The organism is Sphingopyxis sp. (genome assembly GCF_036675685.1).
GTDB lineage: Bacteria > Pseudomonadota > Alphaproteobacteria > Sphingomonadales > Sphingomonadaceae > Sphingopyxis.
On record NZ_JAKFEM010000015.1, the window covers coordinates 1 to 54,838 of the forward strand.

Annotated in this window: 60 protein-coding genes, 1 tRNA gene, 1 other RNA gene and 1 pseudogene (1 of these 63 cut by a window edge); 31 read left to right on the forward strand and 32 right to left on the reverse strand. The window is 65.0% G+C overall.

What is annotated here, in order from left to right; genetic code table 11:
- The 3 genes and pseudogenes from V6M50_RS06610 to V6M50_RS06620 all read left to right on the forward strand — a co-directional run.
- Positions 1-104: pseudogene (locus V6M50_RS06610) on the forward strand (IS5/IS1182 family transposase); the annotation flags it as partial.
- 130 nt (positions 105-234) lie between these two features.
- Complete coding sequence (locus V6M50_RS06615; RefSeq protein ID WP_332817765.1) at positions 235-936, forward strand: hypothetical protein; 702 nt, start codon at positions 235-237, stop codon at positions 934-936.
- A 132-nt stretch (positions 937-1,068) separates the two neighbouring features.
- Positions 1,069-1,497 carry a nuclear transport factor 2 family protein gene (locus V6M50_RS06620; protein WP_332817766.1) on the forward strand — a complete coding sequence of 143 codons (429 nt, stop codon included), beginning with the start codon at positions 1,069-1,071 and terminating at the stop codon, positions 1,495-1,497.
- On the opposite strand, the gene V6M50_RS06625 is transcribed toward V6M50_RS06620, so the two are convergent.
- From V6M50_RS06625 to V6M50_RS06640, 4 genes are all read right to left on the reverse strand, one after another.
- Entirely contained in the window at positions 1,498-2,049 is a 552-nt protein-coding gene (locus V6M50_RS06625) for a hypothetical protein (RefSeq protein WP_332817767.1), read from the reverse strand.
- 437 nt (positions 2,050-2,486) lie between these two features.
- The gene (locus V6M50_RS06630) at positions 2,487-3,557 is read right to left on the reverse strand and encodes a sensor histidine kinase (RefSeq protein ID WP_332817768.1); all 1,071 of its coding nucleotides are present in this window, start codon (positions 3,555-3,557) and stop codon (positions 2,487-2,489) included.
- Between the two features lie 256 nt (positions 3,558-3,813).
- Positions 3,814-4,122, reverse strand: coding sequence for a putative quinol monooxygenase (locus V6M50_RS06635; RefSeq protein ID WP_332817769.1), 309 nt, complete (start codon positions 4,120-4,122; stop codon positions 3,814-3,816).
- 23 nt (positions 4,123-4,145) lie between these two features.
- Positions 4,146-4,955 (reverse strand): trypsin-like peptidase domain-containing protein, encoded by an 810-nt coding sequence (locus V6M50_RS06640; RefSeq protein WP_332817770.1) that lies wholly within the window; start codon positions 4,953-4,955, stop codon positions 4,146-4,148.
- Positions 4,956-5,148: 193 nt separating this feature from the next.
- Here V6M50_RS06640 and V6M50_RS06645 point away from each other — a divergent pair, with 193 nt between their 5' ends.
- The 6 genes from V6M50_RS06645 to phoB all read left to right on the forward strand — a co-directional run bounded on the left by V6M50_RS06645 (position 5,149) and on the right by phoB (position 11,252).
- Positions 5,149-6,210, forward strand: a complete 1,062-nt coding sequence (locus V6M50_RS06645; RefSeq protein WP_332817771.1) for a substrate-binding domain-containing protein — start codon at positions 5,149-5,151, stop codon at positions 6,208-6,210.
- Positions 6,211-6,390: 180 nt separating this feature from the next.
- Positions 6,391-7,767 carry a phosphate ABC transporter permease subunit PstC gene (gene pstC, locus V6M50_RS06650; protein ID WP_332817772.1) on the forward strand — a complete coding sequence of 459 codons (1,377 nt, stop codon included), beginning with the start codon at positions 6,391-6,393 and terminating at the stop codon, positions 7,765-7,767.
- Complete coding sequence (gene pstA / locus V6M50_RS06655; RefSeq protein WP_332817773.1) at positions 7,760-9,016, forward strand: phosphate ABC transporter permease PstA; 1,257 nt, start codon at positions 7,760-7,762, stop codon at positions 9,014-9,016. Before pstC ends, pstA begins: the two co-directional genes overlap by 8 nt.
- A 4-nt stretch (positions 9,017-9,020) precedes the next feature.
- Positions 9,021-9,803, forward strand: coding sequence for a phosphate ABC transporter ATP-binding protein PstB (gene pstB, locus V6M50_RS06660; RefSeq protein WP_332817774.1), 783 nt, complete (start codon positions 9,021-9,023; stop codon positions 9,801-9,803).
- 28 nt (positions 9,804-9,831) lie between these two features.
- A complete protein-coding gene (phoU, locus tag V6M50_RS06665) occupies positions 9,832-10,554 on the forward strand; it encodes a phosphate signaling complex protein PhoU (protein ID WP_332817775.1) in 723 nt (240 codons plus the stop codon).
- Positions 10,554-11,252 carry a phosphate regulon transcriptional regulator PhoB gene (phoB, locus tag V6M50_RS06670; RefSeq protein WP_332817776.1) on the forward strand — a complete coding sequence of 233 codons (699 nt, stop codon included), beginning with the start codon at positions 10,554-10,556 and terminating at the stop codon, positions 11,250-11,252. The genes phoU and phoB overlap by 1 nt, the downstream gene beginning before the upstream one ends.
- Positions 11,253-11,338: 86 nt before the next feature.
- On the opposite strand, the gene V6M50_RS06675 is transcribed toward phoB, so the two are convergent.
- On the reverse strand, positions 11,339-12,709 hold the full coding sequence (locus V6M50_RS06675; RefSeq protein WP_332817777.1) for an OprO/OprP family phosphate-selective porin: 1,371 nt from the start codon (positions 12,707-12,709) through the stop codon (positions 11,339-11,341).
- 197 nt (positions 12,710-12,906) lie between these two features.
- On the opposite strand from V6M50_RS06675, the gene V6M50_RS06680 reads away from it, so the two are divergent.
- Together V6M50_RS06680 and V6M50_RS06685 are read left to right on the forward strand one after the other, a co-directional pair.
- Positions 12,907-13,809, forward strand: coding sequence for an SDR family oxidoreductase (locus V6M50_RS06680; protein WP_332817778.1), 903 nt, complete (start codon positions 12,907-12,909; stop codon positions 13,807-13,809).
- A 212-nt stretch (positions 13,810-14,021) separates the two neighbouring features.
- On the forward strand, positions 14,022-15,092 hold the full coding sequence (locus V6M50_RS06685; RefSeq protein WP_332817779.1) for a hypothetical protein: 1,071 nt from the start codon (positions 14,022-14,024) through the stop codon (positions 15,090-15,092).
- Here V6M50_RS06685 and V6M50_RS06690 read toward each other — a convergent pair.
- The 7 genes from V6M50_RS06690 to eno all read right to left on the reverse strand — a co-directional run bounded on the left by V6M50_RS06690 (position 15,070) and on the right by eno (position 21,506).
- Complete coding sequence (locus V6M50_RS06690) at positions 15,070-15,417, reverse strand: DUF2794 domain-containing protein (RefSeq protein WP_332817780.1); 348 nt, start codon at positions 15,415-15,417, stop codon at positions 15,070-15,072. The two genes, V6M50_RS06685 and V6M50_RS06690, sit on opposite strands and share 23 nt — an antisense overlap.
- Positions 15,417-16,130 carry a serine O-acetyltransferase EpsC gene (epsC, locus tag V6M50_RS06695; protein WP_332817781.1) on the reverse strand — a complete coding sequence of 238 codons (714 nt, stop codon included), beginning with the start codon at positions 16,128-16,130 and terminating at the stop codon, positions 15,417-15,419. The genes V6M50_RS06690 and epsC overlap by 1 nt, the downstream gene beginning before the upstream one ends.
- An 83-nt stretch (positions 16,131-16,213) precedes the next feature.
- Complete coding sequence (locus V6M50_RS06700; protein WP_332817782.1) at positions 16,214-16,855, reverse strand: hypothetical protein; 642 nt, start codon at positions 16,853-16,855, stop codon at positions 16,214-16,216.
- A gap of 123 nt (positions 16,856-16,978) precedes the next feature.
- Complete coding sequence (locus V6M50_RS06705) at positions 16,979-18,394, reverse strand: pyruvate dehydrogenase complex E1 component subunit beta (protein WP_332817783.1); 1,416 nt, start codon at positions 18,392-18,394, stop codon at positions 16,979-16,981.
- 1 nt (position 18,395) lies between these two features.
- Complete coding sequence (gene pdhA / locus V6M50_RS06710) at positions 18,396-19,466, reverse strand: pyruvate dehydrogenase (acetyl-transferring) E1 component subunit alpha (protein ID WP_332817784.1); 1,071 nt, start codon at positions 19,464-19,466, stop codon at positions 18,396-18,398.
- Between the two features lie 267 nt (positions 19,467-19,733).
- Positions 19,734-20,060, reverse strand: coding sequence for an FtsB family cell division protein (locus V6M50_RS06715; RefSeq protein WP_332817785.1), 327 nt, complete (start codon positions 20,058-20,060; stop codon positions 19,734-19,736).
- 171 nt (positions 20,061-20,231) lie between these two features.
- Complete coding sequence (gene eno / locus V6M50_RS06720; protein ID WP_332817786.1) at positions 20,232-21,506, reverse strand: phosphopyruvate hydratase; 1,275 nt, start codon at positions 21,504-21,506, stop codon at positions 20,232-20,234.
- A gap of 196 nt (positions 21,507-21,702) precedes the next feature.
- Here eno and V6M50_RS06725 point away from each other — a divergent pair, with 196 nt between their 5' ends.
- From V6M50_RS06725 to V6M50_RS06745, 5 genes are all read left to right on the forward strand, one after another.
- Complete coding sequence (locus V6M50_RS06725) at positions 21,703-22,248, forward strand: hypothetical protein (RefSeq protein ID WP_332817787.1); 546 nt, start codon at positions 21,703-21,705, stop codon at positions 22,246-22,248.
- 58 nt (positions 22,249-22,306) lie between these two features.
- Entirely contained in the window at positions 22,307-22,726 is a 420-nt protein-coding gene (locus V6M50_RS06730) for a phage holin family protein (RefSeq protein ID WP_332817788.1), read from the forward strand.
- Positions 22,726-23,118, forward strand: coding sequence for a hypothetical protein (locus V6M50_RS06735; protein ID WP_332817789.1), 393 nt, complete (start codon positions 22,726-22,728; stop codon positions 23,116-23,118). Before V6M50_RS06730 ends, V6M50_RS06735 begins: the two co-directional genes overlap by 1 nt.
- Entirely contained in the window at positions 23,099-23,467 is a 369-nt protein-coding gene (locus tag V6M50_RS06740) for a hypothetical protein (protein WP_332817790.1), read from the forward strand. The genes V6M50_RS06735 and V6M50_RS06740 overlap by 20 nt, the downstream gene beginning before the upstream one ends.
- 79 nt (positions 23,468-23,546) lie before the next feature.
- On the forward strand, positions 23,547-23,762 hold the full coding sequence (locus V6M50_RS06745) for a DUF4170 domain-containing protein (protein ID WP_332817791.1): 216 nt from the start codon (positions 23,547-23,549) through the stop codon (positions 23,760-23,762).
- Positions 23,763-23,862: 100 nt separating this feature from the next.
- Here the strand turns inward: V6M50_RS06745 and V6M50_RS06750 are convergent, their stop codons facing one another.
- The 4 genes from V6M50_RS06750 to V6M50_RS06765 form a co-directional block, all read right to left on the reverse strand.
- Positions 23,863-24,141: an ETC complex I subunit gene (locus V6M50_RS06750; RefSeq protein ID WP_332817792.1), complete on the reverse strand. Its 279-nt coding sequence runs from the start codon at positions 24,139-24,141 to the stop codon at positions 23,863-23,865.
- A 66-nt stretch (positions 24,142-24,207) separates the two neighbouring features.
- Positions 24,208-26,670 carry an ATP-dependent helicase HrpB gene (gene hrpB, locus V6M50_RS06755; RefSeq protein ID WP_332817793.1) on the reverse strand — a complete coding sequence of 821 codons (2,463 nt, stop codon included), beginning with the start codon at positions 26,668-26,670 and terminating at the stop codon, positions 24,208-24,210.
- On the reverse strand, positions 26,670-27,056 hold the full coding sequence (locus V6M50_RS06760) for a DUF1801 domain-containing protein (protein ID WP_332817794.1): 387 nt from the start codon (positions 27,054-27,056) through the stop codon (positions 26,670-26,672). Before V6M50_RS06760 ends, hrpB begins: the two co-directional genes overlap by 1 nt.
- A gap of 132 nt (positions 27,057-27,188) precedes the next feature.
- Positions 27,189-28,202 carry a polyprenyl synthetase family protein gene (locus tag V6M50_RS06765; RefSeq protein WP_332817795.1) on the reverse strand — a complete coding sequence of 338 codons (1,014 nt, stop codon included), beginning with the start codon at positions 28,200-28,202 and terminating at the stop codon, positions 27,189-27,191.
- 104 nt (positions 28,203-28,306) lie between these two features.
- On the opposite strand from V6M50_RS06765, the gene V6M50_RS06770 reads away from it, so the two are divergent.
- Both V6M50_RS06770 and V6M50_RS06775 read left to right on the forward strand, forming a co-directional pair.
- Positions 28,307-28,591, forward strand: coding sequence for a chorismate mutase (locus V6M50_RS06770; protein WP_443030491.1), 285 nt, complete (start codon positions 28,307-28,309; stop codon positions 28,589-28,591).
- Positions 28,588-29,283, forward strand: coding sequence for a glutathione S-transferase N-terminal domain-containing protein (locus V6M50_RS06775; protein ID WP_332817797.1), 696 nt, complete (start codon positions 28,588-28,590; stop codon positions 29,281-29,283). Before V6M50_RS06770 ends, V6M50_RS06775 begins: the two co-directional genes overlap by 4 nt.
- A 117-nt stretch (positions 29,284-29,400) precedes the next feature.
- Here the strand turns inward: V6M50_RS06775 and V6M50_RS06780 are convergent, their stop codons facing one another.
- The 11 genes from V6M50_RS06780 to V6M50_RS06830 form a co-directional block, all read right to left on the reverse strand.
- Positions 29,401-30,705: a sensor histidine kinase gene (locus V6M50_RS06780; RefSeq protein WP_332817833.1), complete on the reverse strand. Its 1,305-nt coding sequence runs from the start codon at positions 30,703-30,705 to the stop codon at positions 29,401-29,403.
- 104 nt (positions 30,706-30,809) lie between these two features.
- Positions 30,810-31,475 carry a response regulator transcription factor gene (locus V6M50_RS06785; RefSeq protein ID WP_332817798.1) on the reverse strand — a complete coding sequence of 222 codons (666 nt, stop codon included), beginning with the start codon at positions 31,473-31,475 and terminating at the stop codon, positions 30,810-30,812.
- Positions 31,476-31,591: 116 nt separating this feature from the next.
- Positions 31,592-31,900 (reverse strand): hypothetical protein, encoded by a 309-nt coding sequence (locus V6M50_RS06790; protein ID WP_332817799.1) that lies wholly within the window; start codon positions 31,898-31,900, stop codon positions 31,592-31,594.
- An 87-nt stretch (positions 31,901-31,987) separates the two neighbouring features.
- Positions 31,988-32,062, reverse strand: a tRNA-Val gene (locus tag V6M50_RS06795).
- A 176-nt stretch (positions 32,063-32,238) separates the two neighbouring features.
- Entirely contained in the window at positions 32,239-32,511 is a 273-nt protein-coding gene (locus tag V6M50_RS06800) for an HU family DNA-binding protein (RefSeq protein WP_037510426.1), read from the reverse strand.
- A gap of 169 nt (positions 32,512-32,680) precedes the next feature.
- A complete protein-coding gene (gene lon / locus V6M50_RS06805) occupies positions 32,681-35,077 on the reverse strand; it encodes an endopeptidase La (RefSeq protein ID WP_332817800.1) in 2,397 nt (798 codons plus the stop codon).
- Positions 35,078-35,334: 257 nt separating this feature from the next.
- Entirely contained in the window at positions 35,335-35,670 is a 336-nt protein-coding gene (locus V6M50_RS06810) for a YbaB/EbfC family nucleoid-associated protein (protein WP_332817801.1), read from the reverse strand.
- Complete coding sequence (locus V6M50_RS06815; RefSeq protein ID WP_332817802.1) at positions 35,667-37,355, reverse strand: DNA polymerase III subunit gamma/tau; 1,689 nt, start codon at positions 37,353-37,355, stop codon at positions 35,667-35,669. Before V6M50_RS06815 ends, V6M50_RS06810 begins: the two co-directional genes overlap by 4 nt.
- Before the next feature lie 184 nt (positions 37,356-37,539).
- An RNA gene (gene ffs / locus V6M50_RS06820) (signal recognition particle sRNA small type) lies at positions 37,540-37,637 on the reverse strand.
- 132 nt (positions 37,638-37,769) lie between these two features.
- Complete coding sequence (locus tag V6M50_RS06825; RefSeq protein WP_332817834.1) at positions 37,770-38,108, reverse strand: 2Fe-2S iron-sulfur cluster-binding protein; 339 nt, start codon at positions 38,106-38,108, stop codon at positions 37,770-37,772.
- Positions 38,105-39,196, reverse strand: a complete 1,092-nt coding sequence (locus V6M50_RS06830; RefSeq protein WP_332817803.1) for a cysteine desulfurase family protein — start codon at positions 39,194-39,196, stop codon at positions 38,105-38,107. The genes V6M50_RS06825 and V6M50_RS06830 overlap by 4 nt, the downstream gene beginning before the upstream one ends.
- 140 nt (positions 39,197-39,336) lie before the next feature.
- Between V6M50_RS06830 and V6M50_RS06835 the strand changes: the two genes are divergently transcribed.
- Positions 39,337-39,993, forward strand: coding sequence for an alpha/beta hydrolase (locus V6M50_RS06835; RefSeq protein ID WP_037510410.1), 657 nt, complete (start codon positions 39,337-39,339; stop codon positions 39,991-39,993).
- 191 nt (positions 39,994-40,184) lie between these two features.
- Here the strand turns inward: V6M50_RS06835 and V6M50_RS06840 are convergent, their stop codons facing one another.
- Positions 40,185-40,349: a hypothetical protein gene (locus V6M50_RS06840; protein WP_332817804.1), complete on the reverse strand. Its 165-nt coding sequence runs from the start codon at positions 40,347-40,349 to the stop codon at positions 40,185-40,187.
- 113 nt (positions 40,350-40,462) lie between these two features.
- On the opposite strand from V6M50_RS06840, the gene rpiB reads away from it, so the two are divergent.
- The 7 genes from rpiB to V6M50_RS06875 all read left to right on the forward strand — a co-directional run bounded on the left by rpiB (position 40,463) and on the right by V6M50_RS06875 (position 44,693).
- The gene (gene rpiB, locus V6M50_RS06845; RefSeq protein WP_332817805.1) at positions 40,463-40,915 is read left to right on the forward strand and encodes a ribose 5-phosphate isomerase B; all 453 of its coding nucleotides are present in this window, start codon (positions 40,463-40,465) and stop codon (positions 40,913-40,915) included.
- A complete protein-coding gene (gene glyA / locus V6M50_RS06850) occupies positions 40,912-42,219 on the forward strand; it encodes a serine hydroxymethyltransferase (protein ID WP_332817806.1) in 1,308 nt (435 codons plus the stop codon). The genes rpiB and glyA overlap by 4 nt, the downstream gene beginning before the upstream one ends.
- Before the next feature lie 4 nt (positions 42,220-42,223).
- Positions 42,224-42,442: a hypothetical protein gene (locus V6M50_RS06855; protein WP_332817807.1), complete on the forward strand. Its 219-nt coding sequence runs from the start codon at positions 42,224-42,226 to the stop codon at positions 42,440-42,442.
- Positions 42,443-42,445: 3 nt separating this feature from the next.
- Positions 42,446-42,910 (forward strand): transcriptional regulator NrdR, encoded by a 465-nt coding sequence (gene nrdR / locus V6M50_RS06860; RefSeq protein ID WP_332817808.1) that lies wholly within the window; start codon positions 42,446-42,448, stop codon positions 42,908-42,910.
- Positions 42,911-42,918: 8 nt separating this feature from the next.
- Positions 42,919-44,043: a TrmH family RNA methyltransferase gene (locus V6M50_RS06865; RefSeq protein WP_332817809.1), complete on the forward strand. Its 1,125-nt coding sequence runs from the start codon at positions 42,919-42,921 to the stop codon at positions 44,041-44,043.
- A 33-nt stretch (positions 44,044-44,076) separates the two neighbouring features.
- Complete coding sequence (locus V6M50_RS06870; RefSeq protein ID WP_332817810.1) at positions 44,077-44,304, forward strand: hypothetical protein; 228 nt, start codon at positions 44,077-44,079, stop codon at positions 44,302-44,304.
- Positions 44,305-44,441: 137 nt separating this feature from the next.
- Positions 44,442-44,693 (forward strand): hypothetical protein, encoded by a 252-nt coding sequence (locus V6M50_RS06875; protein ID WP_332817811.1) that lies wholly within the window; start codon positions 44,442-44,444, stop codon positions 44,691-44,693.
- 9 nt (positions 44,694-44,702) lie between these two features.
- On the opposite strand, the gene V6M50_RS06880 is transcribed toward V6M50_RS06875, so the two are convergent.
- On the reverse strand, positions 44,703-45,017 hold the full coding sequence (locus V6M50_RS06880) for a chorismate mutase (RefSeq protein WP_332817812.1): 315 nt from the start codon (positions 45,015-45,017) through the stop codon (positions 44,703-44,705).
- A gap of 213 nt (positions 45,018-45,230) precedes the next feature.
- Here V6M50_RS06880 and rpsD point away from each other — a divergent pair, with 213 nt between their 5' ends.
- A complete protein-coding gene (gene rpsD / locus V6M50_RS06885) occupies positions 45,231-45,842 on the forward strand; it encodes a 30S ribosomal protein S4 (protein ID WP_332817813.1) in 612 nt (203 codons plus the stop codon).
- Positions 45,843-45,898: 56 nt separating this feature from the next.
- On the opposite strand, the gene V6M50_RS06890 is transcribed toward rpsD, so the two are convergent.
- Positions 45,899-47,884: a S9 family peptidase gene (locus tag V6M50_RS06890; protein ID WP_332817814.1), complete on the reverse strand. Its 1,986-nt coding sequence runs from the start codon at positions 47,882-47,884 to the stop codon at positions 45,899-45,901.
- Between the two features lie 138 nt (positions 47,885-48,022).
- Positions 48,023-49,972 carry a S9 family peptidase gene (locus V6M50_RS06895; RefSeq protein WP_332817815.1) on the reverse strand — a complete coding sequence of 650 codons (1,950 nt, stop codon included), beginning with the start codon at positions 49,970-49,972 and terminating at the stop codon, positions 48,023-48,025.
- 170 nt (positions 49,973-50,142) lie between these two features.
- Here V6M50_RS06895 and V6M50_RS06900 point away from each other — a divergent pair, with 170 nt between their 5' ends.
- From V6M50_RS06900 to V6M50_RS06915, 4 genes are all read left to right on the forward strand, one after another.
- The gene (locus V6M50_RS06900; RefSeq protein WP_332817816.1) at positions 50,143-51,828 is read left to right on the forward strand and encodes a M28 family metallopeptidase; all 1,686 of its coding nucleotides are present in this window, start codon (positions 50,143-50,145) and stop codon (positions 51,826-51,828) included.
- 107 nt (positions 51,829-51,935) lie between these two features.
- On the forward strand, positions 51,936-52,919 hold the full coding sequence (locus V6M50_RS06905; RefSeq protein WP_332817817.1) for an agmatine deiminase family protein: 984 nt from the start codon (positions 51,936-51,938) through the stop codon (positions 52,917-52,919).
- Between the two features lie 7 nt (positions 52,920-52,926).
- A complete protein-coding gene (gene aguB / locus V6M50_RS06910) occupies positions 52,927-53,778 on the forward strand; it encodes an N-carbamoylputrescine amidase (protein WP_332817818.1) in 852 nt (283 codons plus the stop codon).
- An 18-nt stretch (positions 53,779-53,796) separates the two neighbouring features.
- Positions 53,797-54,441, forward strand: coding sequence for an FABP family protein (locus V6M50_RS06915; protein ID WP_332817819.1), 645 nt, complete (start codon positions 53,797-53,799; stop codon positions 54,439-54,441).
- 3 nt (positions 54,442-54,444) lie between these two features.
- On the opposite strand, the gene V6M50_RS06920 is transcribed toward V6M50_RS06915, so the two are convergent.
- Positions 54,445-54,838, reverse strand: partial view of a PilZ domain-containing protein gene (locus V6M50_RS06920; RefSeq protein ID WP_332817820.1) — the 3' portion only. It continues 227 nt past the right edge of the window; the window shows 394 of its 621 coding nt (coding positions 228-621); its start codon lies off the right edge, out of view; it ends in the stop codon at positions 54,445-54,447.

A 54,838-nucleotide genomic window follows, 5' to 3' on the forward strand; every position in this document is an offset into this window, starting at 1 on the left:
GCCGCCTGAAGGACTGGAGACGCGTCGCGACGCGCTACGATCGGTGCCCGAAGGCCTTCTTCTCTGCCGTGGCTCTCGCCGCAACCGTCATCTTCTGGCTCTGATCAATGAGTCCTGACCCTAATTGACAAGTCTTTTACACCCCTGCAAGTGACTCAAGGCCGCACTCTGCGGCTTGGGGGAAAATTGATGACTTACCTGAGGGGCGCGTCCGCTTGTGCGGTCGCTTTTGCTATGCTTTCGGTTTCGGTTCACGCGCAGGAAAGCGCCGCTCCGGCCGCCACTGCCGAACCGGCAGCCGTCGTCGAAACGACCGCTGCACCGGCCGCGGTTCCGGCGGTTGTCGCACCGGTGGTCGCCGTCGCGGCGCCGGCATCCGGCCTGATGCTGCCATCCTATACCGAAGTGATCCTGACGCCCGATGCCGAGGCGAACAGCAAGAAGCTGCGCGAGGGACACACCGTGCCGATGCACACCGTGTTCGACGTGATGCACAATGGCGTCGTCGTGATCCCGAAGGGCACGCGCGGCATGGGCACGGTGACCTGGCGCACGGGCAAGGGCGCGTTCGGCAAATCGGCGAAGATGGAGATCACCTTCAACGAACTGACGCTGCCCAACGGCCATCGGCTGCCGCTGGCGGGCATGCACCGCCAGGAAGGCGAAGGGAACACCGGCGCCGCGATCGGCGCGGCGATCGCGGTCGGCGTGTTCGGCGCGTTCGTGACGGGCAAGTCGGCGATCATCCCGAACGGCCAGCATCTGATGGCGCGGACGAACGAGCCGCTCGCTTATGCCATCCCGGCGGGCGCACGGATCGTGCCGACCGCCGAGGTGGCGCCGGCGGCCTCCACCGCGTCGATCGAAGCGCCCGCGCCCGCGGCGCCGGCCGCTCCGGCCGAGCCGGTCGCGGGCAGCACGCCCACCACCGACTAAGCGTATCGAACAATGGGCCCCGGACCTGGGTTCGGGGCCCCTTCTGTCTTGGCGGCGCGGTCGCTACCCGGCTGGAGAAAGCGCCCGTGACAGGCTAAGCTGTGCGCATGATATGCGGCGGGAGTTTCGGACATGCCCCTCGATTTTGCGCGCTTTGCCCTTCCCTGCGTCGCGGCGCTGCTCGCGGCTGCGCCTGCTCATGCGGCGCAGGCATCTTCTCCCGAGCAGGCGCTTGAAGCCCATTATGTCGGCGGCCTGCGGACCGGGCGGGTCGAAGAGCTGCAAAAGCTGTTCCTGCCCGATGGCCAGTTCTGCACTTTGCCCGAAGACAGCAGCGCGCCGGTCGGCTGCAAACCCTTCGCCGAAGTTCTCGCCAGCTGGGCCGCGCGCCCAGACCCGTCCGCGACTGGCCGCATCCTCGACCGCCGCGATGCGACGCCGTCGATGAGTGCGGTCACCTATGAACTGTATTTCGGCGGCGACCGCTACATCGACCAGCTGCTGCTCTATCGCACCGAGGCGGGGTGGCGCATTGTCGCCAAAACCACTGCAGTCCAGTAATCAGTGCCACACTGCCGAGAGCGGATAGAGCGCGATCAGCCAGACGAGGCAGGCGATGACGATCCGGCGGTCCTTTGCCGCGATTGCGAGGGCAGCAACGGGGAAGAAGGACCAGGTCAGGATGATCTTGCGCAGGCTGCCCGCGCCCGGCAGGCCGGTGAACGCCGCGGCGACGGCGATCAACGCAACGTTACAGAGGAAGATGCCGCCGAGCACCGTGCGCCGGTGCTTGTCGAAATGGGCATCGAGGTCGCTCCACTCGGCCGGGTCGTCGGGGAAGACGAGCGACGCGGCGACATAATAGATGGCGGTGACGACGAAGCCGCCGAACATCACCGGCCAGCCCAGCGGCAGCAGGCCGCGCAGCGCCCACCCGTACATCCAGAAGGTGACGACGTCGCACGACACGAACAGCCCGAGCAACGCGGTCGGCCAGCCGATCCGCACCCGGTGGCTCGCCTTCAGCGCGCGCGCCAGCCCGCCCAGCCCCTCGGCGAGCGCGAGGCCGAGGATCAGCCCGAACAGCGAAAAGATGAATTCGAACCCGCTCATATGCCCCCGCGCATCCCACTTCGTCACCCCGGGCTTGATCCGGGGTCCGTCGACCGGACCTATCGCAACTGAACCCCGGATCAAGTGGGGGAACAGCGGGCCGATGGACAATGATATTCCAAAGTTCAGGAAAGTTCAGCCTATGTCGCAGTAAAATGATACCCGCTCTGCGGTGAACATATATGCGCGTCCCGCCATAGCCGTGCCCGCACGCCGGGCAGCGACCGCCTTTGTCCCCATATCGAAAGAGCCGGGATGAAGGCTGGCACAGCCCGATAATGTAGGACAGCGGTTTTTCTGTTCTAGCTCCCCTCCCGCTTGCGGGAGGGGTTGGGGGTGGGCAGCGGCGTGGCAAACGCCCACCCCGCTGCGACTAGCGAACAAGTTCGCAAGTCTCGCCGCCCCTCCCGCAGGCGGGAGGGGAGAAGGCCACCCTCTCAAACCGCCGCGCTTTCCTTCGCGTCATTGGCGGCGACCTGCACAACCGACCGCGCCGCGTGGGTCAGCGACACCCGGGTGCCGGGCCCCGTATCCTCGACCGCGATGTCCGCCTTCAATTGCTTGGCGAGCGCCTGGACGATGCGCGTCCCCAGCCCGGCGCGCGCGCGTTCGGGGTCCTCGGCCATGCCGACCCCGTCGTCGGACACCGACAGCGTCCAGTCGTCGCCCTTCGCGGTATAGCCGACGACGACATGGCCGGGACGGCCGTCCGGAAAGGCGTGCTTGAGCGCGTTGATCACCAGTTCGGTGACGACCAGCCCCATGCTGACCGACATATCGCCGCCGATCGACACCGGGTCGACTTCGGTGGTCAGGGTGAGCTGGTCGGGGTCGAAGATCATCGACGCGCCGATGCTGGCGCACAGCTGCGCCAGATAGGGTTCGAGCTCGACATCGCTGGCGTCGGATTCGGCGAGGTGGCGTTGCAGCGTCGCGATCGACATCACGCGCTGGTGCGCATCGCTCAAATGGCCGCGCGCCTCGTCCGACTGCACCTTGCGCGCGCTCTGCATCAGGATGCTCGCGATGATCTGCAGGCTGTTGGCGACGCGGTGCTGCATCTCGTGGAGCAGCGCGGCATTGTCGTGGACCAGCTCGGTCTGGCGCTTTTCATTCTTCCGCACCTCGGTCACGTCGATCACGGTGATCATCATCCGCGTGTGGAGGCTGTCGCCATAGTCGAGCCGCTGCGCCTTCAGCACCAGCCGGCGCCGCCCGCCGAGGCTGGTTTCGATATCGACCTCATAGGCTTCGACCTCCGCCGCGCCGGAGAGCGTCGCGTCGATCAGCGAATGGAGCCGCGGCAAATCCCATTGCTGGTTGTCGAGATCATAGATGGAGCGGCCGGTGACGGTCGCCGGATCGATCCCGAACGCGGCGCAGAAACTGTCGCTCGCCGCGACGATCGCCAGCTTTTCGTCGAGCAGCAACAGCGGCGCGTCGGAGGCAAGCACCACCGCGAGCCCCAGCGTGCGGCCCAGATGGATAGAGGGGTGATCGGCAGCCATGCGGCGCGCCTTTCCGGGTCGACCCGGGCCGCGGGACGCGGCCTTGTCGGCAACCAAAATCGCGGGGCGAGCCTGATCGACGTCGCCGACCATTGCCCCGAAAGGTGGGTATAGCATGCGGGCGGGATGGGACGCGTATGAATTCGTAAAGCCCCTCCCGCTTGCGGGAGGGGTTTGGGGAGGGTCTGTAAGCCTTCCCGACAACCGGAACATGCCCTCCCCCAACCCCTCCCTAAAGGGAGGGGAGAAAGTGGCCCTACCCCATCAGCTTCGCGGTCACATCCTCGGCGGCATAAATCCGGATCACCGGCGGCTGCGGCGACAGCGCGCGCATTTCGGCGACGAAGGCGCCCGACGCGGGCACCGCGAAATGGGCGCGGACCGCGTCGATGCTCTCCCACTCCTCGACGAAGACGAGGCGGTCGGGCTGCTCGACATCGACATGACAGCGATGCCCCAGACACCCCGCCTCGCCGCGCGACCGCGCGCTATGCTCAGCGCCGAGCGCGATCATGTGCGCGGCGTTCTCGGGGGTCATGATGACGTGGCCGGTGATGAGGATCAAACCGGATACTCCCTGTCGGGCCGCTAGACGAAGTCATCGGGCACTCCATCGCTGATCAGTTCCCGGACATAACGCATTGGCCACACGATGCCAATCTGGGCAGCCATGTCATCGGCTCCACCAACCCTACCAGTGTAGACGCCAACGAGGCGGGTATACTCGCCGCCAGCGATCATGTTCTTGTTCTCGAAATGCGCAATGCCGCGGTTTCGTGCAATCACCAACGCACCCGACATTCCGTCACGTGAAGCAGTATCGACCAGCAGATGGCGCTTGCCGGGTTCCTCTAGCGTCGCATCGATATCCGTTGCAAGCGAGGCTCTTTTCCAGATCGGCAGACCAAACCGGTGCAAATTGCGCGGGTATCCAAGAATGAAAAGATCGGTGCCCACGTGCAGGATTAAAGGGCTATCGGTCAAAGCATTGGCTGGCGTGGTCATCGTATCGGCAGGCATCGCCTCATTGGGGACCCAAATGACGGCAAGGTCGATTTCCGCCGATCCAAGCGGATGGACGCGCCACATGGGATCGCCGCTTTCTGGGCCGTGGAGCCAGATCGTGATCGTGCCCTCGCCCAAATCGCGCATCAAAAGTGACACGGCGATCTTATTTGGCCGCGCACCTTTCTCTGGGTTCAGGGATCGCCGGGTTTCTGGATGTGTTCCCGTCAAACAATGCCAAGCGGTCACGACACCGAGCTGGTGCCCCTCCGCCCACAAGAAGCCTGACCCATGGGCAAGCACGAGATCATCACGCATCATTGTGAGTCGCACCGCAACGCTGGAATATGGGTCGATTTCGATCCTCTTCGGCGCTTTCACCGTGACATGCATATCTTATTTCTCTCCAGCAGCTTGGTCCCGCATCCTTAATCGTTCAGCTTCTATATGGCCACGCGCCGTACATGACACTTATATGACAATCTCTGTCACATACGCGTCACACAACTCCCCCAAATGGCAGCCAGCGAGTCGCTGCAGGGGTGGCGGCTTGGTTCGGTAACGACCCCTCTACAGGACAAATTCGATGGCTCAGAAATTCGCCCCCCGCGTTCTTGGTGCCGTCGGCGCCGCCGTGTGCGCGCTGGCGCTTTCCGCGTGTCAGGATCAGGCGTCTTCGGGCGGCGGTGCGCGCGATTATATCAGCGCGGTCGGTTCCTCGACCGTCTATCCCTTTGCCACCGCGGTCGGCGAGAAATTCGCCGAAGCGACGGGCAACAAGACGCCCAAGATCGACAGCACGGGCACCGGCGGCGGCTTCGAGCGCTTCTGCGCCGGCGTCGGCGGCGACACCCCCGACATCGCGAACGCATCGCGCCGCATCAAGAAGAAGGAATTCGACACCTGCGCCGCGAACGGCGTGAAAGAGATCGTCGAAATCCAGGTCGGCATCGACGGAATCGCGCTGGGCGAAGCGACCCGCGGCCCCGGCTTCAAGCTGTCGGAAGAAGATGTTTACAAGGCGCTCGCGGCCAACCCCTATGGCAAGCCCAACGAAGCGAAGACGTGGAAGGACGTGAACCCCGCCCTCCCCGCGGTCGCGATCTCGGTCTTTGGCCCGCCGTCGACCAGCGGCACGTACGATGCGTTCAAGGAACTGATCCTCGGCAAGGGCTGCGACGCCAATCCCGAGATGAAGGCGCTGAAGGACAGCGACAAGGAAAAGCACGAGGCGACCTGCACCGCGCTGCGCGGCGCGCCCTTCTATGTCGAGCAGGGCGAGAATGATAACCTCATCATCTCGAAGCTCGACAAGAACCCGACCAGCCTCGGCATCTTCGGCTTCAGCTATCTCGATGCGAACAAGGACAAGATCAAGGCCGTCCCGGTGCAGGGCGTCGCGCCCAGCTATGCCGCGATCGCCGACGGCAGCTATCCCGGCTCGCGCCCGCTGTTCATCTATGTGAAGAAGGCGCATGTCGGCGTCGTCCCCGGGCTCGCCGAATATGTCGCCGAGTTCCTGAAGGGCGCGGGCGAAGGCGGGTATCTGAACGCCAAGGGCCTGATCGTGTCGCCGAAGGACATCGCGGCGACCGCGGCGGCGAACGGCAAGGGCATGACCGCGCTCGACGGGTCGCAGCTCAAGTAAGTTTCCTCCCGCTGGTGGCCGGGCGGGGTTCGCTCGATCCGGCCACCGTCTTTTTTCGACGGATCGTCATTGCGAGGAACCCCGGACTTGATCCGGGGGACGCGGCAATCCAGAGTTTGCGTAAACCGCTCTGGATTGCTTCGCTCGCAATGACGAAGGTTTTGACCGGATGAAGATCTAGTGACCTTCAACGCCGCCGCCCTTTTGCTTTTGATCGCGGGTCTCGCGCTGATCGGCTGGCTGGCCGGCCGCGCGCGGTCGAGCCTGCTGGCGGGCCGCGCGGGCACCAAGCTGCATTCGCGCCCGCAATATCATGGCTGGTATGTCGCGCTGTGGCTGTTCGCCCCCGCGGCGCTTTTCCTGGCCGTGTGGGCCGCGGTCTCGCCCGGACTGATCACCAACCAGGTGCTCTCGAGCGAGGCGGCGCAGAGCCTGCCATCCTTCGGCTTCGAGCGCGGCGCGGTGCTGTCCGACGCGCGCAACGTCGCGCTGGGCAATCAGGACAAGGTGCGGATGCCCGCCGCGGCGGGGCTGGTGAAGCCTTACGCCGACGCGAGCCACAAATATGCGTGGATCGGCATCGCCGCGATGCTGGCACTGGCGCTCGCGGGCGGGCTCTACGCCTTCACGCGCATCCGCCCCGATTTCCGCGCACGGACGCGGGTCGAAAAGATCGTGATGCTGCTGTTGCTGCTCGCGTCGCTGGTCGCGATCCTCACGACCTTCGGCATCGTGCTGTCGCTGCTCTTTGAATCGATCCGCTTCTTCCGCCTCGTCTCGCCCGCCGAGCTGCTCTTCGGGACCAACTGGGCACCGACGAGCGGCGCGCCGGTCGACGATACGTTCGGCGGTATCCCGCTGTTCTGGGGCACGGTGCTGATCGGCGCGATCATCGCGATGATCGTCGCCATTCCGATCGGGATGATGACCGCGGTCTACCTCACCCAATATGCCGCGCCGCGCGTGCGCCAGTGGGTGAAGCCGATCCTCGAGATCCTCGCGGGCGTGCCGACGGTCGTTTACGGCTATTTCGCCGCGCTGACCGTTGCTCCTGCTTTGCGCAATTTCGCGGTGATGCTCGGCATTCCGAACGCCTCGACCGAAAGCGCGCTCGCCGCGGGTATCGTGATGGGGGTGATGATCATCCCCTTCGTCTCCTCGATGGCCGACGACAGCATCAACGCGGTGCCGCAGGCGATGCGCGACGGCAGCCTCGCCTTGGGGGCAACGCCGAACGAGACGATCCGCCAGGTGCTGATCCCCGCCGCGCTTCCGGGCGTGATGGGCGGCATATTGCTCGCGGTCAGCCGCGCGATCGGCGAGACGATGATCGTGGTGATGGCCGCGGGCCTGTCCGCCAACATGACCGCCAACCCCTTTGCCAGCGTCACCACGGTGACGGCGCAGATCGTCAAGCTGCTCACCGGCGACCAGGAATTCGACAGCGCCAAGACGCTCGCCGCCTTCGCGCTCGGCCTCGTCCTCTTCATCGTCACGCTGCTGCTCAACATCGTCGCCCTGCGCATCGTCAAAAAGTATCGCGAAGCTTATGAATAGGGAAACCGCCCCCACCGACTGGAAAGGCGCCGTGATGCAGAAGCGCATCGCGGGACGCTATGCCGCCGAACGCCGCTTCAGGCTGATCGGGCTGGGCGCGGTGCTGCTCTCGGGCGCTTTCCTCGCCTTCCTGCTGTTCGTGATGGTCGGCAACGGCGCGCGCGGCTTTACCTATACGCATGTCGCGGTGCCGATCGATTTCAAGGCAATGCCGCTGACGATCGACAAGTCGCGGCTCGGCGATGCCGATGCGGATCAGGTGATCGCGAACGCGGGGCTCGCCGACATCGTCGCCTTTGCCGCCGACGAGGCGCTGGGGACCGGCGGATCGGCGATGATCAGCGAAAATGCGTGGAAGGAAGTGCGCAGCGCGATCAAGGATGACCCGGAATTGCTGGGGAGCAAGACGGTGTTCGAACTGCCCGCCTCGTCCGAGGTCGACATGGCCGCCAAGGACGGCGGCAAGGGCGCGCTCGGCGCGGCGGTCGCGACGCTGAAGGCGGACGGCAAGCTGTCGACCGGCATCCACTGGCCCTTCTTCAGAAACGCCGACGCCACCGACCCCGCGGTCGCGGGCATCTGGGGGGCACTCAAGGGGTCGGTGCTGACGATCTTCATCGCCTTCCTCATCGCCTTCCCCACCGGGGTGCTCGCGGCGCTGTACCTCGAAGAATATGCGCCGAAGAACCGCTGGACCGACCTCATCGAAGTGTCGATCAACAACCTCGCCGCGGTGCCGTCGATCATTTTCGGCCTGCTCGCGCTCGCGGTGTTCATCAACTGGTTCGGCCTCTGCCAGGCGAGCCCGCTCGTCGGCGGGCTGACGCTCGCGCTGATGACGATGCCGGTGATCGTGATCGCCAGCCGCAACGCGATCAAATCGGTACCGCCGTCGATCCGCGACGCCGCCTTGGGCGTCGGCGCCAGCCCGGTGCAGGTTGTGTTCCACCATGTCCTGCCGCTCGCGCTGCCCGGCATCCTCACCGGCACGATCATCGGCATGGCGCGCGCGCTGGGCGAGACCGCGCCGTTGCTCCTCGTCGGCATGCGCGCCTTTATCGGCGACGTTCCGGGCGGCATCTGCTCGCCGTCGACCGTGCTGCCGATGCAGATCTTCCTCTGGTCGGACGAAGTCGACCGGGGCTTTGTCGAGAAAACCTCCGCCGCGATCATCGTGCTGCTTGTCGTGCTGCTGTCGATGAACGCCTTTGCGATCTATCTTCGCAACAAATTCGAAAAACGCTGGTGACCCCATGACCCAAGACGATCTTACCATCGCCGACCCCAAGATGAAGGCGCACGGCGTCAACGTCTTCTATGGCGAGAAACAGGCGATCAACGACGTGTCGATCGACGTCGGTACCGACCTCGTCACCGCCTTCATCGGCCCGTCGGGTTGCGGCAAGTCGACCTTTCTGCGTTCGCTGAACCGTATGAACGACACCGTCGCGAGCGCGAAGGTGACCGGGCAGATCGAACTCGATGGCGAGAATATCTATGCGCCGTCGATGGACGTCGTCCAGCTGCGCGCGCGCGTCGGCATGGTGTTCCAGAAACCGAACCCCTTCCCCAAGTCGATCTATGACAATGTCGGCTATGGCCCGCGCATCCACGGCCTTGCGCCGAACAAGGCCGACCTCGACGTCATCGTCGAACGCGCGCTGGTGCGTGCCGGCCTGTGGGACGAGGTCAAGGACCGCCTTCAGGAAAGCGGCACCGCGCTGTCGGGCGGCCAGCAGCAGCGCCTGTGCATCGCACGCGCGATCGCGGTCGATCCCGAAGTCATCCTGATGGACGAGCCCTGCTCGGCGCTCGACCCGATCGCGACCGCAAAGATCGAGGAGCTGATCCACGAATTGCGCGGCAAATATGCTATCGTGATCGTCACGCACAATATGCAGCAGGCAGCCCGCGTGTCGCAGCGCACCGCCTTTTTCCACCTCGGGACGCTGGTAGAGTACGGCAAGACAACCGACATCTTCACCAACCCGAAGCAGGAACGCACCAAGGATTATATCACCGGCCGCTACGGCTAAGCCCAGCGACCGAACAAGGACGAAGTAGATGGCAGTAGTCAACGATCACACCGTCAAGGCATTCGACGAGGATCTGAACCGCCTGCGCGGGCTGATCAGCGAGATGGGCGGCCGCGCCGAACAGGCGCTGCTCCAGGCGATGAATGCGCTCAATAACGGCGACCTCGAGCTCGCGGCGCAGGTAGTGCGCGACGACAAGAAGATCGACGCGCTCGAAGCCGAGGTCGAGCAGCTGACCGCGCAGACGATCGCACTGCGCGCCCCGATGGCCGACGATCTGCGCGAGATGATCGCGGCGCTGAAAATCGTCTCGGTCGTCGAACGTATCGGCGATTATGCGAAGAATATCGCCAAGCGCGTCGCACTGATGGACCAGACGCGGTCGATCGAGGCGATCCCGCTCTTGATGTCGATGTCGTCGATCGTCGCCGAACTGATCCACGACGCGCTCGACAGCTTCGCCGCACGCGACGCCGAACTCGCGGTGCGGGTGACCGTCCGCGACAAGAATGTCGACGATTTCTACAACAGCATCTTCCGCACCCTCGTCACCTTCATGATGGAAAATCCCAAATACATCACCGAGAGCGCGCACCTGCTGTTCGTTGCCAAGAACCTCGAACGCATGGGCGACCATGCGACCAACATCGCCGAGATGGTCTATTATGTCGTGACCGGCGAGCGGATGGAGGAACGCGAGCGCGGCGAGACCCCCGAGGGCGCCGCATCGGCGGAGCAGGAGCAAGGCTGATGCCGCAGCCCGACCTGCTGCTCATCGAGGATGACGAGGCAATCGCCGAGCTCATCGTCTGGCATTTCGCACGCGAGGGGTTTTCGGTCCGGCAAACGCCGGACGGCGAGCAAGCGCTCGTCCTGGTCGAGGAACGCGTCCCCGACATCGTCCTGCTCGACTGGATGATCGAGAGCCTGCCGGGCATCGAGGTCTGCCGGCGCCTGCGCCGCAACCCCAAGTCGGCGAACGTCCCGATCATCATGCTCACCGCGCGCGGCGAGGAAGAGGATCGCATCCGCGGCCTCGAAACCGGCGCCGACGATTATGTCACCAAGCCGTTCAGCCCGCGCGAACTCGTCGCGCGCGTGTCGGCGGTGCTCCGCCGCCTGCGCCCGGCGCTCGCCGGCGAATTGCTGACCTATGCCGACATCGAGCTCGATTCGGTCGCGCACAAGGTCATCCGGAACGCACAGACGGTCGCGATGGGGCCGACCGAGTTCCGCCTGCTGCGCCACTTCATGGAGCATCCGGGCCGCGTCTTTTCGCGCGGGCAATTGCTCGATAGCGTCTGGGGCCAGGACAGCGACATCGAATTGCGTACGGTCGACGTCCATATCCGCCGGCTGCGCAAGGCGATCAACCTGCCGGGCACGACGGACATCATCCGCACGGTGCGGTCGGCGGGTTATGCGCTGGACTCCGGCAAGAGCGTCTAAATATATCTTCGTCATTCCCGCGAAAGCGGGAACCCAGTTCTGCCGTTGCTCCTGGATTCCCGCTTTCGCGGGAATGACGAGCTTTCTTAAAAATCGATCTGCGTCCGCAGCCCGAACGTATCGGCCGTATAGCTGCGGTCGCCCGTCGCGGTGGCGATGCGGGCGTCGCTCAGCCACAGCTTGCCGTAGTTGGCGGTGATGCGGATATAGTCGATCGGCGCCCAGACGATCCCCAACAGCGCGGTCTTTTGCCGTCCGCCGACCAGCCCGGCATCGTTGAGGTCGAGATAGTCGTAGCGCGCATTGACCTCGATCGCGCCGATGCCGCCCGCGGTGATCGGCTTCGACGGCTTCAGCCGGTCGAACGCGCCGTCCTTGTAACCGCGCGCATCGCCGGGGGTCAACACCATGCCGACTTCGGCATAGCCGCCGAAGAAGGTCGGGTCGGCGACGCTGGACCGCTTGACGGTCTGCCAAAAGCCTTCGCCCGCGGCATGGAACGGCCCCACGAGCACGGCGCCTTCCAGCCCCATGCCGCGTTCGCCGGTCGCGTCGCGAAGCCCCGTGTCGACGAGGCGGACGTCGGTCGTGTGCGCAAAGGGCCGCGCGCGATAGCGGATGGTCGCAGCAGGGTCGTTCATGTCGCGCCAGTGCGCCGATCCGCCAAGGTGAAGCTGCGCCTTGCCGATCTTGGGCATCCACACCGCGCGGCCGTCAAAGCCAATGCTGTTGTTGGAATCGTCGAGCAGGTCGTTGGCATTGTCGCCGAACACGCCCGCCTGCACGAGGACTTCCTTGCCCTTATACTGCGCCGAGAGACCGACGCGGCGCTCGAAGCCGAACGCCTGGGTAAAGGCGGCGCGTTCCATGAAGCTGGTGAACAGGTCGCTCGTCATCTCGTCGAGCGACCAGAAGGGCTTGAGCTGGCCGACGGTGACCGAAAGCGGCCCCGGACCATAGGTGAAATAGACGTCGGTCATTTCGATCGCGTTGTTCGCCATGTCGGCTTCGACGCGATAAGAAATGCCGCCCGGTATTTTCCCGTCGACGCCCAGATAGACGCGGCGGAATTCGGTCTTCAATCCGCCGCGCGGGCCAGTGACCCCCGCCGGGGTGTCGACGCCCGCAAGGTCGATCTGCACGCGCCCACGCGGCTTGAAGCTCCAGCCGTCGGCGGTCTTGATCTCGGGGGCGCCCTTCCAGCTGATTTCGGTCGCGGGCTTTGCGGTGACCGGCGGCGCGGTCGGCGCCGGTGCGGGCGTGGCTACCGGGGCGGGCGCCGGCGCCACTGTCGCGGCGTCGAGCCGCGCCTCGAGCGTTTCGACCTGCCCGCGCAGTGCCGCGATTTCGGCGCGCAGCGCGGCCGCCTCCTCGGCGGTCATCGCCTGGGCGTGCGCCGCGGTCGGCAGGCTGAACATCGACGTCGCCAGCAGGGCGGTGGTCAGGGCGTAGCGCATGAGGGGTTGCTCCGTTGCGAAGGGTGACAATCTGGTGGCGCTGATATGACGCATAGATGACAGATACGCGTCATTATCATGACATTTTTGTTGCGCCGGGCATTTAGCTCACCCCTTGCCAGCAAAGCCCGAACGGCTAAGGACGTTCCAGTTTTTTCGGGCAACCTTTCATGGGATGCCCTGTTCAGGAGACCATCATGACGATCAAGTTTGACGGGCGTGTTGCAATTGTTACCGGCGCCGGCGGCGGTCTTGGCCGCGCTTATGCGCTCGAACTGGCCCGCCGCGGCGCAAAGGTGGTGGTCAACGACCTCGGCGGATCGCGCGATGGAACGGGCCATTCGGACGCCGCGCTGCAAGTCGTCGAGGAAATCCGCACCGCGGGCGGCACCGCTATGTCGAACGGCGGCAGCGTCACCGAATACGACCAGATGGTCGAAATGGTGGCCAGGGCGAAGGAAGAATGGGGCGGCGTCCACGTCCTGATCAACAATGCCGGCATCCTGCGCGACAAGAGCTTCGCCAAGATGGAGCCCCAGGATTTCGACCTGGTGCTCAAAGTCCATGTCAGCGGCAGCGCCAATGTCACCAAGGCGTGCTGGGACCTGATGCGCGAACAGGCCTATGGCCGCATCCTGATGACCGCGTCGTCGACCGGGCTCTACGGCAATTTCGGCCAGGCCAATTATGGCGCGGCGAAGCTCGGCCTCGCGGGCCTGACCAAGACGCTCCACCTCGAAGGCGCGAAGTACAACATCCGCTGCAACACGATCGCGCCGGTCGCCGGCACGCGCATGACCGAGGACATCTTCCCCGCCGAACTGTTCGAAAAGTTCACGCCCGAAAACGTCGTCCCCGCCGCGCTCTACCTCGTCAGCGAGGATGCCCCGACCAACATGATCGTCGGCGCGGGCGCGGGCGCCTATCACGCCGCTTTTGTCACCATGACTCCCGGTGTCGCGCTGCCCGAAGGCGAGCGCACCCCCGAGGGCGTCGCCGCGGCGTGGGAGAAGATCATCGACCGCAACGGCGAAATCGTCCCGCAGTCGGGCAGCGAACAGTCGATGAATGTCATGAAGGCATTGATGGCACTGGGCTGAGCAACATCGCCTTTACTCTATCGTCACCCCGGACTTGATCCGGGGCCTGCCTGCTTTGAAAGAAAAGGCGGGTGCCGGGTCAAGCCCGGCATGACGAAGACAGGCGCCATAGCAAGGCGCCTTTCGTTAAAGTGCTACACTGTATTGACACAGCAACACGCCTATGCGAAGTAGGTGGCGGGGCAAGGGGATCGGACAGAAGGACGACCCCGATGTATAGTGAAAGCGACCTGCAAGCTGCGGTCGATGCGAAGGTTTTGACACCGGAAGCCGCCACGGCGTTCCGGTCGCACATCGCGTCGGTCCGTGCCGCCCCCGGGGCGGACGAGGAATCATTCCGCCTCATCACCGGCTTCAACGATATTTTCGTCAGTATTGCCGCGGTGATCCTGCTCATGGCGGTCGGATGGATCGGCGCGTCGATCCACCCCGCGCTCGGCGGCGCCTTCGTTGCCGCCTCGGCGTGGTTCCTCGCCGAATATTTTACCCGCCAACGCCGCATGGCGTTGCCCAGCATCGTCCTTGTCCTCGCCTTTTCGGGCGGCGTCTTTGCGACGATGGTCGGCTTCCTCGTCGAACATGGCGAGACGATCTTCGGCGAAGACCCTGGCGAAACGGTCGGTGCGATCCTGATCGGGTCGATGGCGCTGATCACCGCCGCGGCGACATGGCTCCACTGGAAGCGTTTCATGGTGCCGATCACCGTTGCCGCCGGCACCGCCGCCCTCGCCGCCACCGCGGTCGCGCTGGTACTCGCCATCATCGGCGTTTCGACCTCGCCCGATCTCGTCATGGCACTGGTGCTTGTGGCCGGGCTCGGCGTCTTCGCGCTCGCGATGTGGTGGGATCGCAGCGACCGGGTGCGCCAGACGCGGCGTAGCGATGTCGCCTTCTGGCTCCACCTGCTCGCCGCGCCGATGATCGCGCACCCGATCTTCCATCTGCTCGGCGTCACGCAGGGCGACAATATCGGCAGCGCCGCCGCGGTGATGGTCGTCGGCATCTATGTGCTGTTCGGGCTGATCGCGCTCGCGATCGACCGCCGCGCTTTGCTCGTCTCGGCGCTCGCCTATGTGCTGTTCGCGATGACGCAGCTATTCCGCGAGTTCGGCGCGGTCGAGCTTAACGTCGCGCTGACGGCGTTCGTGATCGGTTCGGCGCTGCTGCTGCTTTCGGCCTTCTGGCAGAATGCGCGGGCGGTGGTCGTTGGCTTCCTGCCCGACAATCTGGCGAACCAGTTGCCCGCAACGACGCGGACAATCAGTCCGATACCAGCTTCATAAGCTTGCGTTCGACGGGGGCGAGCACATTGGAAAGCTCGTCCCCGCGCTTCAAGACCGCCCCGGCTTCGGAGACAAGGGCCCACATGCCCTGCCGGCTCCGCAAGGCGGGGCGTTTTTCTATGCGATATTCGGGGCGCTCGGCGGCGCGGCGAAAGGCCGAGAAGATCGCAGCGTCGCGGTGGAAATCCATCGCATAATCGCGCCAGTGACCCGCTGCGACCATGCGGCCGTAAAGATCGAGGATGCGCATCAATTCGGGGCGCTCGAAACCGGTCTGCTGCGGGACCGTCCTGGTCGCGAACGGCAGAGGTGTCACCGTCCCCATCAGGCGCTGTTCCGGCTCCCTTTGCGGCGCGGGGCGTCATCCTCCGCGGCGGCATCGCGCTCATCGAGCAGTTCGCGCAGCTGCTTCTGCAGCAGATCGAGCTGGCACTGCAGCAATTCGACCCGCTGCGTCGCGGGGTCGAAATTCTCGCTGCACGGCGTGCCATAGGGCACGAACTCGCGCGCATATTCGCTGGCATCGAGCAAGGTCGAGCGCGCCGGGATGCCGACCATCACCGCGCCCTCGGGCACGTCCTTGGTCACCACGGCATTCGCGCCGACGCGCGCGCGCGCGTTGACGGTGACGGGTCCCAATATCTGCGCGCCGGATCCCACAATCACGTCATCCGCGAGCGTCGGATGGCGCTTGCCGCCAATGCCGTTAGCGGGATCGGTCCCACCCAGCGTCACGCATTGATAGATGGTGACATTATCGCCGATCTCGGCGGTTTCGCCGATGACGGTAAAGCCATGATCGATGAACAGGTGGCGGCCGATCCTGGCGCCCGGATGGATGTCGATCGCCGTAAACCAACGCGACAGGTGATTGACGAAGCGCGCGAGGAAGAACAATCGCGCCTCGAACAGCCAATGCGCGATGCGGTGCATGCCGACCGCGACGATACCCGGATAGAGAAGGATTTCCCAACGCGACCGCGGCGCGGGATCGCGCGCCTTGATCGAATCGAGATAGGCGACCAGCCCGTTGAACATGCAATGTCCCCTGCGACCCTATTTTGTACCGGACAAGATAGATGTTCGGGCGCGGTATTTCCACCCCCGGCGCGTTTTTATCGTCAGCGGCCGAACAGGCCGAGCCGGAACAGCAGCCATCCCTCGCTACGCCAGCGCCGTTCGCCGTCGTTTCGCGCAATCGCGGCGGCCCAGCGATCGAGCATCAAGAGTGCGCGGTTTCCGGCAAAAAGCCTGCCCGGCGCGGGTTCGCAGGCGCGCGCGTCGGCGAGCAGCCGGCGCGCCTCCGCCTCGCGCTCCTGGACGCCGGCGCCCCAGAGCAGGCCCCAGCGCCGCCCGCCAGCCGCATCGCCCCCCGACAAGGCAAAGAGCCGCGTGCCAAAGCTTTCGGCAGCAGTGCGCCGATCCTGCCCGGATTCGGCGAGCAGCATCGCTTCGGCCGCATCGATCAGCCCGTCGAGCCCGCCCTGCTCCGCCCAGGTCGCGCTCAACTCAGCCAGCAAAGGTTCGCCCTTGGGCAGCCCGGCGGGATCGGTCGCGAGCATCGCCGCCATGTCGCGCCACCACGCAAGCTTGATCTGGCCGATCAGCGGTTCGCGCGCATCGACCAGCAGCTTGGTCAACCGCGCCGCCAGCGCCCAGAGCCCCGCCATGGCCGCGCGCCGCGCGCGCGGCACGGCGACCATCACGCGCGGATCGCGCATATCGGGGTAGAAGCTGGTTACGAGGGCGTCGTCGGTCGTCATGCGCAGGAAGCGCTAGCACCCCACCATCGTCATTGCGAGCAAAGCGAAGCAATCCAGAGCGGCCTCACCCAGCCCCTGGATTGCCGCGTCGCTTCGCTCCTCGCAATGACGAGGTAAAAGAGATCAGGCGCGATTGCGGACTGCCTTCACCGCTGCAACCACGCGCGGCGTGTCAATCAGTGCCATCTTTTCGAGGTTGTGCGCATAGGGCAGCGGCACATCCTCGTTGCACACGCGCATCACCGGCGCATCGAGATCGTCGAAGCCATGCTCCATCGCGACCATCGCGAGTTCGCTGGCGATCGAACAGGTCGGCCAGCCTTCTTCGACGATGACGAGATGGTTGGTCTTCTTGAGGCTGGCGAGCACGGTCGCAGTGTCGAGCGGGCGCAGCGTGCGCAGGTCGATGACCTCGGCGTCGATACCCTCACCCGCCAGCTGGTCGGCGGCCTCGAGCGCGAGCCCGACGCCGATCGAATAGCTGACGATGGTAACGTCGCTGCCAGCGCGCATGATCCGCGCCTTGCCGATCGGCAGGACAAAATCATCGACCTCGGGAACATCGAAACTACGGCCGTAAAGCAGTTCATTTTCAAGGAAAACAACCGGGTCTTCGGTGCGGATCGCAGCCTTCAGCAGCCCCTTGGCATCGGCGGCGTCATAGGGCGCGATCACGATCAGGCCGGGGACGCTGGCGTACCAGGGTGCATAATTCTGGCTGTGCTGCGCGCCGACGCGCGCCGCGGCACCGTTCGGACCGCGGAAGACGATCGGACAGCGCATCTGGCCGCCCGACATATAGTTGGTCTTCGCCGCCGAGTTGATGATGTGGTCGATCGCCTGCATCGCGAAGTTGAAGGTCATGAACTCGATGATCGGACGGAGGCCGCCCATCGCGGCCCCGGTGCCGAGCCCGGCAAAGCCATATTCGGTGATCGGCGTGTCGACCACGCGCTGCGCGCCGAACTCGTCGAGCAGGCCCTGCGTCACCTTGTACGCGCCCTGATATTCGGCGACTTCCTCGCCCATCACGAAGACGCGGTCGTCGGCACGCATTTCCTCGGCCATCGCATCGCGCAGCGCTTCGCGCACGGTCAGGCGGACCATCGCGGTGCCTTCGGGGATTGCGGGGTCGGACGCGCGCTCGGCAGCGGCGGGCTTCTCAGCCTTCTCTTCCGTTTGCCCTGAGCTTGTCGAAGGGCCGCTCTTTTCTTGCTCCGTCGCAGAAGAGGAGGACGGTGCTTCGACCGGCTCAGCACGGACGGATGTGGGAGCAGGACTTGGTGCCGCTTCCTCGCCCTCACCCGTGATCGTCGCGATCACGGTGCCGACTTTCACATTGTCGGTGCCCTCGGCGACCAGAATCTGGCCGATCGTGCCTTCGTCGATTGCTTCGAACTCCATCGTCGCCTTGTCGGTTTCGATCTCGGCAAGAATGTCGCCCGACTTCACCGTGTCGCCTTCCTTGACGAGCCACTTGGCGAGCGTGCCTTCTTCCATCGTCGGCGACAGCGCCGGCATCTTCAATTCGATGGCCATCTCAATATTGCTCCACCAGCACGTCGGTATAAAGTTCGTGAAGTTCGGGTTCGGGCGCGCTTTCCGCAAAGTCCGCGGACTCGGCCACGATGGCACGGATCTCCTTGTCGATTTCCTTGAACTTGTCCTCGGCGATCCCCGCTTCCTCCATCACCTTCTTCAGATGCTCGATCGCGTCGGACTTGTCGCGCACCGCCTGCACTTCCTCGCGGCTGCGATATTTGGCGGGGTCGGACATCGAGTGGCCGCGATAGCGATAGGTCTTGAGCTCCATCAACACCGGGCCCTTGCCCGCGCGCACCCATTCGAGCGCGGCTTCGGCGGCGCCGCGCACCGCGAGCACGTCCATGCCGTCGACCTGCATGCCCGGAATGCGGAAGCTTTCGCCGCGGCGATAGAGCTGGTCCTCGGCCGACGAGCGATTGACCGATGTGCCCATCGCGTACTGGTTGTTCTCGATCACGAAGATGATCGGCAGCTTCCACAGCTCGGCCATGTTGAAGCTTTCGTACACTTGGCCCTGGTTCGACGCGCCGTCGCCGAAATAGGCCATCGCAACCCCGCCATCGCCGCGATATTTGTGCGCGAAGGCGAGCCCGGTGCCGAGCGACACCTGCGCGCCGACGATGCCGTGGCCGCCATAGAATTTATGCTCGACGCTGAACATGTGCATCGAGCCGCCCTTGCCGCGCGAGATCCCCGCGGCGCGGCCGGTCAGCTCGGCCATGATGACCTTGGGATCGATGCCGTAAGCGAGCATGTGGCCATGGTCGCGGTAACCGGTGATGACGCTGTCCTTGTCGCCGTCGAGCGCGCTCTGCAGGCCAACCGCGACGGCTTCCTGGCCGATATAGAGGTGACAGAAACCGCCGATCAGGCCGAGGCCGTAAAGCTGTCCCGCCTTCTCCTCGAAGCGGCGGATCAGCAGCATCTCGCGATAGAATTTTTCCAGCTCTTCGGGCGTCGCGTCGTACGAAACGGGATCGCGCGGTTGCTCGCGGTTGCTCGCGGCGGCCGGGGTGGATGCAGTCTTTTTCGGCGCGGCAGGGCTGCGCGCGGGTGCTTTGGCCAAGACGGGTTCCTTTGCATTTTAGCCGTTACGGCAAGGCCCCTATAGGAGAGCGGCGACGCACTTGGCAACGCCCACCATGGGCGCGGGCTACGCCAACTTACGTATGCAGCCAAAGCCCCGCCCACGCCCCATCCTCGTCATTCCCGCGAAAGCAGGAACCCAGCTTCACAGCTTGTGATTTACAGACAGATGTCGGCGTAAAACCGCCCTAGGTTCCCGCTTTCGCGGGAATGACGAAGTAAAGAGATTGTCGATCAGCTCGCGAGCTTAGGGCTTCGCGGCCTTGTCCATCGGAATGATCACCTCATCGGGGTGATAGGCGCCGAGCTTCTCGCGCACATATTCCTCGGCCAGATCGGGATCGACGCGGCGACGGTCGAGCAGGTTGACGCGGTTCTGCAACTCGTTCTGCTTCTTGGTCAGCTCGCTCAGCACGACGCGCTGCTTCTCGACCGACTGGCCATAATCGCCCCACGCGTAAAGCCCGGTCGGGCCGAAGATGATATAGCCGATCATCGCCAGCACGACGATCACCGCGATCGCGGGGCCGGCAGCCCGGTTCATCGATTTGCGGAATTTGTGGCGCTGCGTCATCCGGGCCCTTGAATCAGAGTTGATTCGCGGCGTCAAGGCGTCTGGGTTGTTTTTCCAGCCGCCTCTACACCCTGCCGTCGCCCCCGCGAAGGCGGGGGCCGTTGTCGGCCTTGCCCTTCATCGCTGCGTAAATCGGCAGCGGCCCCCGCCTTCGCGGGGGCGACGATCAGGTCACCCGAAAATCGCCGCGCCCGGATAACGCGCCATGTCGCCCAGCTCTTCCTCGATACGGATCAGCTGGTTGTACTTCGCGAGCCGGTCCGAGCGCGCGAGGCTGCCGGTCTTGATCTGGCCGCAGTTCGTCGCGACCGCGAGGTCGGCGATCGTCGAATCCTCGGTCTCGCCCGAGCGGTGCGACATCACCGCGGTGTAGCGCGCGCGGTGCGCCATATCGACCGCGTCGAGGGTTTCGGACAGCGTGCCGATCTGGTTGACCTTGACGAGCAGCGAGTTGGCGAGGCCGTCCTTGATCCCCTGCTCAAGCCGCAGCGGGTTGGTCACGAACAGATCGTCGCCGACGAGCTGGCATTTGTCGCCGACCAGATCCGTGAGCGCTTTCCAGCCCGTAAAATCATCTTCGCTCATCCCGTCCTCGATCGACAGAATCGGGTAATCCTTCACCAGCGCGGCGAGATATTCGGCCATCTGTTCGGGGCTGAGCGACAGCCCTTCGCCGCTGATCTCGTACTTGCCGTTCTTGAAGAATTCGGTCGCGGCGCAATCGAGCGCGAGCACGACGTCGGTGCCGAGCTTGAAGCCCGCCTGGTCGACCGACGCGGCGATGAAGTCGAGCGCGGCGCGCGTCGAGGCGAGGTTCGGGGCGAAGCCGCCCTCGTCGCCGACCGCGGTCGCGAGACCCTTGGCCGACAGGCCCTTCTTCAGCGTGTGGAAAATCTCGCTGCCCCAGCGCACCGCTTCGGCGATGCTGCCGGCGCCGACGGGCATGATCATGAATTCCTGCACGTCGATCGGGTTGTCGGCATGTTCGCCGCCGTTGATGATATTCATCATCGGCACCGGCAAAGTGCGCGCCGAAACGCCGCCGACATAACGATAGAGCGGCAGGCCGCGCGCGTCGGCCGCGGCCTTGGCGGCCGCGAGGCTGACGCCGAGGATCGCGTTCGCGCCGAGGCGGCTCTTGTTCGCCGTGCCGTCGAGATCGATCATCGCCATGTCGAGTTCACGCTGGTCTTCGGCATCGAGACCGATCAGCGCGTCGGCGATCTCGCCGTTCACCGCTGCCACGGCTTTCGTCACGCCCTTGCCGAGATAGCGCGCCTTGTCGCCGTCGCGCAGTTCGACCGCCTCGTGCGCGCCGGTCGACGCGCCCGAGGGCACCGCGGCGCGGCCGAAGCTGCCGTCTTCGAGCAACACATCGACTTCGACGGTGGGGTTGCCGCGGCTGTCGAGGATTTCGCGGCCGTGGATGTCGATGATGGCGGTCATGGAATATGTCCTGCTGAAGCCCTGTCGGCAGGGCGGTAGGGAAAGGCGCCCGCCTGTTATCGGCGCCCTGCCGCTAGTGCAACCGTTGCATAGGAATTTTGCACGGCTATGGAACCATTCGGCGCGCCTTGCTATATATTGGCAGGACCAAAAAGGGATGCCGCAGGCGCCCGACATAAGAGAAGAGGACGAACCGATGGCCAAAGCCGCTACTCCCGCGACCAAGAAAGTCGCCGCTCCCCGTCCCAAGGCGCCCGCCAAGGCCGCCGCGACCAAGGCTGCGCCCGCGCGCAAGCCCGCGACCGCGAAGGCCGCGAAGGATCACCCGATCCGCGACCAGCTCGCCGCCACGCGCGACACGATCAAATCCGAAGCGTCGAAGAAGGCCGCCTCGCTGAAAGAAGAGGCATCGACCCTCGCCAGCCAGGCGTCCACCAAGGCGCGCGATGCCGCGACCAAGGGCAAGGACAAGGCCGCCGAAGCCGTCGGCAGCCTCGCCAAGATGCTCGAGGACAGCGCCGGGGCCGTCGACACCAAATTCGGCAAGCAGTACGGCGACTATGCGCGCTCGGCCGCGACGACCGTCGCCGGCCTCGCCACGACGCTCGACAAAAAGGACCTCGACGAACTCGCCGCGTCGACCAAGGCTATGGTGAAGAAGAATCCGGCGGTTGCGGTTGGCGCTGCGGCGGTGATCGGCTTCGTGCTCGCCCGGATGCTCAAGGGTTCGAACAACGGCTGATCCGCTGTCATCCCCGATGCCATCCGCAAAAGCTGACACCCCTGCCCCGTCCGACGCGTTGGCCGATCGCGCTGCGCTCGACCGCGTGAGCCATGGCTATGCGCCGGACGGCAAGGCCAGCACGCCGCCGCCCGTCCCGCTCGAAAAGATTGTCGGCGATGTCGTCGACAATGTGACGGCGGCGGCGGAGGCCGAACTGACGTTGCTCAAGGCGCGCGGCGCGCTTGCCTATCACGGCGTCGGCTGGACCTCTGCCTGGGGATTCATCGCCGCCGCCGCATTGGTCGTGGCGCTGCTCGCGCTGGCATTCGGGGCGATATTGGTGCTGGCGCAGCACGTCGGACCGCTGCTCGCGACGCTCATCGTGTTTGCCGTATTGCTGATGATCGCGGCCTTCGCCGGGTGGCGCGCACGCCTCAACTATGGCGACGTCAAGGCAGCCTTTCGCGACGACCTGCTCGCCCGAGGAGAGGATTGATGCGCCCGTCGCGCACTCGCCTGATCAACGCCGCGCGCCGCGCGATGATCCAGCGCGCCGAATTGCAGCGCAAGCTCGGTATCGCCGGCGAAGCGCTCAAACCGAAATCGCTGCTCGATCGCGGCAAATATCGCGTCGGCGCCGTGGTCGACGATACGGCCCAAGCCGCGCGCGCGCAGTTCAAGGACAACCGCCTGCCGATCGCGCTCGCGGCGGTTGCGGGGATCGCGTGGCTCTTCCGCGAACCGATCAGGGAACATGCCCCCAGGCTGGGGCGCAAGATTCAGGACCTGGCGGCGAATGTCGCCGATCATTTTCGCCCCGCTGACGAAGACGTGACGGACGAAGATGAAATCGAACCATTGGAGGAAGATGATGAAGCCGTTCGGTGAAACCGCCCGCGAAACGCGTGCAAAAGCGAGTGAACTTGCGGAGAAAACCGCCGAAAACGCGCGCCTGACCGCCGAGGCGGCAAAGGCTCGGATCCAGGATGGTTACGGCCGCGCCCGCGCCGCGACCGAGGATTTCGCGGCCAAGGCCAGCGAGCAGGCCGGCGTCGCGCGCGAAGCCGCTGGCGAGGCGCTTGAAAAGGGCAAGGCGCAGGCAAAGCGCGCGAACAGCAAGCTCAAGGATGTCGCCGAGAAGCAGCCGCTGGCGCTGGTCGCGGGTGCGGTGGCGCTCGGCGCGCTGCTGGGTTCGCTGCTGCCGAAGTCCGGTTCGGGGGGCCGCAAGGACGATTGACCGGCTTGCCGTAACGGCGCCGCGCTGTTAGGGGCGCGCCTTCTCCCCGACTAGCGCCAGCCCGCAAGGAAAGCAGCCCATGAGCAAATTGCATCTCGTGTTCGGCGGACGCGTCAGCGATCCGCAGGGCCTCGACTTCACCGACCTCCACAATCTCGACGTCGTCGGCCTCTATCCCGATTATAAGTCGGCCGAAAAAGCGTGGCGCAGCGCCGCCCAGCGCACCGTCGACGATGCCGAAATGAAATATGTCGTCGTCCATCTGCACAAGCTGTTGCAGCCGGAGGCGGAGTAATTATCGGTCAGGAAATACTCGTCGCCCCCGCGAAGGCGGGGGCCGCAATCGGCCTTACGCAATCTCTCCAGCGGCCCCCGCCTTCGCGGGGGCGACGCCACTACCGAAAATTGTCGGCGTAGGCCTGGATCTTCAGCTTGCGTTCGGGGGTCGCGACGACCTCGGCCTCGATGCCGTTGCGCGCCGCATAAGCCACAGCCTCTTCCTGGCTCGCAAAGCCCAACCGCAGTTGCCGCTGCGTATCGCCGCTACCCGCCCAGCCCATCAGCGGATCGGCCTTGCGCGCTTCGGCGGGGGCAAATTCCAGCATCCAGCGCTGCGTCCCGGCACGCCCCGACTGCATCGCATTCTTGGGCTTCTGGAAAATCCGCGCTTTCATCTGGGTCGTCCTGTTCTGGGGCCTGTGCCGCCGCCTTAGCGCCTCGGCGCGCGTGCGGAAAGAGGGCTATTGCGCATCGCGCCGCGCCTGCGCCGCTTTGGTCATCAGCGTCGGGGGCGCGTTCGCCGGATCGTCGGGCCAGCTATGCTTGGGATAGCGCCCGCGCATCTCGCGCGCCACATCGTGCCAGCTGCCGCCCCAGAAGGAAACAAGATCGCGCGTCGTCTGGATCGGGCGGTGCGCGGGCGAGGTCAGCGCGAGCACCAGCGGCACCGGCGGGTCGCCGATCGTCGGATGCCGGGCGAGCCCGAACAGTTCCTGCACCCGCACGCTCACCGTCGGCCCACCGTCGGCGCCATAATCGATCGGATGCCGGCTACCAACCGGGGTAGCATAGTCGGCGGGGGCATGTTTTTCGAGCAATTGGCGCGCCGGCCAGTCGAGCATCGCCATCAGCGCGTCGGCGAGCTTGCGGTCGCCGATGTCGCGGAGGCCGCGGCAGCCCGAAAGCAGCGGCTCGAGCCAAAGATCGACGCCGTCGGCGAGCGCCCCGGTCGACAGCGCATCGATACCGGCGAACGACGCCCGCTGGCGCAGCGCCTGCGACGCCGGTCCCCAACCGATCAAGCCGAGCCCCTTGTCGCGCACCGCCGCCATCCGCACCGCGACATCATCCTCGGCGCTTTCGCTGCGCGCCGCCTTCCCGCTGGCCAGCGCGATCGCGCCGAGCCGCCGTTCGCGGCGATGGTCGACGCGGTCGCTCGCGGTGTCATAACTGCTCGCCGAATGCGCCACGATCCGGTCGCCGAAGATTTCCTCGATCTCGGCCTGTTCGATCGGCGCGGCCGCCAGGATGCGCACCCCCGCCGCATGACCCTGCGCATCGGCGATCGCGAGCCATGCGCAACCGCCAAGCGGATCGACCGCGTCGATGCGGTAGGCGCGACCGCCGACGCTCAGATATTCGCCGCGTTGCCCGGCGCGCTGGCGCGCGACGCGGTCGGGCCAGGCGGTGGCGATCCAGCCGCCGATCGAACGCGGCGCGACATCGTCGGTCCCCGCCGCGAGCTTTTCGCCGATCGCCGCGAGCCGCCGCGCGAGACGCCATGCGCCTTCGCTGCGATCATTGCGTTGCCCGCGCCAGCGCCCGAGCCGCGCCTCGACATCGACGCCGCGCCCGCCCAGCCCCGGCTCGGTCAGCAGCACCGCGAGCCGCCCCGCCATTTCGGCTTCGCCCGCGCGCGCCGCGTCGAGCAGCATATGCGCGAGCGGAACCGGCAAGGGGATCGCCGCGAGCGCCTTGCCATGCGCGGTGATGCGGCCATCATCGGCGAGCGCGCCGATTGCCTGCAACCGCGTTTTCGCTTCTGCAATTGCGGCGGGCGACGGCGGATCGAGCCAGCCCAATTGGCGCGGATCGACGATGCCCCAACTCGCGCAATCAAGGACGACGGGCATCAGGTCATTCTCATGGATTTCGGGCGGATCGAACGGCGGCATGCCCGCGGTTGCCGCGACTTCCCACAGGCGGTAGGCGACCCCTGGCCCCTGCCGCGCCGCGCGCCCTGCGCGCTGCGTTGCCGACGCCTGGCTCGCGCGCTCGGTGACGAGGCGTGCGATGCCCGCCGCCTTGTCGAAACGCGGGCGCCGCGACAGTCCGGCGTCGATCACGATCCGCACGCCCTCAATGGTCAGGCTGGTTTCGGCGATGCTTGTCGCGAGGATCAGCTTGCGCCCGCCCGCCGCATCGCGAACGAGCGCCTTGCGTTGCAGCGCCGGGTCGATCTGGCCGTGCAGGCGGTGAACGACGAGCGGCAGGCGCGCCTCCTCGACCGCCGTCGCCGCGCGCTCGATGTCGGCCGCCCCCGGCAGGAAAGCGAGCATGTCGCCCTCGGCCTCGTCGGTCAGCGCCTGCCGCACCGCGGCGAGCATCGATGCCTCGAGCCGGTCCTCGGCGCGGCGGCCGACATGGCGCAGGTCGAGCGGCCAGATCTTGCCCTCGCTCTTCACCACCGGCGCATTGCCAAGCAGCGCCCCGAAGCGCGCGCCGTCGAGCGTCGCCGACATCGCGACAAGGCGGAGGTCGTCGCGCAGCCCCTGCTGGGCATCGATCGCGAGCGCGAGCGCGAAGTCGCCGTCGAGGCTGCGTTCGTGGACCTCGTCGAACAGCACCGCCGACACGCCCGAAAGTTCGGGATCGGAAAGGATGCGGTTGCGGAACAGGCCGGGGGTCATCACCAGCAGCCGCGTCGTCGCCGACTGTTTGCTGTCGAGCCGTGTCGCATAGCCGACCTTGCCGCCGACCCCCTCGCCCATTTCCTCGGCGATGCGTTCGGCCGCCGCGCGCGCCGCGAGCCGCCGCGGCGACAGCAGCCACACCGCGCCCTTGCACCACGGCTGATCGAGCATCGCGGGCGCGACGCGCGTCGTCTTGCCCGCACCCGGCGGCGCGACGACGACGGCGTTGGGTTTCAATACCAGCGCCGCCATGATGTCGGGCAGGACGATGTCGATCGGCAGCGGCTGCATCAGGTCCGCGCCGCGGGATTGCCCAGTTCGGTGTTGAGCCGGAACGCTTCGGCGGCAAGGCGGGTGACCTGATCGGCCGTGACCTCGGTTTCCTCGGTCATCACCAGGTTGCCGAGCTCATATTTGCCGCTCGCCTTGATGCGCGGGTCGACGTCGCGCAGCCTTTTGCCGCGCCAGAAGCCGAGCAGGACGCGATGCTCTTCAGCACGGATCAAGATGCACGGACCGTTCGCCATAAAGACGAGGTTCGTCCATTTGATCGTTTCGTCGAAAGGTGCGGCGCGCATGATCGCCGCGCGCATGATCTCGGCGCGGTCGCGCCGCCAGCCCGACAGCGCGGCGATATAGGCGTCGGGACTGTCCGCCGCGGGGCCCATCATCGCCATCTTCTATTCCCCCAGAAACGCTTCTTTGTGCCTTCGTGCCTTTGTGTGAGATTTTTGATTTTTCACACAAAGGCACGAAGGCACAAAGAAGGAAAAAATGGAGCTCCCGCCTTCGCGGGAATGTTCGATAGATTAATAAGCGCGCGCAACGGCGAAGGCGACCGCCTCGGTCAGCGCCGACTTGGCCTGGCTCGCGCGGAAGCCGCCGATCGCATCGACCGCGCGCTGGCCGTAGTGGCGCGCGCGCGCCAGCGTGTCTTCGATCGTGCCATGCTTGCGGAGCAGGCTGGTCGCAAAAGCGAGATCTTCGTCCGACGTCTTGTGGCCGGTGATCGCGAGCTTCCAGAATTCGCGTTCCTCCGCGGTCCCGCGCGCATAGGCGAGGATGACGGGCAGCGTGACCTTGCCGTCGCGAAAGTCGTCGCCGACGCCCTTGCCCATCGTTTCGGCGTCCGAAACATAATCGATCGCATCGTCGACGAGCTGGAACGCGATCCCGAGGTTGCGGCCGTAGGCGTCGAGCGCGGCTTCGGTCGCGTCGTCGCGTTCGGCGACGACCGCGGCGATCTTGCACGCGGCGGCGAACAGTTCGGCGGTCTTGGCGTTGATGATCGCGAGATACTGGTCCTCGCTCGTCTCGATCCGGCGCTGCGCCGACAGTTGGTTGACCTCGCCCTCGGCGATCACCGCCGAGGCGCGAGAGAGGATCTTCAGGACCTTGAGCGACCCATCCTCGACCATCACCTCGAACGCGCGGCTGAACAGGAAGTCGCCGACGAGGACCGAGGCGCTGTTGCCCCAGATCAGGTTCGCGGTCTTGCGGCCGCGGCGCAGGTCCGATCCGTCGACGACATCGTCGTGGAGCAAGGTCGCGGTGTGAATGAATTCGACCGCTGCGGCGAGCTTGCAATGGCGGCGGCCCGGATAGTCGAGCAGCTTTCCGCACGCGAGCGTCAGCATCGGGCGCATCCGCTTGCCCCCACCGGCGATGAGGTGGCCGGCGAGTTCGGGGATCAGCGGGACTTCGGACTGCATGCGGTCGAGAATGACCGAATTCACCTCGTTCATGTCGGCGGCGACGAGCGCCATCATCGGGTCGAGCGAGGGCGGCGTCTGCCCGTGCAGATGGTGGATTTCGGCAGTCATGACGCGGCGAGCCTTGGCGCCGCAGTCACGATTTTGCAACGACTTTCGGCTTGCCTCCGCCCCCTTGGCGGTGCCAAGCGTTCCGCGAACAAGAGGAGCCGCGCATGGACGACCAACTGAGCCGTTACCGCCAAAGCATCGACAATATCGACGCGGCGCTCGTCTATATGCTCGCCGAACGGTTCAAGGTGACCAAGGCGGTGGGCGAACTCAAGGCGCGCGATGGCCTGCCCCCCGCCGACCCGACCCGTGAGGAGCGGCAGATCGAGCGGTTGCGCAGTCTCGCGCGCGATGCCGATCTCGACCCCGAATTCAGCGAAAAATTCCTCCGCTTCATCATCGAGGAAGTCATCCGCCACCACCAGCAGGTGCGCGAGGCCGGGGCATGAGCGCCGCGCATCCGATCTTCGCCCGCTGGCCCGCGAAGCATCCCGACCGGTTGCAGCTCTTTTCCGCGCCGACGCCCAACGGCGTGAAGGCGGGCATCATGCTCGAGGAATGCGGCCTGCCCTATGAAGCGCACCGCGTCGACATCATGGCGAACGAGAGCCACGACCCGGCGTTCCTCGCGCTCAACCCCAATGGCAAGATTCCGGCGATTTATGACCCGAACGGCCCGAGTGGGAAACCGCTCGCTTTGTTCGAATCGGGCGCGATCCTGCTCTATCTCGCCGACAAGACCGGCCAGTTCATCTCGACGGAACCCAACACGCGTTACGAAACCATCCAGTGGGTGATGTGGCAGATGGGCGGCGTCGGCCCGATGTTCGGCCAGCTGGGTTTCTTCCACAAATTCGCGGGTCGCGACTATGAGGACAAGCGCCCGCGCGACCGGTACGCCGCCGAATCGGCGCGGCTGCTCGGCGTGCTCGACGAACGGCTGGCGAACCGCGAATGGGTGATGGGCGCCGATTATAGCATTGCCGATATTTCGCTGCTCGGCTGGGTTCGCAATTTGATCGGGTTTTACGAGGCGCGCGAGATCGTCGGCTTCGACCGCTTCACGCATGTACAGCGCTGGCTTGACGCTGGACTTGCCCGTCCGGGGGTGCAGCGCGGGCTGGAGGTTACCGCGGCCTGAGTCTCAAACGACCGGAATATGCCATTCCGCGTCTCATCAATTCGTCATTCCCGCGAAAGCGGGAATGACGAAGGTTAGGGAACGGCCGCTCGCCATCCCTAAGCCGACATCAACACCCTACCCCGCCGGCAACCTGAGCCGCACCATCAGCCCGCCCAGGTCCTCGCTCTCCTCGAGCGCGATGCTGCCGCCGTAGATTTCGGCGACGTCGCGCACGATCGCGAGGCCGAGGCCGGTGCCGGGCTTGCCGCTGTCGAGCCGCACCCCGCGGTCGAAGATGCGCACGCGGTCGGCCGGCGAGATGCCCGCGCCGTCATCCTCGACCAGGATTTCCGCCATCCCGCCCTCGCGCTGGACCGTGACGAAGACGCTGCCGCCGCCATATTTCGCCGCGTTTTCGAGCAGATTGCCGACCAGCTCGTCGAGATCCTGCCGCTCGACCCGCACAACGAGTTTCTTGTCGCCCGCGGCATCGAGCCGTGCGTTCGGATAGAGCGCGGCGACCGCGCGCGACACGCTTTCGACACTGTTCCACACGGTCGCGCGCGCCTGCGCCGCGCCGCGCCGCCCGACGGCGCGCGCGCGCGCGAGATGATGTTCGACCTGCCGCTGCATCGTCGCCGCCTCGCGGCGCACGGTGTCGGCCAGCTCCGAATTCGAACTCGTCGCGCTGTTGACGAGCACGGTCAGCGGCGTCTTGAGCGCATGCGCGAGATTGCCGGCGTGGAGCCGTGCTTCCTCGGCCTGTTTTTCATTATGCGCGAGCAGCGCGTTGAGCTCGTCGACCATCGGCTGGACCTCGAGCGGCAGCGGCGCATCGACGCGGCGGTGCTGGCCGCCGCGCATCGCGGCGATCGCGCGGCGGATATGACGCAGCGGCCAGAGGCCGTAAAAGGTCTGGAGCGCGGCAAGGATGATGAGGCCAAGGCCGAGCAGCCCCAGGCTGGGGATCAGCGTTGCGCGCACCGCGCCGACCTGCGCGTCGAGCGCCTCGCGCGACTGGGCGATCTGGTAGCGCCAGCTGGTCTTGCTGCCCGGCAGGATGACGTTGCGTTCGAGTACGCGCAGTTCCTCGTCGGGAAACTGGGTGCTGTCATAGGTGTGGATCTGGTTGTCGATGTGCGGCGTCGGCGCCCTCAGCGAGCGTTCCCACAACGAACGCGAGCGATAGGGTTCCTGTTCGCCGCCGCTGATCTGCCAGTAAAGGCCGCTGTACGGTTCGAGGAAACGCTGGTCGCCGAGCGGCTCGACGAGCCGCACCTCGCCGTCGGGGCCGATTTCCGACGAGCGGATCATCGCAATCAGCACATATTCGAGGCTCGAATCGAAGTTGCGCGTAATCGCGCTCGTCAGCACCCGGTCGAGCGCGAAGCCGCCGCCGATCAGCAGCACCGAAATCCACAGCGCCGCGATCGCAATCATGCGCCGCGCGAGCGAGCCGGTGATGCGGCTGGGCAGCGCCGCCGACTTGTCCGCCGCGTCCGGGTCTGTTTCGACCGCCGGGGCGACGTCGGCTTCGGCCATGCTTATCCCTGCGGATCGTCGAGCTGGTAGCCGAGCCCGCGGATCGTCGTGATAATATCAGCGCCCAGTTTCTTGCGGATGCGCGTCACGAACACTTCGATCGTGTTCGAATCGCGGTCGAAGTCCTGATCGTAGATATGTTCGATCAGTTCGGTGCGCGACACGACCTTGCCCTTGTGGTGGAGCAGGTACGACAGCAGCTTATACTCCTGCGCGGTCAGCTTCACCGGCTCGCCGGCCAGCGTCACGCGGCCCGAGCGCGTGTCGAGCCGCACCTTGCCGGCGATCAGCTCGCTCGACGCATTGCCCGACGCGCGGCGGATCAGCGCGCGGAGGCGGGCGATCAATTCCTCGGTCTGGAACGGCTTGGCCAGATAATCGTCGGCACCGGCGTCGAGCCCGGCCACCTTGTCCGACCAGCTGTCGCGCGCGGTCAGGACGAGCACCGGGAAATTGCGCTTTTCGCGGCGCCAGCGGTCGAGCACCGTGAGCCCGTCGATCTCGGGCAGGCCGAGATCGAGGATCGCGGCGTCATAGGCTTCGGTCGCACCCAGGAAATGGCCATCCTCGCCATCGGTCGCGAGATCGACGGCATAGCCCGCCCCCTCCAGCGTCGCCTTCAGCTGCGGGCCCAGCGTGGGCTCGTCTTCGACAATCAAGATCCGCATTCAGGCGCCTTTCCTTTGCGTACCGGACGGAGCCGGCCGCATGTTTGGACTGTGTATCAAGTCCGAACGATCATCGCAAAATGTCGTTGCGATGAAACGTCGGAGGATTTGGAATGTCAGGGTTTGCGTCCCACGATCCGGCCGGTGCGGGCGTCGACATAGACAACGACCACCTGGCTGCCGTCCATGAATTTCAGCGCATAGATCATCCGGCCCGCATCGAACTGCGGTCCGCCGAGATAGGTCATGTCGTTATAGGGCGAGCGTGAGCGGACGTCGGCGATCAGCTTGTTGAGCGGAATCACCTGCCCCTGCGCCGCCGCTTCGCGCAGATTGTCCTGGTCACGGTTGCCGCGCGCAGCCGCAGGCATGCCGGCGGAAAGCAGCAGCGCGGAGATGAGGGAAAGGGTCAAGGTGCGGATCATGGCCATTTCTTTAATGCGAAGGCATTGAATAGGCGATGAATGGCTCAGTCAGCCCCGGTTTCGTTTCCGGGTCCTGCCCCTGGGTCATGGTGGGCGCGGCAAGGATTGAACTTGCGACCCCACCCGTGTGAAGGGTGTGCTCTACCACTGAGCTACGCGCCCGTCCCGGTGCGAACCGATGGTCCGGCGTCCGAAAGCCGGACGTCCATAGCCGCTGCGGCGATGATTGCAACGGGCATTTGCATCGAAAGCCCTCCAGCAGGTTTCGGGGGGTAGATGCAAATCAGGCCGCAGCTTGCGCCGCGGCCCGAAATGTTTTCACCCAAAGGGTCCGCCAATCAGTTGACGGCGTCCTTGAGGGCCTTGCCGGCCTTGAACTTCGGCTGGTTCGACGCCGCGATGGTCATCGTTTCGCCGGTGCGCGGGTTGCGACCGGTCGACGCCTTGCGCTTGCTGACCGCGAAGGTGCCGAAGCCGACGAGGCGAACTTCGCCCCCCTTCTTCAGCGAACCCGTGATCGCATCAAAAACGGCCTCGACAGCTTTGCTAGCGTCGCCCTTGGTGAGACCGCTCGAGTCAGCGACGGCGGCGATCAGGTCTTGTTTGTTCATGCCTAAGGAACCCCTGCTTTTGGTTGGTTAAATGATTCATGGTCTTTGCCATGGCGCGCCACTAACGCCGTTTCGCCCCATCTTGTCAAAGCAAAAAAGGGCGCGAAACGTTGTTAAACGTCGATTTTGCGATGAAAAGACGGCTTGCGCCGATGCACAAGCCGTCGAGTCAGTGCCGAATCGCCGTTTCGGGGTCCGCGCCCACAGGCGCGGGAGGCGAAGCCGCGAGTTCGTCGGCTTCGGTCCACTCGATCGGCACGACCGGCGACACCAGCGCTTCGGCGAGGACCTGGTCGACATGGCTGACCGGGATGATCTTCAATCCGCTTGTGATGTTCGCCGGGATTTCGACCAAATCCTTTTCATTTTCTTCGGGGATCAGCACGGTCGTGATGCCGCCGCGGAGCGCCGCGAGCAGCTTTTCCTTGAGGCCGCCGATGCCGAGCACCCGCCCGCGCAGCGTGACCTCGCCCGTCATCGCGACATCGCGGCGCACCGCGATCCCGGTGAGCGTCGAAATCATCGCGGTGACCATGCCGACGCCCGCCGACGGTCCATCCTTCGGCACCGCGCCTTCGGGCAAATGGATGTGGATGTCCTTGCGCGCGAACAGGCTGGGCTTGATGCCATAGCTCGGCGCGCGCGCTTTCACGAAGGACAGCGCGGCCTGCACCGACTCGGTCATCACTTCGCCAAGCTTGCCGGTGGTGCGCACCTGGCCCTTGCCCGACGCCGTGACCGCCTCGATCGTCAGCAATTCGCCGCCGACCTCGGTCCACGCAAGCCCCGTCACGGCGCCGATCTGGTCCTCCAGATCGCCCATGCCGTGACGAAATTTGCGAACACCCGAGAATTCGTTCAGATTTTCCGGGGTGACGGTGACGCTTTCCGCCTTCCCTTCGAGGATTCGGCGCAGCGCCTTGCGCGCGAGGCGCGCAATCTCGCGTTCGAGCGTACGCACACCGGCTTCGCGCGTATAATAGCGGATCAGGTCGCGTAGCCCTTCGTCGGTCAGTTCAAACTCGCCGGCCTTCAGGCCATGCGCCTCGACCTGCTTGGCAATCAGGTGGAGTTTGGCGATCTCGACCTTCTCATCCTCGGTGTAACCTTCGAGCCGGATGATCTCCATGCGGTCGAGCAGCGCCTGCGGCAGGTTCAGCGAGTTGGCGGTCGTGACGAACATCACGTCCGACAGGTCGACGTCGACCTCCAGATAATGGTCCTGGAACTTGCCATTCTGTTCGGGGTCGAGCACCTCGAGCAGCGCCGATGCCGGATCGCCGCGGAAATCCTGGCCGAGCTTGTCGATCTCGTCGAGCAGGAACAGCGGGTTCATCGTGCCGGCCTTTTTGAGGTTCGTCACGATCTTGCCCGGCAGCGAGCCAATGTAAGTGCGGCGGTGGCCGCGGATTTCGGCTTCGTCGCGCACGCCGCCGAGCGACTGGCGCACGAATTCGCGTCCCGTCGCCTTGGCGATGCTGCGGCCGAGCGAGGTCTTGCCGACACCCGGAGGGCCGACGAGGCAGAGGATCGGACCCTTCAGCTTGTTGGTGCGCGCCTGCACCGCCAGATATTCGACGATCCGGTCCTTGACCTTTTCGAGCGCATAATGATCGTCGTCGAGGACGGCCTGCGCCTTCGCAATGTCTTTCTTGAGCTTCGACTTCTTGCCCCACGGCAGGCCGATCAGCGTGTCGAGATAGTTGCGAACGACGGTCGCCTCGGCCGACATCGGCGCCATCGCGCGCAGCTTCTTGAGCTCGCCCAGCGCCTTCGCCTTGGCTTCCTTCGACATCTTGAGGCTGTCGATCTTGAGCTGGAGCTCGGCCAGGTCGTCGCCGCCCTCGCCATTGTCGTTACCGAGCTCGCGCTGGATCGCCTTCAATTGTTCGTTGAGATAATATTCGCGCTGGCTCTTTTCCATCTGGCGCTTCACGCGGCCGCGGATCTTCTTTTCGACCTGGAGCACGCCAAGTTCGCCTTCCATGAAGGCGAAGACCATCTCGAGCCGCTTCGACGGCGCATCCTCGACGAGCAGCGCCTGCTTGTCGGAGACCTTGATGTTGAGATTGCCGGCGACCGAATCTGCCAAGCGCGAGGCTTCGTCGATCTGCGACAGCTGCACCGCGGTTTCGGCGGGCATCTTCTTGTTGAGCTTGGCATAATTTTCGAACTGGTCGACCACCGAACGCATCAGTGCCGCGGTATCGACGCTCTCGTCGACCGTGTCGCCGATCGGCTTCACGCTCGCCATCACCGTCTTGTCTTCGGTGGTGAGCGCAAGCAGCTTCGCGCGCTCCTTGCCTTCGACGAGCACGCGGACGGTGCCGTCGGGCAGCTTCAGGAGCTGGAGCACGGTCGCGATCACGCCGACATCGTACAGATCATCGCGCTGCGGATCGTCTTCGCCCGGATCGAGCTGGGCGACGAGGAAGATTTCCTTGTCGGATTCCATCGCGGTCTCGAGCGCGGCGACCGAACGGTCGCGGCCGACGAAGAGCGGCACGATCATGTGCGGGAAAACGACGATGTCACGTAGCGGAAGAAGAGGAAAAGATTGCGTCATTACGGCTCCTGGACGAGCGTCGCGACCCGACGCACCGCCCTTCTTATAGGGTGTTGATCGCTAATATGGCGTAACTTGGCACGCATTCAATGTCGCTGCGCTGAACGAATCGAAACCATGCCGTTCGTCCTGAGGAGGGGCTGAGCCCGTCGAAGACCCGTCTCGAAGGACTTGGCGCGGCACCTCGGATCCTTCGAGACGCCATTTCGACAAGCTCAATGGCTCCTCAGGACGAACGGAAGTATCGAAACGACCGCTCAAAAGGGCAGCTTGAAGCCCGGGGGGAGCGGCAGGCCGCTCGTCATCTTGCCCATTTCCTCGTTGCTCGCCTGATCGGCCTTTTCGCGCGCGTCGTTGAACGCGGCGGCGAGCAGGTCCTCGAGCATCTGCTTGTCCGCAGGGACGATCAGGCTGTCGTCGATGGAGATTTCCTTGATGCGGCCCTTCGCGCTCGCGCGAATTCGCACCAAGCCGCCGCCCGACACGCCTTCGACCTCGACGCTGTCGAGCTTCGCCTGCGCTTCCTGCATCTGCGCCTGCACGGTGGCGGCCGCTTCCTGCGCCGCCTTCATCATTTCTTCGATCGATTTCATGGGTTCGACTTATGGCGATTGTCGTCGGAAGGTTCAAGTTTCGCGTCGGGAAAAGCCGCCAAGGCGGCCTTCACCACCGGCAATTCGCGAATTCGCGCGTCATTGTCGGCAAGCGTGGCGTCGCGCACGTCCTTGAGGCTGGGCCGCGCATCGCCCTCGCCGGGCTGCACATGCCAGCGGCTGCCGGTCTGGGCGAGCAGCGCCTCGCCCAGATTGCGGGCAAAATTGGCGTCGAGCGTGGGGACAGGCGCATAGGTGATAGCGCCGGGTTCGAGCGTGATAATCTTGAGATGATCGTAAACATCGACCGCAAGGCGATGATTTCCTGTGCTTTCGAGTAGGTGATGGATTTGGGCGACGGTGAGCGACGTTGCCGGCGTCTCGGCAATCGACTCGACCGCCATGCTTTCCTGCCCCGGCGGCGGCGCGGGCGGCGTCAGCGGCCGCGTCGGAACACCGCCCGCCTCGAGCAGCTTTGCCAGCTCGCCGGGATCGGGCATCGACGCTGCGTAGATCACGCGCAGCAGCAGCATTTCCAGATGCTCGAGCGGATTGTTCGCGCGCAGCACCTCGTCATGGCCCTTCAGTAGCAATTGCCAAAGCCGGTTGAGCGGCGCGAAACCGAGCTTTTTCGCCCAGTCGCCGATGCGCTCGCGGTCGGCCTCGGCCAGCGCGGGGTCGTCGTGGCGCGACACTTTCGCCAGCGTCACCGCATGCGTCAGGTCCATCAGCCCGCGCACCATCGCGACGGGTTCGATCCCCAGCGCATATTGCCCGCGGGCAAGGTCGATCGCGGCGCCCGGATCGCCTTCGAGGACCGTCGCCATCAACTGCGCGATCGACGAGCGATCCGAGAGGCCGAGCATCACGCGGACCTGATCGGCGCTGATTTTTCCGCCGCCGTCGAGATCGGCGTGCGCGATCGCCTGATCGAGGATCGACAGGCCGTCGCGCACCGATCCTTCGGCGGCGTTGGCGATCAGCCAGATCGCGGGCGCCTCGGCCTCGACGCCTTCCTTCTGAAGGATCGAACTGAAATGCGCGAAGAGCATGTCGGGGGTGATGCGGCGAAGGTCGAAGCGCTGGCAGCGCGACAGCACCGTCACCGGCACCTTGTTGACCTCGGTCGTCGCGAAGAGGAATTTGACGTGCGGCGGCGGCTCTTCGAGCGTTTTCAGCAGCGCATTGAAGGCGTTACGCGACAACATGTGCACTTCGTCGATGATGTAGATCTTGTAGCGCGCCGACACCGCGGCGTAGCGCACCGCCTCGATAATCTCGCGCACATCGTCGACGCCGGTGTTCGACGCGGCGTCCATCTCGATCACGTCGATATGGCGGCCCTCGGTGATCGCGCGGCACGGTTCGCACACGCCGCATGGGTCGATCGTCGGCCCGCCCTGCCCGTCGGGGCCGATGCAATTGAGCGCCTTGGCGATCAGGCGCGCGGTCGACGTCTTGCCGACCCCGCGCACCCCGGTCATCAGGAAGGCATGCGCCAGCCGGTCGCGCGCGATCGCATTGCCGAGCGTGCGCACCATCGCATCCTGACCGATCAGTTCGGCAAAGGTTTGCGGGCGATATTTGCGGGCGAGGACGCGGTACGGGCCGCTCGACGGCTGCGGCGCAGCCTCGGGCAGGTCCATTCCCAGCATCGGGGTATCGTCGTCGGCGGAATCGCTCATGCCCCCGTCTTAGGGTCGGCTGAGGCGCTTGTCGAAGGGGAACGTTAGAATTCCGTTTGCCCTGAGGAGCCATTGAGCTTGTCGAAATGGCGTCTCGAAGGGTCGATACGTTCGTGCCCTTCGAGACGGGGCTTCGACGAGCTCAGCCCCTCCTCAGGACAAACGGTTTAATTTCGATAGGGAAATGGGTGGGAGCCGGAACGACCCGCAGCGAATTCGTTGCGGCTGCTTCCTTCCGGACCTGACCGGGTTGGCGAAGACTGCGTCCGCCCGACTCCCGCGGCGCATATGGCGGGGGCGGCGCCGAAATGCAAGGCCAGCTATTCGTCATGCCGGGCTTGACCCGGCACCCGCCTTTCTTGCCTCGAAGAAGGTAAGGCGGGCCCCGGATCAAGTCCGGGGTGACGAAACAAATCAGCGCGGCCCCTGCATATTGCGGCTTTCGCCAGGGATATGCACGGTGAGCCCGTCAAGTTCCTCGGTCAGCACGATCTGGCACGAAAGCCGGCTCGTTCGCCGCACCCCGGCAGCCAGGTCGAGCATATCCTCTTCCATCTCGCTCGCAGGCGGCAGGCGGTCGAAATCTTCCTTGGTAACAATGACATGGCAGGTCGAGCAGGCCATCTGCCCCTCGCATGTCCCTTCGAGCGGCATCAGATGCGCCTGCGCGACGTCGAGCAGGATCGAGCCCGGTTCGGCGTCGACCTCGGTGCGCCCCTTGCCGTCGGCGTGGATGAAGGTGACGCGCATCAGTTCACCCCCTGCAGCCGTGCGGCATCCTTGATCGCGGACAGACCATCGCGCAGGTTCTGCTCGCTGGTGTAGCGCCCCCAGCCGAGGCGGATCGAGGCGCGCGCGTCGGCCTCGCTCACCCCCATCGCGCGCAGGACATGGCTGACCTTGCCCGACCCGCTGCCGCACGCGCTGCCGAGCGAAAAGGCGATTTCGCGCGCGTCGGACATCAGGCGGAGGCCGTTCACCCCTTCGCGCCGAACGTTGAGATTGCCGTGATAACGGCGGTCCGCATCGCCGTTGATCGTCCATTCGGGGAGCATATCCAGTGCGAGCGACCAGAGCCGCTCGACATGGCTTGCGTCCGTGTCGAACCGATCGGCCGCGAGCGCTGCCGCCGCGCCGAACCCGGCGCATAGAGCCGGGGACACCGTGCCCGAGCGCATTCCCTGTTCCTGCGCGCCGCCAAACATGAAGGGCGGCAGGTCGACGCCGTCCTTGACCCACAGCGCGCCGATCCCCTTGGGCCCGTGAATCTTATGCGCCGACAGCGCGATCAGGTCGGCGCCATCGGGGATCGCGACGCGGCCATAGCCCTGCACCGCGTCGCAGAGCAGCAGGCTGTTCCTAGCATGCGCCGCCGCGGCGAAATCGGCGACCGGCTGGATCGTCCCGACCTCGTTGTTCACCAGCATCGTCGCGACGATGCCGCCTTCGGGGATCAAGGCGTCGTCGGGCGGCGACGCCAGCCCCGCGCCATCGACCGGCAGGATGGTCGCATTCAATCGCTCCAGGCATTGTAGCGATCCGGCATGCTCGATGCTGAGCCCCGCGACCCCGCCCGGCATTAGCTCCGCGCCGCGGAACAAGGCCCAGTTCAATGCCTCGGTCGCGCCCGAGGTGAAGAAGACTCGCCCGCCCTTGGGCAGCAGCGCCGCGACTTGGTCGCGTGCGACCTCCACCGCCGCCGCCGCCGCGCGCCCGCCCTTGTGCGTGCTGGAGGGATTCGCAAAGCCATCGCCCTCGCCCGGCCCTTCGAGCCAGCGCAGCATCGCTTCGCGCGCCTCGGGAGCGAGCGGCGTCGTGGCTTGGTAATCGAGGTAAATCATCCGGCGGATAGATCCTTATTGCGAGCGATTCGCAAAATTTGCAACATGCTACGCAATTTCTATATAGGCGCCATCTTCGCTCCGCCACCCTGCCAGCCCGGCGATTCGGCGGCCAGCCATAAAAGATAAGAGGTGCTCCCATGCCCGACGTGATTTTCCCCGGCCCCGAGGGCCGCATCGAAGGCCGTTTCTCGCCCCCGCCACGCCCGCGCGCGCCGGTCGCGCTGATCCTCCACCCGCATCCGCAGGGCGGCGGCACGATGAACGACCGCATCACGCAGGCGATGTACAAGAGCTTCGTCGCGCGCGGGTTCGCGGTGCTGCGCTTCAACTTCCGCGGCGTCGGCCGCAGCCAGGGCACGTTCGACAATGGCATCGGCGAGCTGAGCGATGCCGCTTCGGCGCTCGACTGGGTCCAGTCGATCCATCCCGAGGCACAGACGACGTGGATCGCGGGTTTCAGCTTCGGCGCGTGGATCGGCATGCAGCTGCTCATGCGCCGCCCCGAAATCCGCGGCTTCCTGTCGGTCGCGCCCCCGGCGAACATGTACGACTTCAGCTTCCTCGCCCCCTGCCCCTCGTCGGGCATTATCGTCGCGGGCGGGCAGGACGAGATCGTCCCGCCGAGCGCGGTGCAGAAACTGGTCGACAAGCTGCGCACCCAAAAGGGCATCACCATCCATCACGACGAGATCCCGCGCGCGAACCATTTCTTCGAGCATGAGCTCGACCAGTTGATGAAGTCGCTCGATAACTATCTGGATATGCGGCTCGCGCCCGATTCGCCGATCCGCTGATAAAATGCTCCTCCCTGTGCCGCAGGCATGGGGAGGTGGCAGCGGCGCAGCCGCTGACGGAGGGGTTTAGGACGCCCACCCCTCCACCATCCGCTTCGCGGACGGTCCCCCTCCCCACCGCTGCCCAAAGGGCAGCCTGTCCTGAGCGGCCGGCCTGCCGGCCAGCCGAAGGGCGGCAGGGAGGATCTTTGCTACTTCACCGGCACCAGCCAGATCGCGACGTTGGCGAACATCACCAGCGCGGCGATGAGCATCAGCAGCGCGCGCCGCCGGTCGCCCATGCGAAAGACATAGGCGGCTCCACCGGTCAGGACGACGCCGGTCAGCATCAGGACGGAGATGATCGTATCGGACATAGGGCGGCTTTATCGATCGCGTCACAAATTTGCCACCTCGCTTATGGCCAAGCCGCACCGCTTGGCCTAAAGCGCCCTCATCGATTCCCTAACGCTTTGCGGGAGCCGCGCCGATGCGCATTGCCATAGCCTCCGACCACGCCGCTTATGAGCTGAAGGCCCAGCTCGCCGATTGGCTGCGCGAAAAGGGCCACGAGGTCGAGGACCTCGGCACCAATGGCCCGGGCAGCGTCGATTATCCCGATTATGGCTATGCGCTGGCCGAAGCGATCGCCGACGGCCGCGCCGAACGCGGCGTCGCGCTTTGCGGGTCGGGTATCGGCATTTCGATCTCGGTCAACCGCAATCCCGCAGCCCGCTGCGCGCGCGTCGACGAGCCGCTGTCGGCGAAGCTGGCACGCGAGCATAATGACGCGAACGTCATCGCGATGGGTGCCCGCCTGACGGGCATCGACATGGCCAAGGCGTGCCTCGATGCCTTCCTGACCACCGATTTCGCCGGCGATCGCCACGCGCGCCGCGTCGACAAGCTTTCGAATCCGCCGCAACTGGAGACCAGCCGATGACCACAGAAACGCTCGACAAGCCCATCAAATCGGCAGGCTATTTCACCGACGGCGTCGGCACCGTCGACCCCGCGGTCGCGGCGGCGATAAAGCATGAACTCGAACGCGAGCAGTATCAGATCGAACTGATCGCGAGCGAGAATATCGTCTCGAAAGCAGTACTCGAAGCACAGGGCAGCGTCTTCACCAACAAATATGCCGAGGGCTATCCCGGCCGCCGTTACTATCAGGGCTGCGCGCCGTCGGACGAGGTCGAAACCCTCGCGATCGACCGCGCCAAGCAGCTTTTCGACTGCGGCTATGTCAACGTCCAACCGCATTCGGGCGCGCAGGCGAACGGCGCGGTGATGCTCGCGCTGACGAAGCCCGGCGCGACGATCCTCGGCATGAGCCTCGACGCCGGCGGGCACCTGACCCACGGCGCGCCGCCCGCGATGTCGGGCAAATGGTTCAACGCGGTGCAGTATGGCGTGCGCGCCGACGATCATCTCGTCGATTTCGACCAGGTCGAGGCGTTGGCGAAGGAGCATCGCCCCGCGCTGATCATCGCGGGCGGCTCGGCCTATCCGCGCACGCTCGACTTCGCGCGCTTCCGCGCGATCGCCGATGACGTCGGCGCGCTGCTGATGGTCGACATGGCGCATTTCGCGGGCCTCGTCGCGGGCGGTGTCCATCCCTCGCCGATGGAGCATGCCCATGTCGTCACGACGACGACGCACAAGACGCTGCGCGGTCCGCGCGGCGGCATGATCCTGACCAATGACGAAGCGATCGCGAAGCGTATCAATTCGGCGGTCTTCCCCGGGCTGCAGGGCGGCCCGCTGATGCACGTCATCGCAGCGAAAGCCGTCGCGTTCGGCGAGGCGCTGCGCCCCGAGTTCAAGCAGTATGCCAAGGCAACCGTCGCCAATGCGCAGGCGCTCGCTGGCCGCCTCAAGGCGCGCGGCGCCGATGTCGTCGCGGGTGGCACCGACACGCATCTCGCGCTGATCGACCTGCGCCCGCTCGGCATCACCGGCCGCGACGCCGACGAGGCGCTCGAGCGTTCGGCAATCACGTGCAACAAGAACGGCATTCCGTTCGATCCGCTGCCGCCGGTGAAGACCAGCGGCATCCGCGTCGGGTCGCCCGCGGGCACGACGCGCGGCTTCGGCATCGCCGAGTTCGAGGAAATCGGCGATATGGTCGCCGACGTGCTCGAGGCGCTGCGCGACAAGGGCGAGCATGGCGATGCCGACGTCGAAGCGAATGTTCGGGGCCGCGTCCGCGCGCTCTGCGAACGCTTCCCCATCTATCAGGGCTGAGGCGATGGCACGGCAGCACCCCGAAGAACCGACGCTGGTCGAGGTTACGATCGAAGAGGTCAAGGCGATGGGTAAGCAGGGAATCAAGCATCCCTCGACGAAGCCCGTGCTGACCGGCGGCGCAATCGGCGCGGTCGCGGGTATATTGCTCCCGGTCGTCACATGGCCCGTCGGCCTGTTCGCGGGTGCCGCGATCGCGCTTTACAGCCGGGTGAAACGCTGACCGATGCGTTGCCCCTATTGCGGCCATGAAGACAGTCAGGTGAAGGACAGCCGTCCGACCGAGGACGGCGCCGCGATTCGCCGCCGCCGCCAGTGCGAGGATTGCGGCGCGCGCTTCACCACGTTCGAGCGCATCCAGCTGCGCGAAGTCGGGGTAACCAAGGCCGACGGCCGGCGCGAACCCTTCGATCGCGAGAAACTGATGCGCAGCATCCAGATCGCGTGCCGCAAGCGGCCGATCGACGGCGCGCGCATCGAACGCCTGGTGTCGGGCATCCAGCGCCAGCTCGAAACCTCGGGCGAGAGCGAGGTGCAGGCTGCACAGATCGGCGCGATGGTGATGGAAGCGCTGAAGGGCTTCGACAGCGTCGCCTATATCCGCTTCGCCAGCGTTTACCGCGAGTTCACCGAAGCCAGGGATTTCGAGGAATTCGCGTCTTCGGTGACCGAAGCGGCGCACAAGAGCTAGCAAAAGCAATGACCTTTTGGGCCTATATGCTCCGATGCCGTGATGGCAGCTATTATGTCGGCCATACTGATCAGCTGGAATATCGCATCGGACAACATCAATCGGGAGAAATCCCCGGCTACACGGCAACGAGACGACCGGTCGAATTGGTGTGGAGCGCTGACTTACCGTCGCGGATCGAGGCTCTGGAAGCGGAACGTCAGATCAAAGGTTGGTCTCGCGCCAAAAAGGAAGCGCTGATTCACAGAGACTGGACGACTATCCGCAGGCTTGCAAGTCGAGCCAAGGTCCTTCGAGACGGCACGGAGCCTTCGCCAAGCTCAGTCTCCGCACCTCCTCAGGACGAGCGGAAGTCTTCCACCTCCGTTCGTCCTGAGGAGCGACTGAGCCCCGGCGAAGGCGCGTCTCGAAGGACCGCACCCCCCCCCGTCATCGTCCTTGTCCGTCCGCAGCTTGGTGAGAATATCGGCAAGGCGGCGCGCGCGATGCTCAATTTCGGGCTGACCGAACTGCGTCTCGTCACCCCGCGCGACGGTTGGCCCAATCCCGACGCCGGTCCGGCGTCGGCCGGCGCCGACATCGTGCTCGCCGAAGCGAAAGTTTTCGGCAGCCTCGCCGAGGCGGTCGCCGACTGCACCACCATCTATGCGACCACGGTGCGCAAGCGCGGCGTCATCAAGCCTGTGCTGACCCCCGAAGCGGCGGCGCGCGAAGTCCATGCCGACGCGGGGCGCTCGGCCTATATTTTCGGCCCCGAACGCTCGGGCCTCGAAACCGATGACGTCGCGGTCGCGCACAAGATCGTCACGGTGCCGATCAACCCCGAATTCGGATCGCTCAATCTGGCGCAGGCGGTGATCCTGCTCGCCTATGAATGGTCGAAAGGTATCGCGCTCGCGAGCCCGCCCGACGTGCCGCTCGATCCCCCGGCGCCGCATGCCGAACTGGAGGAATTGATCCAGCATCTGGTGCGCGACCTCGACGCAAGCGGCTACTTCGTCCCGCCCGAACGGACCGATGCGACGCTGCGCACGCTTCGCACCGCGCTCACCAAGACCGGCTGGTCGCACAACGACATCCGGATGATGCACGGCATCATTACCACTCTTGGCAGAAAGCCGAGGCCGCGATAACGGGAAGCATCCCTCCCTGGAGTAGAATGATCGATGCTTACTCTGATGATTTCGCTGGCCCTTTCGGCGGCGACGGCCGAATCGCCCGCGACCCAGCCGGCAACCGAAACCGCGGCAAAGCCCGAAAAAGCGAAACCGAAACTCATTTGCCGGCGCCTCGCAGACACCGGCAGCCGCTTGCCCGAACGCGAATGCCGCACCCAGGAAGATTGGAACCGACAGGCGGACTCGATCAACAAGCGGCTGAACAACGCGAAATAGAAATAGAAGCCGCTTGGCAGACGCCTGCCGCAACCTTTGGATGACTGGCGCCTGACCGCGGCATGATGCGTCGCACCGATTCTCTTGGCCAAAACGCGCTTCGCCTATAAGTCGGGGCATCCAGGAGACTGATTCGCATGATAACTTTACTGCTTTCCCTTAGCTTGTCCGCGGCATCGCTCGATGCGGCGACGGCCGAATCCTCGCCGTCGGCGAGCACCAGCCAACCGGCCAAGCCCGCCAAACCCAAGAAGGTTTGCGAAAAGATCGAAATGTCGGGCAGCAATGTGCCGAAGCGCGTCTGCCGCACGGTCGCCGAACCCGCGAAGCCGGCACCCGAAGCCGAGCGCGCCGACACGGCGCCGCCGATCGGCGGCGCCGCCAACTGAAGCGCCGGCTCAGCGATCGGCGCGGATGCGGTCCCATTCGGCCGCTTCGTAGGCGATCGACTGTTCGACGAGTTCGTTCCACACCGCTCTCAGCCGCGCGGGCGCCAGTCCGGCGGCTTCGGCTTCGCGCGCCACATTGTCGAGAACCTCGGCCTTGCGCGCTTCGTCGCGCACGGTGCCGCGATCGGTCTTGATGCGCGCCGCGGCGTCCATATAGCCGAAGCGGCGGACGAGCAGCGCGACCAACTCGCGGTCGACCTGATCGACCCCGGCGCGCACGTCGATCATCGTTTCGCATTGGTCGGGAAGCTTGGCGGAGGTCATGCGCGCTGCCTTTAGCGGCTTTTTCGGCGCTGTCGAGATAGGCGTCGATCCGGTGCGGCACGGCTTGACTTTGCGCCCCTCCCCGTCTAACCGCGCGCCTTCGCAATGGACCCCGCACCCCGGTGAAGCGGCGGTCGCATATGGCATCAGCCCATATGGTGCGACCCGGGAACCGCCGAAATCCTTCGGCACACAGCAAGTTGGAGACGACATATGTCGAAGCGCCAGAGCGCCAAGTATAAACTCGACCGCCGGATGGGTGAAAACATCTGGGGTCGCCCGAAGAGCCCGGTCAACCGCCGCGAATATGGCCCCGGTCAGCACGGCCAGCGCCGCAAGGGCAAGATGTCGGACTTCGGCATCCAGCTCCGCGCGAAGCAGAAGCTGAAGGGCTATTACGGCGACATCACCGAGAAGCAGTTCAAGAAGAACTATTTCGAAGCGTCGCGCATGAAGGGCGACACCGGCCAGAACCTGATCGGCCTGCTCGAGCGCCGCCTCGACGCGGTCGTCTACCGTTCGAAGTTCACCCCGACGATCTTCTCGGCGCGCCAGCTCGTCAGTCACGGCCACGTCTATGTGAACGGCGTGAAGTGCAACATCGCGAGCCGCCTCGTGAAGCCGGGCGACGAAGTGACCCTCGGCAAGAAGGCGCAGGAAATGGCGTTGGTCGCCGAAGCGCAGAGCCTTCCCGAGCGTGACCTTCCCGAATATCTGGCGGTCGACGGCACCAAGGCGACCTATGTCCGCGTCCCGACGCTCGACGAAGTGCCCTATCCGGTGAAGATGGAACCCAACTTGGTCGTCGAATTCTATTCGCGCTGATCGGTTCGATCACAAAATTCAAAAGGGGCGGTCCGGCGACGGGCCGCCCCTTTTTGTTACTTCGGCAGGAAGGCCGAAATCTTGCGCAGCATGTCGGTGCGCGCCTCGCTCGTCTCCAGACTATGCGCGAGTTCGGGATATTCGACCAGGTCGACGCGCTTGCCCTTGGCTTCGAGCGCGCGTTTCATCGTCCGCGCCTGCTCGACACGGACATTCTGGTCGTAGGTGCCGTGGAACATGAGCACCGGCGCCTTGATCGTCGCGGCGTTTTGCGCCGGCGATCCTTCGCGGATATGCGGGCCCGTGCCGATAAAGCGCGCATTGATCGCCCCGCCGCCGTCCTCGGCCTCTTCGGTTCGCAATTGCTCCAGATCGGTCACCGGCGCGATGGCGACGATCGACCGGAACAGATCGGGCGCGACGACCCCCGACTGGAGCGCAGCATAGCCGCCATAGGACCAGCCGACGATCGAAAGCTTCGCCGGATCGGCACCCTGGGCCGACACCAGCCATTTTCCGCCATCGGTCACATCGCCGATCGCCGTCTTCCACGACTGAAACCCGTTTTTCTGATACCAGCTGTCGCCATAGCCCGACGAACCGCGGAAATTGGGTTGAAGCACGGCGTAGCCGCCTTGCGCGAAATATTGCGCCAGCCAGTCGAAGCCCCATTCGTCGCGCGCCGAGGGCCCGCCGTGCGGCATGACGATCGCCGGCAGCCCTTTCGCATCGTTGCGGCCGGGTGGCAGCGTCAGATAGCCAGGAACCATCGTGCCGTCGGCGGCAGGATAACGGACCGGACGGACCGGCGACAGCGTCAGCTCGGCAAGCGCGTCACGCTCGCCGAGCAATGGACGCAGCGACTTCGACTTTGAATCAAAAAGAAAATATTGACCCGGATCGATGTCCGAACTGGTCCGGATCAAATATCGGCTTTCGTCGGCGGACGCATCGGCGATCATGATCTGTTTGCCGCCGAGCGCTTTCGACAGCGCACTGGTCATCTTGGCGATGGCCGGGTCGGTCATGACCGACTGGCGGTGATCGGTCGCAAAGGAAACCCCCACGATGCGCCCGTTGCGGCCGACGCGAATGACCTCGTCGACATCGACCTCCGGGTGCGCAAAAATCGTCGTTGTCGTGCCGCTTCCGTCGAGCGACGTCGCGACGACCGCCTTTCGCCCGTCGACCGACTGCAAGCCGAAGACCCGATCGGTCGCCGGGTCGATCGCAAGCGGATAGAAGCCCTTTTCGGTCGCGATGTCATAATCGGACAGCGGTTTCCAGATTCCACCGCCTTTCGTGCGATAAAGGAAACGGATCGTCGGGCTCATCTGACCGCTATTTTGCAGCCATTCATGGGTGGCCATGGTGCGAACTTGTCCATGGCCGTCCGAGAGATAATGGATGGCATCGCGGTTCGGTGCCTCGACGCGGCTGCTCGACCCGTTTGTCGCGTCAACGCGGTCGACGCCCAATCCCTCGCCCCGGCTGGCGATTACGGTCCCCGTGTTGTTTTCCGGAACATAGGAGCGGGTCATCAACAACGACCCATTATCCGACGCCGACCAATCGATCACGTTTCCGCCCCGGAAATCGGAATAGAGCGAGCGCGCGCTGCGCCGGTTGCTGAGCGCCTTCAGATTGCCACCCGCTGCATCGAGCGCGATGATGTTGCTCGCCCCCACGATTTCCCCGGCACGCCTGTCGCGGTGGAACGTCTGACACGCAAGCCGCGCGCTCGTCACCCAACCGCACCAACTCAAAAAGCCGTTTTCACCATCGCTCGACAATATCTGCTTGGGCATCGCTCCCTCGGTCGTATCGACGACAAACAGGCGCCGCATCAGCTTCTCGCCATTTTCGATGAAGGCGATCCGGGTTCCGTCGGGCGACAGGCTGACGTCGCGGATCGATTCGAGCGCGCCGAAACGCGCTGCATTGTCGATCGAACCTTGCGCATTGGCATTGGAAAGCGCCGGCAACGTCATCGCCAGCGCACAAAGTGAGAGCGCACTGCGCCCCGTCATAATTGGTTTCAACTGAAGCCCCTTCCCCGTTGGTCTTGCAGGCGGCCCAGACTGGAGATCGGTGAGAATTTTTCAAGCGACTTTGGTGCCTTGCTGGCAGCGTCATCAAGAAAACGCGGGGCGGCGCGTTGCCGGACCGCCCCTTTTCGTTCAGTGCGGCAGGAATTGCGCGATCCGGCCCAGCATCGCGGTCCGCGCGTCGCTGTCGCTCAGATTATGCGCGAGGCCCGGATATTCAACGAGCTCCGCCTTTTTCCCGGCAGAGGCCAGCGCGCGCCGCATGATCCGCGACTGCTCGACATCGACATTCTGGTCGAGCGTGCCGTGAAACAGCAGGACCGGAGCCTCGATGCGTCCGGCATTTTGCGCCGGTGACCCTTCGCGAACATGCGGGCCCGAGCCGATGAAGTCGCGTGTAATGGCGCCGCTTGTATATTTCGCACTCTCATTCTTCATCTCGACCAGATCGGTCACCGGCGCGATCGCAACGATCGACCGGAACAGATCGGGCGCGACGACCCCCGACTGGAGCGCAGCATAGCCGCCATAGGACCAGCCCACGATCGACAGTTTCGCAGGGTCGGCGCCTTCGGCAAGGATCCAGCGGCCGGCATCGGTTACGTCGCCGATAGCGGCCTTCCACGACTGGAACCCGTTATTCTGATACCATTGGTCACCATAGCCCGACGAGCCGCGATAATTGGGCTGCACGACCGCAAAGCCGGCCTGCGCGAAATATTGCGCGAGCCAGTCGAATCCCCATTCGTCACGCGCTGACGGGCCGCCGTGCGGCATGACGATCGCGGGCAGCCCTTTCGCATCGCTGCGCCCCGGCGGCAGCGTCAGATAGCCGGGAATCATCGTACCGTCGGCGGCGGGATAGCGGATCGCCTTCACCGGCGAAAGCGCCTGCCCCGCCAGGAGTGGTCGGTCGTCGAGGAGCGGACGCAGCTGTTTCGCGGCAGGCGTGTAGCGATAATAGCGGCCGGCATCGACGTCCGACCCCGCCCATATCAGCCAATGCGCCTCATCAGCCGACGCGTCGATGAAATAGACTTCCCGCCCGCCGAGCGCGCGCGACAGCGATTTCGCCATCGCAGCGACATTGGTGTCGGTCGTCACCATATGGCGGCGTTCGGTGGCATAGGTTGCACCAACCACCCGCCGGTCGCGGCCGACGCGAACCAGTCCATCGACATCGACTTCGGGGTGCCGGTACAGCGTTTCGCCCTTACCCGTGCCATCGAGACTGACCGCCACGACCGCCTTGCGGCCATCGATCTTGCCGAAACCGATGGCACGATTGCTTGCGGCATCGACCGCCCAGGGATCGAACCCTTCGCGCGACAAAATGTCGTAGGTCGAAAGCTGCTGCCAGTCGCCGCCCTCTGGGCGCTTGAAGAAATAGCGTATCTGGCCGCTCAGATTTCCGGTTTGCCCAGCCATCCCCTGCGTCCCCATGATGCGGACCATGCCCTTGCCGTTGGTGATATATTCGACTGCATCGCGGCGCGGCTTTTCGACGACTTTGACCGTTCCTTCGGCCGCGTCCATCAGATCGACGCCCATTCCGTCCTCATCCTTGGTGATCAGCGACGCCGACTGGCGGTTGGCTTCGGGAACATGGCTGCGCATGACCAAGACGCTGCCGGCCGGCCCAGGCTGCCAGTCGATGACACTGCCGCCGCGAAAATCGATGCCAACGGCATTGGCGCCGCGCCGCGTGCTCAGCGTCTTGACGTTCCCGCCGGTCGCATCGACGCCGAGCAAGGATGTGAAACCGTAGATGAATTCGCCGATCTTCTGCCGTCCGCCGATCTCGCAGACCAGGCGCGCGTCGGTCGCCCATCGGCACCATTGCAAAATCTCGGGATCGCCGCTTGCGCGAAGGATGCGGCGCGGCGCGGCGCCGTCGGCGATCTCGACGACAAACAGGTCGTTCGCCTGACCCTTGTTCGGCGCGACGAACGCGATGCGCTGGCCGTCGGGCGACAGGCTGACCTGTGTTATCCCGTCGAGCGTCCCGAACCGGCGTTGGAGGTCATTTTCCTGCGCCTGCACCGCGCTGGCGACAAGCCCGATACCTATCAAACACAACAAGCGACCCCGCATCCCCTATCCCCCTATTATCCGGCCCTGTTCCCCGACTGCTAAATAGGTGCCGCGCAATTTCCAAGGCCGAAGATTCACGGCTCCCAAGCCGCGCTTGCACGGGCGGCGCGCGGCTGGCACAAGCCCGTCGGTCGAATTCGAAAACCCAAGGAATTTCCATGCTTCGCTTCCCCCGAACAGCCGCAGCCGTTGCGGTCCTCTTGACCGTTGCCGCGTGCAACAGCTCCGACGAGGCGGCGACCTCCGCGGCCGCGCTTCCCGACGTCCAGGTCCCCGAACTGTCGCTCGCGACGTTGCAGGAAGTGACCAAGGAATTGTCGTCGGATGCCTATGAAGGCCGCGCCCCCGGCACGCCGGGCGAGGAAAAGACCGTCGCCTATATCATCAAGAAATATGAGGAAGCGGGGCTGAAACCCGGCAACAACGGCAAGTGGACGCAGGACGTGCCGCTGGTCGAGATCACCGCGAAGAACGCAACCCCGCTGACCTTCACCGGCGGCAAGGCGCCCGTCACCGCGCAATATGCCAAGGACTATGTCGCGTTCAGCTATCGCGTGCAGCCGAAGACCGAGGTCAAGGACAGCGACGTCGTCTTCGTCGGCTATGGCATCAACGCCCCCGAAAAGGGCTGGAACGACTATGCCGGGCTCGATGTGAAGGGGAAGACCGTCGTCGTCCTCGTCAACGATCCCGACTGGCAGACCAAGGAAGCCAAGGGCGAATTCAACGGCCGCGCGATGACCTATTATGGCCGCTGGTCGTATAAATATGAGGAGGCGGCGCGCCAGGGCGCCGCGGCGGTCTTGATCGTCCACGACACCGAGCCCGCCGCCTATGGCTGGAACGTCGTCGAATCGAGCAACACCGGCACCAATTATCTGGCCGAGAGCAAGAATGGCGGCGCCGACCAGACCGTCGCAAACGGCTGGATCCAGCTTGCCAAGGCGAAGGAACTCTTCGCGAGCGCCGGGCAGGACTTCGACAAGATGCGCGACGCCGCGAAGAAAAAGGGCTTCAAACCCATCGCGCTGACCGGCGTCAAAGCGTCGTTCGGCTTCGATAACGCGATTTCGAAGAAGATGTCGCGCAACGTCATCGGCGTGCTGCCGGGGGCGAAGCGCGCGCAAGAATATGTGCTCTACACCGGCCATTGGGACCATCTCGGCCGCTGCACCCCCGTCAATGGCGACGACATCTGCAACGGCGCGGTCGACAATGCGAGCGGCATCGCCGGCCTTGTGACGCTCGCGCAGGCCTTCCACAAGGCGGGCGCGCCCGACCGCAGCATCGTGTTCCTCGCGGTCACCGCCGAGGAATCGGGGTTGCTCGGCTCCAAATATTACGCCGAAAATCCGGTCTTCCCGCTCGCGCAGACGGTCGGCGGCGTGAACATGGACGCGCTCAACGCGATCGGCCCGGCGAAGGACATCGTCGTCGTCGGCCGCGGCAAGTCCGAACTCGACGCTTATCTGACCAAGATCGCGGGCGAAGCGAAGCGCCCGGTCGTCGACGAGCCGACCCCCGAAAAGGGCTTCTACTATCGTTCGGACCATTTCAGCTTCGCCAAGCTCGGCGTGCCGATGTTCAACTTCGGCAGCGGCGACGATCTGGTCGAAGGCGGCAAGGAAGCCGGCAAGAAGGCGTCGGAAGATTATGAAAAGAACCGCTACCACGCCCCCGGCGACGAATATGAGGCGATCACCAACTGGGACGGCATGCTCGCCGACCTGCGCCTCTATTACGCCGCGGGCCGCATGCTGGCGATGACCGACGCGTGGCCGAACTGGGTGGAAGGCGACGAATTCCGCGCCGCCCGCGACAAGTCGCGCGCCGCTGCGAAATAAAGCTTCGCCATTGCGAGCGAAGCGAAGCAATCCAGGGCGGTTCTAAGCCACTCTGGATTGCCGCGGCGCTCCGCTCCTCGCAATGACGAAAGAGAGGACGAGCGCCCATGACGCTAAGAATGCCCGCCGAATGGGCGCCGCACGACGCCGTCTGGATCGGTTTCCCGCACCTCGCCGAGGAATGGGCCGGGCAGATCGACGCCGCGCGGGCCGATGTCGCCGCCTTCGCCAACGCCGTCCATGATGGCGGCAAGGGCGAAGAGGTGCGGCTGGTGGTCAACGACGAGCGGCAGGCGAATATCGCCGCCGCGCTCGTCGACCCCGGTGTGCGCATCCTGATCCAGCCCCTCGGCGACATCTGGCTGCGCGACACCGGGCCGATCATCGCGGGCACCGGCGCCGCGCGGCGCGCGCGCAATTTCAAGTTCAACTGGTGGGGCGAGAAATTCGTCATGCCGGGCGACCGGGAAGTCGGCGCAGCGCTCGCCGCCGGGTCGGGCTTGCCCGTGGACGATCAGAACTGGATACTCGAAGGCGGCGGGATCGACGTCGACGGCACCGGGCTCTGCGTCACCACCGAGGAATGCCTGCTCAACATGAACCGCAACCCGACGCTGACGCGCGAGGATATTGCGGTGCGGCTCCATCAGTCGTTGGGCATCGATCGGCTGCTGTGGCTCGGCAATGGACTGGTCGGCGATCATACCGACGGCCATGTCGACAATCTCGCGCGCTTCGTCGGCGAAGGGCGCCTCGCGCTGCCCGTCGCGGCGGGTGAGGACGACCCCAACGCGCATATCTACGCCGATGCTCGCGCGCGCACCGCGGCGTTCGGCGGGATCGAGATCGTCGACTTGCCCTCGCCCGGCCGCGTCGAAGTGGACGGCGAAATCGCTGCGGCGAGCTATATGAACTTCTACATCGGCAACAGCGTCGTTGTCGTGCCCGCCTATGGCGTCGCCAACGACGTCGCGGCGGTCGACGCCCTCGCCGCGCTGTTCCCCGACCGCCGCGCGGCCGGTGTCCCTGCGCGCGGGATCATCGCCGGCGGCGGCAGCTTCCATTGCTCGAGCCAGCAGCTTCCGGCATAGGGAAAATATGACCCGCATCATCACCGTCGCCGCGCTGCAGCTTCCCCTGCCCGGTCCCGTTCAGCCCAATATCGAGGCCGTGTCAGCCCTCGTCGAGGAGGCCGCCGCGAAAGGCGCGCAGGTCATCCTGCCGCCCGAACTTTTCGAAGGTCCCTATTTCTGCCAGGTCGAGGATGAAGAACTCTTCGCCTCCGCGCGCCCGACGATCGAGCATCCAAGCGTGATCGCCATGCAGGCGCTCGCAGCGAAGCTGAAGGTCGCAATCCCGACGAGCTTTTTCGAGAAGGACGGGCCGCATTATTACAACACGCTCGCGATGATCGGGCCCGACGGCGCGATCATGGGAACGTACCGCAAGAGCCACATCCCCGACGGCCCCGGTTACGAAGAGAAATATTATTTCCGGCCCGGCAACACGGGCTTCAAGGTCTGGGACGTGTTCGGGACGCGCGTCGGCGTCGGCGTATGCTGGGACCAATGGTATCCCGAATGCGCGCGCGCGATGGCGCTGATGGGGGCCGAGCTGCTTTTTTATCCGACCGCGATCGGCAGCGAACCCTATGACGCCGATCTCGACACCAGCCGCATGTGGCGCCGCGCGATGCAGGGGCACAGCGTGTCGAACTGCATGCCGGTGATCGCCGCGAACCGCATCGGGACCGAGGGCGACGCCAATTTCTATGGCCACAGCTTTATCAGCGACGAATGGGGCGACCTGACCCGGGAATTTGGCGCCAGCGAAACCGGCGTGCTGGTCGAGACGGTCGACCTCGACCGCGCGGCGAAGCATCGTGCGGGCATGGGCTTTTTCCGCGATCGCCGGCCGCAGCTTTACGGGCGGCTCGTCGAAGACATCTGAACCGGCTGGGGGCGAGCGATGGAATTACCCGACGATATTTTCACCGAGCCCGAGGATGTCGATCCCGAAACGCTCGCCAACCTCGGCCCATTGCGCCGCCTCGCGGGCATCTGGGAAGGACAGCGCGGGGTCGACATCAATCCCAAGGCCGACGGCCCCGAAACGCGCCAATATTATGAGCGGATCGAAATGCAGCCGATCGACCCGCAGGCGAACGGCCCGCAGCTTTTCTATGGGCTGCGCTACCATCTTCATATCAACACGCGCGAAGAGGATATTACCTTCCACGACCAGGTCGGTTACTGGCTGTATGAGGCGGCGACCGGACTGATCCTGCAGACGCTCGCGATCCCGCGCGGGCAGATTGCGATTGCGGCGGGCCACGCCGAACCCGATGCGAAGAAGCTGGTGCTGAAAGCCGAGCGCGGCCAGACCGAATATGGAATCTGCTCGACGACCTTCCTCGACCTCGCCTTCCGCACCGACAGCTATCGGATCAGCGTCGATTTCCACGACGACGGGACATGGAGCTACGTCTCCGACACCACGCTGATCGTCAAAGGCCAGGCCGAGCCTTTCCTGCATCGCGACCGCAACCGGCTGGCGAAGATCGCCGAACCCGATCTTAATCCGTGGGCAAAGATCGCTCGCGGCGCATCTTGAGTTTCAGCTTTCGAAGCGATGGATGCTTTCGAGATCGGCGCGGTCGAGCGGCTGGGTCAGCCAAAGGCCGCCGCGCCCGGCACGCGACCAGCGGACGATGGCCTTGCGCCTGACGCCGCCCGCGAGCACGAGTTCGAGCTCCTTGCCGACCTCCAAATGGCCGTCGTGGACAAAACCCGCGCCGTTCTGCGACATATCGACCAGCTCGATCTGGCTCGTCCCCTCATCGGTCACCGCCTGCGCCTGTGTGCGCACCGGCAGGCGCGGCTGGCGATAGCCGGTGGCGCGTTGTTCGGCCGCCAATTGCTTCAGCACATCGGCGACATTGACCGCCTTGTCGAATTCGACGCCGCACCGCCCCGCGTCGGACCAGACGACCTCGCCCTGCAAGACGACG

Excerpts from the sequence above, each read along its gene's own strand:
- V6M50_RS06615 (WP_332817765.1), top strand. The coding sequence starts at position 235 with ATGCTTTCGGTTTCGGTTCACGCGCAGGAAAGCGCCGCTCCGGCCGCC.
- V6M50_RS06620 (WP_332817766.1), top strand. The coding sequence starts at position 1,069 with ATGCCCCTCGATTTTGCGCGCTTTGCCCTTCCCTGCGTCGCGGCGCTG.
- V6M50_RS06625 (WP_332817767.1), bottom strand. The coding sequence starts at position 2,049 with ATGAGCGGGTTCGAATTCATCTTTTCGCTGTTCGGGCTGATCCTCGGC.
- V6M50_RS06630 (WP_332817768.1), bottom strand. The coding sequence starts at position 3,557 with ATGGCTGCCGATCACCCCTCTATCCATCTGGGCCGCACGCTGGGGCTC.
- V6M50_RS06640 (WP_332817770.1), bottom strand. The coding sequence starts at position 4,955 with ATGCATGTCACGGTGAAAGCGCCGAAGAGGATCGAAATCGACCCATAT.
- V6M50_RS06645 (WP_332817771.1), top strand. The coding sequence starts at position 5,149 with ATGGCTCAGAAATTCGCCCCCCGCGTTCTTGGTGCCGTCGGCGCCGCC.
- pstA (WP_332817773.1), top strand. The coding sequence starts at position 7,760 with ATGAATAGGGAAACCGCCCCCACCGACTGGAAAGGCGCCGTGATGCAG.
- pstB (WP_332817774.1), top strand. The coding sequence starts at position 9,021 with ATGACCCAAGACGATCTTACCATCGCCGACCCCAAGATGAAGGCGCAC.
- phoU (WP_332817775.1), top strand. The coding sequence starts at position 9,832 with ATGGCAGTAGTCAACGATCACACCGTCAAGGCATTCGACGAGGATCTG.
- phoB (WP_332817776.1), top strand. The coding sequence starts at position 10,554 with ATGCCGCAGCCCGACCTGCTGCTCATCGAGGATGACGAGGCAATCGCC.
- V6M50_RS06675 (WP_332817777.1), bottom strand. The coding sequence starts at position 12,709 with ATGCGCTACGCCCTGACCACCGCCCTGCTGGCGACGTCGATGTTCAGC.
- V6M50_RS06680 (WP_332817778.1), top strand. The coding sequence starts at position 12,907 with ATGACGATCAAGTTTGACGGGCGTGTTGCAATTGTTACCGGCGCCGGC.
- V6M50_RS06685 (WP_332817779.1), top strand. The coding sequence starts at position 14,022 with ATGTATAGTGAAAGCGACCTGCAAGCTGCGGTCGATGCGAAGGTTTTG.
- V6M50_RS06690 (WP_332817780.1), bottom strand. The coding sequence starts at position 15,417 with ATGGGGACGGTGACACCTCTGCCGTTCGCGACCAGGACGGTCCCGCAG.
- epsC (WP_332817781.1), bottom strand. The coding sequence starts at position 16,130 with ATGTTCAACGGGCTGGTCGCCTATCTCGATTCGATCAAGGCGCGCGAT.
- V6M50_RS06700 (WP_332817782.1), bottom strand. The coding sequence starts at position 16,855 with ATGACGACCGACGACGCCCTCGTAACCAGCTTCTACCCCGATATGCGC.
- V6M50_RS06705 (WP_332817783.1), bottom strand. The coding sequence starts at position 18,394 with ATGGCCATCGAATTGAAGATGCCGGCGCTGTCGCCGACGATGGAAGAA.
- V6M50_RS06715 (WP_332817785.1), bottom strand. The coding sequence starts at position 20,060 with ATGACGCAGCGCCACAAATTCCGCAAATCGATGAACCGGGCTGCCGGC.
- eno (WP_332817786.1), bottom strand. The coding sequence starts at position 21,506 with ATGACCGCCATCATCGACATCCACGGCCGCGAAATCCTCGACAGCCGC.
- V6M50_RS06725 (WP_332817787.1), top strand. The coding sequence starts at position 21,703 with ATGGCCAAAGCCGCTACTCCCGCGACCAAGAAAGTCGCCGCTCCCCGT.
- V6M50_RS06735 (WP_332817789.1), top strand. The coding sequence starts at position 22,726 with ATGCGCCCGTCGCGCACTCGCCTGATCAACGCCGCGCGCCGCGCGATG.
- V6M50_RS06740 (WP_332817790.1), top strand. The coding sequence starts at position 23,099 with ATGATGAAGCCGTTCGGTGAAACCGCCCGCGAAACGCGTGCAAAAGCG.
- V6M50_RS06745 (WP_332817791.1), top strand. The coding sequence starts at position 23,547 with ATGAGCAAATTGCATCTCGTGTTCGGCGGACGCGTCAGCGATCCGCAG.
- V6M50_RS06750 (WP_332817792.1), bottom strand. The coding sequence starts at position 24,141 with ATGAAAGCGCGGATTTTCCAGAAGCCCAAGAATGCGATGCAGTCGGGG.
- hrpB (WP_332817793.1), bottom strand. The coding sequence starts at position 26,670 with ATGCAGCCGCTGCCGATCGACATCGTCCTGCCCGACATCATGGCGGCG.
- V6M50_RS06760 (WP_332817794.1), bottom strand. The coding sequence starts at position 27,056 with ATGGCGATGATGGGCCCCGCGGCGGACAGTCCCGACGCCTATATCGCC.
- V6M50_RS06765 (WP_332817795.1), bottom strand. The coding sequence starts at position 28,202 with ATGACTGCCGAAATCCACCATCTGCACGGGCAGACGCCGCCCTCGCTC.
- V6M50_RS06770 (WP_443030491.1), top strand. The coding sequence starts at position 28,307 with ATGGACGACCAACTGAGCCGTTACCGCCAAAGCATCGACAATATCGAC.
- V6M50_RS06775 (WP_332817797.1), top strand. The coding sequence starts at position 28,588 with ATGAGCGCCGCGCATCCGATCTTCGCCCGCTGGCCCGCGAAGCATCCC.
- V6M50_RS06780 (WP_332817833.1), bottom strand. The coding sequence starts at position 30,705 with ATGATTGCGATCGCGGCGCTGTGGATTTCGGTGCTGCTGATCGGCGGC.
- V6M50_RS06785 (WP_332817798.1), bottom strand. The coding sequence starts at position 31,475 with ATGCGGATCTTGATTGTCGAAGACGAGCCCACGCTGGGCCCGCAGCTG.
- V6M50_RS06790 (WP_332817799.1), bottom strand. The coding sequence starts at position 31,900 with ATGATCCGCACCTTGACCCTTTCCCTCATCTCCGCGCTGCTGCTTTCC.
- V6M50_RS06800 (WP_037510426.1), bottom strand. The coding sequence starts at position 32,511 with ATGAACAAACAAGACCTGATCGCCGCCGTCGCTGACTCGAGCGGTCTC.
- lon (WP_332817800.1), bottom strand. The coding sequence starts at position 35,077 with ATGACGCAATCTTTTCCTCTTCTTCCGCTACGTGACATCGTCGTTTTC.
- V6M50_RS06810 (WP_332817801.1), bottom strand. The coding sequence starts at position 35,670 with ATGAAATCGATCGAAGAAATGATGAAGGCGGCGCAGGAAGCGGCCGCC.
- V6M50_RS06815 (WP_332817802.1), bottom strand. The coding sequence starts at position 37,355 with ATGAGCGATTCCGCCGACGACGATACCCCGATGCTGGGAATGGACCTG.
- V6M50_RS06830 (WP_332817803.1), bottom strand. The coding sequence starts at position 39,196 with ATGATTTACCTCGATTACCAAGCCACGACGCCGCTCGCTCCCGAGGCG.
- V6M50_RS06835 (WP_037510410.1), top strand. The coding sequence starts at position 39,337 with ATGCCCGACGTGATTTTCCCCGGCCCCGAGGGCCGCATCGAAGGCCGT.
- V6M50_RS06840 (WP_332817804.1), bottom strand. The coding sequence starts at position 40,349 with ATGTCCGATACGATCATCTCCGTCCTGATGCTGACCGGCGTCGTCCTG.
- rpiB (WP_332817805.1), top strand. The coding sequence starts at position 40,463 with ATGCGCATTGCCATAGCCTCCGACCACGCCGCTTATGAGCTGAAGGCC.
- glyA (WP_332817806.1), top strand. The coding sequence starts at position 40,912 with ATGACCACAGAAACGCTCGACAAGCCCATCAAATCGGCAGGCTATTTC.
- V6M50_RS06855 (WP_332817807.1), top strand. The coding sequence starts at position 42,224 with ATGGCACGGCAGCACCCCGAAGAACCGACGCTGGTCGAGGTTACGATC.
- nrdR (WP_332817808.1), top strand. The coding sequence starts at position 42,446 with ATGCGTTGCCCCTATTGCGGCCATGAAGACAGTCAGGTGAAGGACAGC.
- V6M50_RS06865 (WP_332817809.1), top strand. The coding sequence starts at position 42,919 with ATGACCTTTTGGGCCTATATGCTCCGATGCCGTGATGGCAGCTATTAT.
- V6M50_RS06870 (WP_332817810.1), top strand. The coding sequence starts at position 44,077 with ATGCTTACTCTGATGATTTCGCTGGCCCTTTCGGCGGCGACGGCCGAA.
- V6M50_RS06875 (WP_332817811.1), top strand. The coding sequence starts at position 44,442 with ATGATAACTTTACTGCTTTCCCTTAGCTTGTCCGCGGCATCGCTCGAT.
- V6M50_RS06880 (WP_332817812.1), bottom strand. The coding sequence starts at position 45,017 with ATGACCTCCGCCAAGCTTCCCGACCAATGCGAAACGATGATCGACGTG.
- rpsD (WP_332817813.1), top strand. The coding sequence starts at position 45,231 with ATGTCGAAGCGCCAGAGCGCCAAGTATAAACTCGACCGCCGGATGGGT.
- V6M50_RS06900 (WP_332817816.1), top strand. The coding sequence starts at position 50,143 with ATGCTTCGCTTCCCCCGAACAGCCGCAGCCGTTGCGGTCCTCTTGACC.
- V6M50_RS06905 (WP_332817817.1), top strand. The coding sequence starts at position 51,936 with ATGACGCTAAGAATGCCCGCCGAATGGGCGCCGCACGACGCCGTCTGG.
- aguB (WP_332817818.1), top strand. The coding sequence starts at position 52,927 with ATGACCCGCATCATCACCGTCGCCGCGCTGCAGCTTCCCCTGCCCGGT.
- V6M50_RS06915 (WP_332817819.1), top strand. The coding sequence starts at position 53,797 with ATGGAATTACCCGACGATATTTTCACCGAGCCCGAGGATGTCGATCCC.